The 56,772-nt window shown below is 46.1% G+C and carries 58 protein-coding genes (2 of these 58 running past the window's edge); 26 read left to right on the top strand and 32 right to left on the bottom strand.

The window, feature by feature from the left end; translation table 11 throughout:
• On the top strand, window positions 1-1,168 hold the 3' portion of the coding sequence (locus IC229_RS21355; RefSeq protein ID WP_190889052.1) for a TonB-dependent receptor. Its footprint begins 917 nt before the window's first position; only the last 1,168 of its 2,085 coding nucleotides appear in the window; its start codon lies beyond the left edge, outside the window; its stop codon occupies window positions 1,166-1,168.
• A gap of 1 nt (window position 1,169) precedes the next feature.
• On the opposite strand, the gene IC229_RS21360 is transcribed toward IC229_RS21355, so the two are convergent.
• Both IC229_RS21360 and IC229_RS21365 read right to left on the bottom strand, forming a co-directional pair.
• The gene (locus IC229_RS21360) at window positions 1,170-2,186 is read right to left on the bottom strand and encodes a zinc-binding alcohol dehydrogenase family protein (RefSeq protein WP_190889152.1); all 1,017 of its coding nucleotides are present in this window, start codon (window positions 2,184-2,186) and stop codon (window positions 1,170-1,172) included.
• A 67-nt stretch (window positions 2,187-2,253) separates the two neighbouring features.
• Window positions 2,254-3,045, bottom strand: coding sequence for an L-fucose dehydrogenase (locus IC229_RS21365; RefSeq protein ID WP_190889053.1), 792 nt, complete (start codon window positions 3,043-3,045; stop codon window positions 2,254-2,256).
• A 119-nt stretch (window positions 3,046-3,164) separates the two neighbouring features.
• On the opposite strand from IC229_RS21365, the gene IC229_RS21370 reads away from it, so the two are divergent.
• Complete coding sequence (locus tag IC229_RS21370; RefSeq protein WP_190889054.1) at window positions 3,165-3,662, top strand: TonB family protein; 498 nt, start codon at window positions 3,165-3,167, stop codon at window positions 3,660-3,662.
• Window positions 3,663-3,674: 12 nt separating this feature from the next.
• On the opposite strand, the gene fucP is transcribed toward IC229_RS21370, so the two are convergent.
• The gene (gene fucP / locus IC229_RS21375; protein WP_190889055.1) at window positions 3,675-4,928 is read right to left on the bottom strand and encodes an L-fucose:H+ symporter permease; all 1,254 of its coding nucleotides are present in this window, start codon (window positions 4,926-4,928) and stop codon (window positions 3,675-3,677) included.
• Between the two features lie 606 nt (window positions 4,929-5,534).
• Between fucP and IC229_RS21380 the strand changes: the two genes are divergently transcribed.
• A complete protein-coding gene (locus IC229_RS21380) occupies window positions 5,535-6,296 on the top strand; it encodes a hypothetical protein (protein WP_190889056.1) in 762 nt (253 codons plus the stop codon).
• 247 nt (window positions 6,297-6,543) lie between these two features.
• On the opposite strand, the gene IC229_RS21385 is transcribed toward IC229_RS21380, so the two are convergent.
• The gene (locus IC229_RS21385; protein WP_190889057.1) at window positions 6,544-7,701 is read right to left on the bottom strand and encodes a cysteine desulfurase family protein; all 1,158 of its coding nucleotides are present in this window, start codon (window positions 7,699-7,701) and stop codon (window positions 6,544-6,546) included.
• A 506-nt stretch (window positions 7,702-8,207) separates the two neighbouring features.
• On the opposite strand from IC229_RS21385, the gene IC229_RS21390 reads away from it, so the two are divergent.
• On the top strand, window positions 8,208-9,395 hold the full coding sequence (locus IC229_RS21390) for a GTP pyrophosphokinase (RefSeq protein WP_190889058.1): 1,188 nt from the start codon (window positions 8,208-8,210) through the stop codon (window positions 9,393-9,395).
• 210 nt (window positions 9,396-9,605) lie between these two features.
• Here IC229_RS21390 and IC229_RS21395 read toward each other — a convergent pair whose 3' ends face one another.
• Together IC229_RS21395 and IC229_RS21400 are read right to left on the bottom strand one after the other, a co-directional pair.
• A complete protein-coding gene (locus IC229_RS21395; RefSeq protein WP_190889059.1) occupies window positions 9,606-11,063 on the bottom strand; it encodes an alpha-L-fucosidase in 1,458 nt (485 codons plus the stop codon).
• Window positions 11,064-11,251: 188 nt separating this feature from the next.
• On the bottom strand, window positions 11,252-12,364 hold the full coding sequence (locus IC229_RS21400) for a glycoside hydrolase family 18 protein (protein WP_317171610.1): 1,113 nt from the start codon (window positions 12,362-12,364) through the stop codon (window positions 11,252-11,254).
• A gap of 144 nt (window positions 12,365-12,508) precedes the next feature.
• Between IC229_RS21400 and IC229_RS21405 the strand changes: the two genes are divergently transcribed.
• A complete protein-coding gene (locus tag IC229_RS21405) occupies window positions 12,509-12,907 on the top strand; it encodes an OsmC family protein (protein ID WP_190889060.1) in 399 nt (132 codons plus the stop codon).
• A gap of 77 nt (window positions 12,908-12,984) precedes the next feature.
• Here IC229_RS21405 and IC229_RS21410 read toward each other — a convergent pair whose 3' ends face one another.
• Both IC229_RS21410 and IC229_RS21415 read right to left on the bottom strand, forming a co-directional pair.
• A complete protein-coding gene (locus IC229_RS21410) occupies window positions 12,985-14,025 on the bottom strand; it encodes a sugar phosphate isomerase/epimerase family protein (RefSeq protein WP_190889061.1) in 1,041 nt (346 codons plus the stop codon).
• A 108-nt stretch (window positions 14,026-14,133) separates the two neighbouring features.
• Window positions 14,134-14,862, bottom strand: coding sequence for a 3-keto-disaccharide hydrolase (locus tag IC229_RS21415; protein ID WP_190889062.1), 729 nt, complete (start codon window positions 14,860-14,862; stop codon window positions 14,134-14,136).
• A 210-nt stretch (window positions 14,863-15,072) separates the two neighbouring features.
• On the opposite strand from IC229_RS21415, the gene IC229_RS21420 reads away from it, so the two are divergent.
• The gene (locus tag IC229_RS21420) at window positions 15,073-15,447 is read left to right on the top strand and encodes a nuclear transport factor 2 family protein (protein ID WP_190889063.1); all 375 of its coding nucleotides are present in this window, start codon (window positions 15,073-15,075) and stop codon (window positions 15,445-15,447) included.
• A gap of 23 nt (window positions 15,448-15,470) precedes the next feature.
• Here IC229_RS21420 and IC229_RS21425 read toward each other — a convergent pair whose 3' ends face one another.
• From IC229_RS21425 to IC229_RS21435, 3 genes are all read right to left on the bottom strand, one after another.
• The gene (locus tag IC229_RS21425) at window positions 15,471-15,899 is read right to left on the bottom strand and encodes a response regulator (RefSeq protein ID WP_190889064.1); all 429 of its coding nucleotides are present in this window, start codon (window positions 15,897-15,899) and stop codon (window positions 15,471-15,473) included.
• Between the two features lie 252 nt (window positions 15,900-16,151).
• On the bottom strand, window positions 16,152-16,574 hold the full coding sequence (locus IC229_RS21430) for a response regulator (protein ID WP_190889065.1): 423 nt from the start codon (window positions 16,572-16,574) through the stop codon (window positions 16,152-16,154).
• A 203-nt stretch (window positions 16,575-16,777) separates the two neighbouring features.
• A complete protein-coding gene (locus tag IC229_RS21435; protein WP_190889066.1) occupies window positions 16,778-18,583 on the bottom strand; it encodes a right-handed parallel beta-helix repeat-containing protein in 1,806 nt (601 codons plus the stop codon).
• 278 nt (window positions 18,584-18,861) lie between these two features.
• Between IC229_RS21435 and IC229_RS21440 the strand changes: the two genes are divergently transcribed.
• The gene (locus tag IC229_RS21440) at window positions 18,862-19,320 is read left to right on the top strand and encodes a DoxX family protein (protein WP_190889067.1); all 459 of its coding nucleotides are present in this window, start codon (window positions 18,862-18,864) and stop codon (window positions 19,318-19,320) included.
• 73 nt (window positions 19,321-19,393) lie between these two features.
• Here the strand turns inward: IC229_RS21440 and IC229_RS21445 are convergent, their stop codons facing one another.
• From IC229_RS21445 to moaC, 3 genes are all read right to left on the bottom strand, one after another.
• Window positions 19,394-20,002, bottom strand: coding sequence for a DUF6992 family protein (locus tag IC229_RS21445; protein ID WP_190889068.1), 609 nt, complete (start codon window positions 20,000-20,002; stop codon window positions 19,394-19,396).
• 111 nt (window positions 20,003-20,113) lie between these two features.
• Entirely contained in the window at window positions 20,114-20,686 is a 573-nt protein-coding gene (locus IC229_RS21450) for an NTP transferase domain-containing protein (RefSeq protein WP_190889069.1), read from the bottom strand.
• A complete protein-coding gene (gene moaC, locus IC229_RS21455) occupies window positions 20,679-21,155 on the bottom strand; it encodes a cyclic pyranopterin monophosphate synthase MoaC (RefSeq protein WP_190889070.1) in 477 nt (158 codons plus the stop codon). The genes IC229_RS21450 and moaC overlap by 8 nt, the downstream gene beginning before the upstream one ends.
• A gap of 77 nt (window positions 21,156-21,232) precedes the next feature.
• On the opposite strand from moaC, the gene IC229_RS21460 reads away from it, so the two are divergent.
• Window positions 21,233-22,426: a molybdopterin molybdotransferase MoeA gene (locus IC229_RS21460; protein ID WP_190889071.1), complete on the top strand. Its 1,194-nt coding sequence runs from the start codon at window positions 21,233-21,235 to the stop codon at window positions 22,424-22,426.
• An 8-nt stretch (window positions 22,427-22,434) separates the two neighbouring features.
• On the top strand, window positions 22,435-23,178 hold the full coding sequence (locus tag IC229_RS21465) for an SDR family oxidoreductase (RefSeq protein ID WP_190889072.1): 744 nt from the start codon (window positions 22,435-22,437) through the stop codon (window positions 23,176-23,178).
• Here IC229_RS21465 and IC229_RS21470 read toward each other — a convergent pair.
• Together IC229_RS21470 and IC229_RS21475 are read right to left on the bottom strand one after the other, a co-directional pair.
• Entirely contained in the window at window positions 23,162-24,022 is an 861-nt protein-coding gene (locus IC229_RS21470) for a DJ-1/PfpI family protein (protein ID WP_223834114.1), read from the bottom strand. The genes IC229_RS21465 and IC229_RS21470 overlap by 17 nt on opposite strands.
• Window positions 24,023-24,033: 11 nt before the next feature.
• The gene (locus IC229_RS21475) at window positions 24,034-24,993 is read right to left on the bottom strand and encodes a GlxA family transcriptional regulator (RefSeq protein ID WP_190889073.1); all 960 of its coding nucleotides are present in this window, start codon (window positions 24,991-24,993) and stop codon (window positions 24,034-24,036) included.
• A gap of 154 nt (window positions 24,994-25,147) precedes the next feature.
• Here IC229_RS21475 and IC229_RS21480 point away from each other — a divergent pair, with 154 nt between their 5' ends.
• The gene (locus IC229_RS21480; RefSeq protein ID WP_190889074.1) at window positions 25,148-25,753 is read left to right on the top strand and encodes a DUF4254 domain-containing protein; all 606 of its coding nucleotides are present in this window, start codon (window positions 25,148-25,150) and stop codon (window positions 25,751-25,753) included.
• A gap of 80 nt (window positions 25,754-25,833) precedes the next feature.
• Complete coding sequence (locus IC229_RS21485) at window positions 25,834-26,892, top strand: glycosyltransferase family 9 protein (RefSeq protein WP_223834115.1); 1,059 nt, start codon at window positions 25,834-25,836, stop codon at window positions 26,890-26,892.
• Here IC229_RS21485 and IC229_RS21490 read toward each other — a convergent pair.
• From IC229_RS21490 to IC229_RS21510, 5 genes are all read right to left on the bottom strand, one after another.
• Window positions 26,889-27,266 carry a hypothetical protein gene (locus IC229_RS21490; RefSeq protein ID WP_190889075.1) on the bottom strand — a complete coding sequence of 126 codons (378 nt, stop codon included), beginning with the start codon at window positions 27,264-27,266 and terminating at the stop codon, window positions 26,889-26,891. The genes IC229_RS21485 and IC229_RS21490 overlap by 4 nt on opposite strands.
• A 125-nt stretch (window positions 27,267-27,391) precedes the next feature.
• A complete protein-coding gene (locus IC229_RS21495; protein WP_190889076.1) occupies window positions 27,392-28,390 on the bottom strand; it encodes a glycosyltransferase family 9 protein in 999 nt (332 codons plus the stop codon).
• A gap of 74 nt (window positions 28,391-28,464) precedes the next feature.
• A complete protein-coding gene (locus IC229_RS21500; RefSeq protein ID WP_190889077.1) occupies window positions 28,465-29,529 on the bottom strand; it encodes a DUF4249 domain-containing protein in 1,065 nt (354 codons plus the stop codon).
• Window positions 29,529-31,940, bottom strand: coding sequence for a TonB-dependent receptor (locus IC229_RS21505; protein WP_190889078.1), 2,412 nt, complete (start codon window positions 31,938-31,940; stop codon window positions 29,529-29,531). The genes IC229_RS21500 and IC229_RS21505 overlap by 1 nt, the downstream gene beginning before the upstream one ends.
• 191 nt (window positions 31,941-32,131) lie before the next feature.
• Complete coding sequence (locus IC229_RS21510; protein ID WP_190889079.1) at window positions 32,132-33,868, bottom strand: helix-hairpin-helix domain-containing protein; 1,737 nt, start codon at window positions 33,866-33,868, stop codon at window positions 32,132-32,134.
• 102 nt (window positions 33,869-33,970) lie between these two features.
• On the opposite strand from IC229_RS21510, the gene IC229_RS21515 reads away from it, so the two are divergent.
• Genes IC229_RS21515 through IC229_RS21525 form a run of 3 tightly spaced genes read left to right on the top strand, consistent with a single transcriptional unit; the run spans window position 33,971 to window position 36,045 of the window.
• Window positions 33,971-34,474 (top strand): DUF2306 domain-containing protein, encoded by a 504-nt coding sequence (locus IC229_RS21515; protein ID WP_190889080.1) that lies wholly within the window; start codon window positions 33,971-33,973, stop codon window positions 34,472-34,474.
• A gap of 20 nt (window positions 34,475-34,494) precedes the next feature.
• Complete coding sequence (locus IC229_RS21520; RefSeq protein WP_190889081.1) at window positions 34,495-34,794, top strand: 2TM domain-containing protein; 300 nt, start codon at window positions 34,495-34,497, stop codon at window positions 34,792-34,794.
• Between the two features lie 54 nt (window positions 34,795-34,848).
• Window positions 34,849-36,045 carry an FAD-dependent oxidoreductase gene (locus IC229_RS21525; protein ID WP_190889082.1) on the top strand — a complete coding sequence of 399 codons (1,197 nt, stop codon included), beginning with the start codon at window positions 34,849-34,851 and terminating at the stop codon, window positions 36,043-36,045.
• 123 nt (window positions 36,046-36,168) lie between these two features.
• On the opposite strand, the gene IC229_RS21530 is transcribed toward IC229_RS21525, so the two are convergent.
• From IC229_RS21530 to IC229_RS21545, 4 genes are all read right to left on the bottom strand, one after another.
• Window positions 36,169-36,735 (bottom strand): pentapeptide repeat-containing protein, encoded by a 567-nt coding sequence (locus tag IC229_RS21530; protein ID WP_190889083.1) that lies wholly within the window; start codon window positions 36,733-36,735, stop codon window positions 36,169-36,171.
• Window positions 36,736-36,746: 11 nt separating this feature from the next.
• Complete coding sequence (locus IC229_RS21535; protein ID WP_190889084.1) at window positions 36,747-37,541, bottom strand: thymidylate synthase; 795 nt, start codon at window positions 37,539-37,541, stop codon at window positions 36,747-36,749.
• Window positions 37,542-37,646: 105 nt separating this feature from the next.
• Window positions 37,647-37,802, bottom strand: coding sequence for a hypothetical protein (locus tag IC229_RS21540; RefSeq protein WP_190889085.1), 156 nt, complete (start codon window positions 37,800-37,802; stop codon window positions 37,647-37,649).
• 113 nt (window positions 37,803-37,915) lie between these two features.
• Complete coding sequence (locus tag IC229_RS21545; protein ID WP_190889086.1) at window positions 37,916-38,377, bottom strand: OsmC family protein; 462 nt, start codon at window positions 38,375-38,377, stop codon at window positions 37,916-37,918.
• A gap of 62 nt (window positions 38,378-38,439) precedes the next feature.
• Here IC229_RS21545 and IC229_RS21550 point away from each other — a divergent pair, with 62 nt between their 5' ends.
• Together IC229_RS21550 and IC229_RS21555 are read left to right on the top strand one after the other, a co-directional pair.
• Window positions 38,440-38,793, top strand: a complete 354-nt coding sequence (locus IC229_RS21550; protein WP_190889087.1) for a hypothetical protein — start codon at window positions 38,440-38,442, stop codon at window positions 38,791-38,793.
• 260 nt (window positions 38,794-39,053) lie between these two features.
• Entirely contained in the window at window positions 39,054-39,476 is a 423-nt protein-coding gene (locus IC229_RS21555) for a response regulator (protein WP_190889088.1), read from the top strand.
• 60 nt (window positions 39,477-39,536) lie between these two features.
• Here IC229_RS21555 and mtgA read toward each other — a convergent pair whose 3' ends face one another.
• The 4 genes from mtgA to IC229_RS21575 form a co-directional block, all read right to left on the bottom strand.
• Window positions 39,537-40,394: a monofunctional biosynthetic peptidoglycan transglycosylase gene (mtgA, locus tag IC229_RS21560; protein WP_190889089.1), complete on the bottom strand. Its 858-nt coding sequence runs from the start codon at window positions 40,392-40,394 to the stop codon at window positions 39,537-39,539.
• 110 nt (window positions 40,395-40,504) lie between these two features.
• Window positions 40,505-41,626: a radical SAM family heme chaperone HemW gene (gene hemW / locus IC229_RS21565; protein ID WP_190889090.1), complete on the bottom strand. Its 1,122-nt coding sequence runs from the start codon at window positions 41,624-41,626 to the stop codon at window positions 40,505-40,507.
• 43 nt (window positions 41,627-41,669) lie between these two features.
• Entirely contained in the window at window positions 41,670-42,122 is a 453-nt protein-coding gene (locus tag IC229_RS21570; protein ID WP_190889091.1) for a GNAT family N-acetyltransferase, read from the bottom strand.
• A 45-nt stretch (window positions 42,123-42,167) separates the two neighbouring features.
• Window positions 42,168-42,326 (bottom strand): hypothetical protein, encoded by a 159-nt coding sequence (locus IC229_RS21575; RefSeq protein WP_190889092.1) that lies wholly within the window; start codon window positions 42,324-42,326, stop codon window positions 42,168-42,170.
• A gap of 60 nt (window positions 42,327-42,386) precedes the next feature.
• On the opposite strand from IC229_RS21575, the gene IC229_RS21580 reads away from it, so the two are divergent.
• Window positions 42,387-43,238, top strand: a complete 852-nt coding sequence (locus IC229_RS21580) for a DUF4198 domain-containing protein (RefSeq protein ID WP_190889093.1) — start codon at window positions 42,387-42,389, stop codon at window positions 43,236-43,238.
• 51 nt (window positions 43,239-43,289) lie between these two features.
• Window positions 43,290-43,829 (top strand): DinB family protein, encoded by a 540-nt coding sequence (locus tag IC229_RS21585; protein ID WP_190889094.1) that lies wholly within the window; start codon window positions 43,290-43,292, stop codon window positions 43,827-43,829.
• A 146-nt stretch (window positions 43,830-43,975) separates the two neighbouring features.
• On the opposite strand, the gene IC229_RS21590 is transcribed toward IC229_RS21585, so the two are convergent.
• The 3 genes from IC229_RS21590 to tilS all read right to left on the bottom strand — a co-directional run bounded on the left by IC229_RS21590 (window position 43,976) and on the right by tilS (window position 48,205).
• A complete protein-coding gene (locus IC229_RS21590) occupies window positions 43,976-46,258 on the bottom strand; it encodes an OmpA family protein (RefSeq protein WP_190889095.1) in 2,283 nt (760 codons plus the stop codon).
• A gap of 169 nt (window positions 46,259-46,427) precedes the next feature.
• A complete protein-coding gene (locus IC229_RS21595; RefSeq protein ID WP_190889096.1) occupies window positions 46,428-46,706 on the bottom strand; it encodes a hypothetical protein in 279 nt (92 codons plus the stop codon).
• A 164-nt stretch (window positions 46,707-46,870) separates the two neighbouring features.
• Window positions 46,871-48,205 carry a tRNA lysidine(34) synthetase TilS gene (gene tilS / locus IC229_RS21600; RefSeq protein ID WP_190889097.1) on the bottom strand — a complete coding sequence of 445 codons (1,335 nt, stop codon included), beginning with the start codon at window positions 48,203-48,205 and terminating at the stop codon, window positions 46,871-46,873.
• A 33-nt stretch (window positions 48,206-48,238) separates the two neighbouring features.
• Between tilS and IC229_RS21605 the strand changes: the two genes are divergently transcribed.
• The 8 genes from IC229_RS21605 to IC229_RS21640 all read left to right on the top strand — a co-directional run.
• Window positions 48,239-50,074: an OstA-like protein gene (locus IC229_RS21605; protein WP_190889098.1), complete on the top strand. Its 1,836-nt coding sequence runs from the start codon at window positions 48,239-48,241 to the stop codon at window positions 50,072-50,074.
• 95 nt (window positions 50,075-50,169) lie between these two features.
• Window positions 50,170-50,820 (top strand): T9SS type A sorting domain-containing protein, encoded by a 651-nt coding sequence (locus tag IC229_RS21610; protein WP_190889099.1) that lies wholly within the window; start codon window positions 50,170-50,172, stop codon window positions 50,818-50,820.
• Window positions 50,821-50,940: 120 nt separating this feature from the next.
• Window positions 50,941-51,840, top strand: coding sequence for an outer membrane protein assembly factor BamD (locus IC229_RS21615; RefSeq protein WP_190889100.1), 900 nt, complete (start codon window positions 50,941-50,943; stop codon window positions 51,838-51,840).
• Window positions 51,841-51,898: 58 nt separating this feature from the next.
• A complete protein-coding gene (locus IC229_RS21620; RefSeq protein WP_190889101.1) occupies window positions 51,899-52,210 on the top strand; it encodes a DNA-directed RNA polymerase subunit omega in 312 nt (103 codons plus the stop codon).
• A 162-nt stretch (window positions 52,211-52,372) separates the two neighbouring features.
• Window positions 52,373-53,620 (top strand): bifunctional phosphopantothenoylcysteine decarboxylase/phosphopantothenate--cysteine ligase CoaBC, encoded by a 1,248-nt coding sequence (coaBC, locus tag IC229_RS21625; RefSeq protein ID WP_190889102.1) that lies wholly within the window; start codon window positions 52,373-52,375, stop codon window positions 53,618-53,620.
• On the top strand, window positions 53,617-54,531 hold the full coding sequence (gene porD / locus IC229_RS21630) for a type IX secretion system protein PorD (protein ID WP_190889103.1): 915 nt from the start codon (window positions 53,617-53,619) through the stop codon (window positions 54,529-54,531). The genes coaBC and porD overlap by 4 nt, the downstream gene beginning before the upstream one ends.
• Window positions 54,532-54,618: 87 nt before the next feature.
• Window positions 54,619-56,292 carry a DNA repair protein RecN gene (gene recN, locus IC229_RS21635; protein ID WP_190889104.1) on the top strand — a complete coding sequence of 558 codons (1,674 nt, stop codon included), beginning with the start codon at window positions 54,619-54,621 and terminating at the stop codon, window positions 56,290-56,292.
• Between the two features lie 128 nt (window positions 56,293-56,420).
• Window positions 56,421-56,772, top strand: partial view of a viral A-type inclusion protein gene (locus IC229_RS21640; RefSeq protein ID WP_190889105.1) — the 5' portion only. 101 nt of this gene lie beyond the right edge of the window; only the first 352 of its 453 coding nucleotides appear in the window; its start codon is at window positions 56,421-56,423; its stop codon lies beyond the right edge, outside the window.

Below are 56,772 nucleotides of genomic sequence, written 5' to 3' on the forward strand. Positions count from 1 at the left end.
CGTCATTTTCGGTTCACACACCGATTTCGCCAACCCATTCATTACTAACTTCGAGAGACGTACTGATCAGGGACTCGGCGGGCGGACAATCACTCAATTCCGATTCCCGAACAGTCCGTTACCAGCGACCGTAACTGTTGGGGCCGAACTGCTACGTACCTTCACCGTCGACCGGAATTTTGGAAATCGACGTGGCGTTGCTGATACCATTCAAACCGACGAGGAACTGACCGCCCGTCAATCCACGGTATTCTTACAGGCCGAAGTCGAACTACCAGCCCGGTTTCGGTTAACAGCCGGACTGAGTCGTAATGATGGGCAGTACGGATTTACGCGCTTTCCGATACGTACCGGCAATCCACCCGCTACGTTGCTGACCCGCAATTTCGCCCCCGTTTGGTTGCCACGTCTGGCGTTGCTACGTACATTTGGGCAGAACGTTTCGGCTTTTCTCAGTATCAGTACTGGGTATTCGGCACCTTCGAGTCAGGAGGTTCGGCCGTCGGCGGGGGGCTTCAATACCAGCCTGAATGCCGAACGCGGGACCAGTTATGAAGTAGGCTTGCGGGGTTCAGCGATGGCCAATCGATTGCATTTTGACGTAGCATTCTATCAGCTTCAACTTAGCGAAACCATTGTTCGTCGGTCAGATGCGGCCGGCGCTGAATATTTTGTCAACGCAGGACGTACCGACCAACTTGGGCTTGAGGCACAGGCCAGTTACGACGTACGATTTACAAGTGGGGAACTACGATTCTGGAATAACCTGACCCTGACCAATTACCGATTCCGCGACTACCAGCAAGGTGCCACCGATCTGTCGAATAACCGGATTCCGGGCGTAGCGCCTGTCACGAACGTAACGGGCATCGACGCTGAATTTAAACCTGGACTTTACGCTCACCTGACGTATCAGTACCTCAATCCATTCGCCCTCAACGACGCGAATGCGGCTTTCTCTTCACCTACCCGTCTACTTCAGGGAACGCTGGGCTTTCGACGAAATCTGGGGCAACACTGGACGCTGGACCTCTACGTTAGTGGCGATAACTTGCTGAATCAGACCTATTCACTGGGTTACGATCTCAACGCCGTTGGTAATCGTTACTTCAATGCATCTCCCGCCCGAAACATCATGGCCGGCGTTCGATTGGGTGTAAAGTGGTAAATCAGTCCACTTCTACCATCGCTTTAATAACGCCGTTGGCCGGGTCAAGCCAGCCCGCGAATTCGTCGCTTACCTGTCCGAACGTAACACGGTGGGTGATGTACGTAATGGGGTCAATCAGTCCGTTTTTCAGAGACGTAACGACGTGTTCAAAATCCTGTCGAGTGGCGTTTCGGCTGCTCATCACTGCTGCTTCCCGCTTGTGAAACTCCGGGTGGCTGAACGAAACTTCCCCTCGCTGTAAACCTACCAATACGTAACGCCCTCCGTGAGCCATGTACTGGAAAGCGTTGTTGATAGCCCGTTGGCTACCGGTAGCGTCGATGATCACGGTGGGCATTTCACCATTGGTTATAGCCATTAACTGTTCCGTTACGTCTGGAGCAGTTGCCACAATGGTCTGTGCTACGTTCAGGCGATTGCGACAAAAGCCTAAACGGCTCTCGTTGATATCCAGCGCTATTACGTTGCCACCCGCAATCCGGGCAAATTCCATGACGCCTAATCCAATGGGGCCAGCTCCAATCACCAGCACCCACTCGTCAGGCTGCACATCCGCCCGCCGAACGCCATGCGCGCCAATAGAGAGCGGTTCGATAAGTGCCAGTTCGTCGAAACTCAGTCCATCGCCATGTACTAATAATCGGGTTGGTACGGACAAATATTCGACCATACCGCCATCAGAATGAACTCCAAACACATTGAGGCTGGCACAGCAATTCGTTTTACCCATCCGACAGGCAACGCAATGCCCACAGTTGATGTAAGGCAGGAACGTAACGGCTTCACCCGGTAGAAATTCCGACGTATCGTCCGTTTCTACGACTTCGCCAGCCAGTTCATGGCCCAGGATTCGGGGGTAGTTGAAAAATGGCTGCGTACCTTCAAAGGCGTGCAGATCAGTGCCGCAAATACCGATTCGTCGGATGCGTAACAGGGTATTGCCAGCTGTACGTTCAGGTATTACACCCGTTTGATACGTGAGCGTTCCAGGGGTTGTACAGACTAATGTTTGCATAATTTTAATGATAGATCCCGACAGGCTCCGGCCGCCCCGCGCCGAAGCGGCCGGAGCCTGCGTTACTTTAAGAAGCGTTTGCCAGGGCGCGGTCGAGGTGGACGTAGCCACCATCGACGTAAAGCAATTGGCCGGTTGTATGGCTTGAACGAGATGACAGCAAAAACGCCGTTGTGTTGGCAATTTCCTCCGCCGTCGTCATTCGGTTTTCAAGCGGAATTTTAGCGACAATCGACGCCAGTTTTTCTTCAGGATTGGGTAACGTCTGAATCCATTTTTCATACAGTGGCGTCCAGCATTCAGCTACGATGATGGCATTGACCCGGATGCCGTATTTCAACAATTCGACGGCCCATTCGCGGGTGAGAGCATTACGTCCGCCGTTAGCCGCTGCGTACGCCGACGTTCCGCCCTGTCCGGTTTCAGCGGTTTTGGAACTGATATTGACAATCGCTCCTTTCGATTCTTTCAGTGCAGGTAGTGCGTGGTGAACGATCAGGTAGTAATGCACCAGATTTTTGTGCAACGACGCCATAAAAGCCTCATAATTACCAGTTTCGAGGCCAACGCCATCGTTTACACCAGCGTTGTTAACAACGCCGTCGATACGTCCGAACTGCGCCAGTGCCGCCTGTATGGCCTTCTCCGATTCTTCGGGCTGAGTGAGTTCAGCGACAATTTGAAACGCCTGTTGGCCAGCCTCTTCAACCTCAGCAACTACTTTTTGGTTGTCGGCTTCGTTACGTCCGATGATTACCGGAATGGCTCCTTCGGCTGCCAGCACCTTTACAATGCCTTCGCCAATGCCTTTGGCGCCACCCGTTACAAGAATGACTTTATTTTGCAGGTTTAGATCCATTTGTACTACGTTTTGATATGCTCGGCTTGTACTAAACGTACTGCGCCTATATTGGTAAAAAGGTGAAAATTAGAAATCTCTTGTCAACGACTTTGTAAACTAGTTCAGGAATCAAAAGTATGATCTATTTACGACTGCTCATCTTGCTGGCAATCAGCTCTATGGCTCAGGCACAATTACCGCCTGCGAATCTTAGTCAGGACCCTGTATTTACTACGATTCTGAACCGTCGGCTAAGCTACCCTCGTCAGGCTCAGTGGTCAAGTCGATACGGACGAGTTTTTGCGGAATTTACCATAAATGAAAAAGGTCGTGTTCAGGATATCTCGATTCTTAATCATAGTGCCGAAGGTGATTATGCTGGTTTTGAACCGTCTGTGATAGCCGCCCTAAAAAAACTACCATCGCTGAATCTACAGTTCATAGGCCGTTATATTCTACCAATCTCTTTCGTTTTAGTGGATTACCGCCACAAGGATAAACCCTTTATTCCGACTGATACGTTGCATATCCAGGATTTGATGGACCGAATCATTCTGAAAGAAATTAAAGTTATGGGCAGTAATATAAACAGTAGAGAACGTATTAAAGCGGCCTCAGGAAACGAAGCGTACTAAAAGCTTTTGCTGTCAGTGAGAGGCCGCCAGTTTGACCCGTTTCACTGCGAAATTCCGAACGGCGAAGTACAGTACGGGTAAGAAGCAGATAGCCGGAACGATATAAGCCATTTGCATGGTGCTCATGTCGGAGATACGTCCCATCAGCACCGGAAAAAAGGCTCCGCCCATAATGGCCATAATCACCAGCGATGAACCCAGTTTGGTTTTTGCGCCCAGTCCGCGAATGCTTAGGGCAAAAATAGTTGGGAACATAATTGACATAAAAAATTCGACGCCAATCAGTGCAAATACGGAAACCATGCCACTAGCCATTATAGCAATCGCCAGCAAACCGACATTTATTACGCTGTAGAGTGCCAGCAGATGCGGAGGAGTAATGTACCGCATCAGGAACGTACCAAAGAAACGGCCCACCATGAATCCAAGCAAAGCACCTGACAACCAGTACGCTGCAGTCTTCTCATCAAGCCCGGCCGCCTGACTGCTAAACCGAATGAAGAAACTGCTGATACATACCTGAGCGCCCACGTAGAAAAACTGCGCCACTACGCCCAGAATCAGGTTTTTCTCACTTAGAATCGAGCCAGAACTGGCAGCGGGTGAATCATCTTCTTCGTTGATGTTGGGTAGAGTTGTCCGACTTATCAGAATGGCAACCAGCAATACCACTGCACCAATCACTAGAAACGGCGTCTGCACCGCTGATGCTTCTTCTTTCAGATATGCTTTAAATTGCGCAGGGGCCATAGCCTGCTGTTCAACTGCCGATACGTTCCGACCGGAAAGAATAAACCGTCCGCCAATCAACGGAGCCAAAAAGGCAGCTAATCCATTGAACGACTGCGCAAAATTGAGCCGTTGTGTAGCCGAGTCGGCATCACCCAGAACAGTAATGTAGGGATTGGCCGCCGTTTCGAGGAGTGTCAGGCCGCTAGCAATGATAAATAGTGCGATCAGGAAAAAGCTGAACTGACGTAATTCTGCTGCCGGGTAAAATAGAAATGTACCACCTGCAAAAAGAATCAACCCTAATGTAATACCTGCTTTATATCCGTACCGCTTCATAAGCAGACCTGCCGGAAGCGCCATCAGAAAGTACGCGATATACGACGCCGAGTCAATCAAAGCCGACTGAAGATCAGTCAGTTGGCAGGCTTTCTTGAGGTGCGGAATCAGAATTGGATTTAAGTTCAGGGCAAATCCCCACAGGAAAAAGAGTACCGTAATTAAGGCTACGGCAAAGCGGTTTGCAGGTTTAGACACGAGTTTAGGCGAGTTGGTTTAGGACTGCATAATTAGGGCAAAGAACGGATAATTACCAGTGCCATTTTGCTAAAAACTTACCTGGATACTATGCTATCTTACCCTACTTTTGATGTCCAGTATCCTGACGTATCAAAATCGAGCTTTGGTAGAATCAGTACGCGGTATCATGGCTCTTATACTGCCTTTACTGCAAACCAAAGTTCATTCTAGAATGGATTGTACCGGCACTGTGGTTGTTATCTCAGCGTATTATCGGCTGGTTAGAAACCCTAACGAGTTGTTTAACAATAATGTAGGTTATTATACTATCCGCCGATTACCATCCCCAATTCCTTTTAAAGACCAATTTTATCAGACTCTCATAAATAAAGCGGCCGGCCAGGTAGGAATACCCAAATTAAGCTTAAAACCTTGTTTTAAGGTAATCCTTGATAGGCTTTCATCTTATTTCTTGCTTATTTTTGTAACAATAAGAATGACCAAGCATTTTTACTTACAGGAATAATTGGATGAGTGGAGGCTGCTATTGAACGAATATAGATAGTATTTGAAGTTCATTAGATAAGTGACCGCAAATCCATTATTTACATACTACCTGATTTTATGGCCTACAGAATATTAAATTCCGAAAATGAAATTACACACATTCTTAACGACAGGATAAAACAAACAAACGGTAATATTATAATTCAAGCAGGTCACTTCGCTTTAGTTTTTGATAAAGATTTGAATAAATTAATACCTGCAATACCGGATGACATAAGTAGCACGGAGGTCAAAAAAAAAGTATCTGAACATCCATATATGGGGGCATTTCCTGTAAATACTTGGGAACTAGCCCTTAAAATAGCACTAGACAACCCTGATAAAAATATTAAGACTTCCATTATCGTGAATGATTGGCAATGGGTTCCAAAATCAGGTGATGGGGCGAAAAATATTTTAAGAGAGAATTTTTATAAAAACGATTCAAATCTTCCTAATTCATTTAGAAAATTATTGGCTAAATATAGCCTGTCTGATGACATTTTATTACCTTTAACCACTGATAAAGATTCATTAATATTTTTTGGAGAGCAAAAAATGAGGAATCGGGCTAGAAGCGAATTTTCTAAATTAGTAGAATCAAACACAGCTATCAGTTGTTCAATTGGTTATTTACCCTTTTTAAATTATGTCGACAAAACAGCTGTTGATTTATTAATAAGTTTTATTCCAAAGTCATGTAAAGAACCTATAAATTTTAGTACTGAATATTATCTGGAAAATTATTCCCAAAATCGAATAAAAATTATTAATGTATTCTTTAATGGAATATTTGAAAGCAATTTTTTTGAACAAAGTGAATATATTGACTTTTTTTAATGCTATGTATTTTTATATCATGTAGAATTTTAATTTGGCTGTAAACATATATCTCATGAGTGTTTGTCGCTTATAAAATTTGGCTTTACTCAAATTATACTACTTGAAATTAAATCTATATACTAAAATTTAGAACAATTATTAAATATATTTTGTAAATTATAGAAATAAATAAGAATCTGGAGTTTATTATAAGCTAAATAAAACCAGTATGCGTTTTTAAGAAAATAAAAATTCACAAAATACGCTACCAACTTTTCAATTTGTTGACTATATCAATAATATAATTAGTGCTATACTCGATTTCATCAGATGTTGTATAACGGCCCATGCTAAAACGAATTGATGAGTAAAGCGATTCATCAGAAACATTCATTGCTTTAAGGACATGTGATGGTTCTAAAGAGGCAGATGTGCAGGCGGAGCCAGAAGAAACTGCAATTTTCACTAAATTCGGAATTAAAAATTCACTATTTAATTCTCCAAACGAAATATTACTTACATGATTTAATCTGTGGTGTACATGGCCATTCAAAGTAGCTCCAACTATTGAAGACAGTATTTTATTTTCAAAGGAATTTCTTAAATTTAATAGCCGCGAATTCTCATCAGATAAATCATTTAATACTAACCCCAATGCTTTAGCCATACCAACTATACCTGGCACATTCAGAGTGCCAGACCTAAATCCTCGCTCGTGGTTTCCACCATCTAAAAGGGGCGTAAGTTTAACTGCTGGTTCTTTTCTATTTACATAAAGACAACCGATTCCTTTAGGGCCGTAAAACTTATGTCCCGAAAAGCTCATTAAATCTATATTTTCATTTGACACATCGATTGGAATTTTCCCTACTGCTTGTGTAGCATCAGTATGAAAAAGAATATCCTTTTCTCTACACAGATCACCTATTTTTTTTATTGGTAAGACCACACCCGTTTCATTATTAGCATACATGAAAGAGGCCATAATTGTTTCTGGACGTATCGCATCTTCTATTTGATCTAATGTAATTAACCCATCTGATGACGGTTTAAGATAGGTTACCTTTGCTCCCCAACTCTCTATGTGTTTGAAAGTATCAAGAATGGCTTTATGCTCAGTCTGTAATGTAATAAAATGATTTCCTTTACTTTTATATGACTCATATACACCTTTTATTGCCAAATTATTAGCTTCTGTTGCTCCAGATGTAAATACGATTTCTTTTTCAGAGCCCCCTATCAAACTGGCTATTTCTATTCTGGCTAAATCGACCGCTTCTAAAGCCTTCCACCCGAAAAGATGTGTCCGTGACGAGGCATTACCAAATTGAGAAGTTAAATACGGCATCATAGCCTCTAAAACTTCTGCTGCTAGTGGTGTGGTAGCATTATAATCTAAATATATTGGAAAGTTAAGCGACATATTTTGCAATAGTTATAGCTAATGTACAAATTTTTTAAATAAATTTAATAAATAATATCTCTATGCAAAGAATATGTATTAGATTTAAGAGCCGACTCAAGTTTAAAAAGTTCTTTTATAGTCCGTATTTATAAACGGTGAGTAGTTAAGAAGCACTATGATGCTGTTTAACTTTGTCTATTTAGGTAACTTCTGAGATGACGTAATTTATCTGACTGGACATACGATATTGCTATAAAAATGCTTGGATTAGGGCAATACTTACTTGCAGATGATTAGTTATACCGCCCAAGGAATTCATGTATGATAAGTTTATTAATCAGTGGAAATTGGGCAGTATAGAAGCATTTAAAGTCACTTTTTAATAATAACTTCCTCCAATTATTAACTAAGGCAAAGCAAATGACAGACTTAAATCTCTAGTAGAGAACTAATTTCTCAGTAAGCTTTTAAAGAATATACGTATTGAATCGCAACTTTAATTTTTACGTTCAATTTCAATAAATATGACTCCTGATCAAATAAGGTATTCAAATGAATATTGGAAACAACGTTTTTTTTTAACTTTTCTCGAAAAGAAAGTTTATGACTTCTTAGAAGCCCTTTGTCAACAAAACAGTGTAAGAGTTGAGTCGAGAGTAAAGGACGAAAAAAGCTTTCTTGACAAAATAGATAGACCTGGTAAGTCTTATAAAGACCCAATCAATGACATCACTGATTTAGTCGGGTTTCGGGTAATTACTTATTATAAGCGGGATGTTGATATCGTAGAGGAGATTATAAGGAAGAATTTCTGCGTAGATGATACTCATACACAGGATACTTTCGAAAGATTACAGCCAAACGAATTTGGATATCTATCAAAGCACTTTATTGTCCAATTAAGCCCTGAGACATTAAAACAATTAAGTCCTGAGCGATATAGAATACCGGATTTTAATCATTTGATGAGAGAGTGCAAAGAACAAAAGTTTGAGATACAAGTACGTACTCTGTTGCAGCATGCCTGGGCAACTTTATCTCACAAATTGACTTACAAAGCTGAAAATGAGGCTCCAAGAGAACTGCGCCGTAAAATTGCGATGCTAAGTGCGCTTTTAGAAACAGCAGACGACGCATCAATGAGCCTTCAAAAGCTTAGACAGGAAATTCAAGAAAAATACAGAAATGAAATAACAGCCGGGAATCTCAATGGAATTTTTATTGATGCAGAATCTGTTTCAGCCTATTTAGAATTGTCAGATGATGCTAAAGCATGGTGGACTATTGCGCATGAAATAGGATGGCAAAGTTTAATTCCTATTCAGGTAAACCTAAACGCTATAGATGGGATTGGCCCTGAAGATGTTGAAGCTGAAAGAAAAGAGAAAGAGAAAGAGAGGCAAAAAAGGCAAGTTTCTAATTTAATTGCTTTATTAGGTAAAGGAAAAGTTGAAAAACTATCAGAACTTGATGAAATCCTCACAAATGATAAACCTCTACGGATAAAATACCTTAGAGATTTATTTATGCAGTTACAAGCAAATAATGAGCATGTTAGAGCAAGTATACATGATATAATACGTGCAATTGTAATAAATGTAAAATGTCAAGTGATAAGGCCAAGCGATTTGAAAGCGCTAGATTATGACGAATCGTTAATAAACATCTTTAGCAAACTGTGTAACCTATGCGAAAAAGATAATGATGTATAGACAACTATAAGCTTGTGTTTTAATAGGCTACATTGTGCCTGATACATTTCTATCAATAGTTGCCCAGATGCTACATACTTATTGATTTGCTGAGTCAGTGCTTTCTTACGTTCGCGTCGTTTGCTTCTTCATTTTCGCCCAAATAGTTCTGATTCGTCAGGTAGACTAATCACTACTTGGATTGGATGACGGACGTAGTATCAAGAATACCTATTTCTCTACTTTAAAAACCCAGGCTGGTTGCGTGGTTAACCACTGCCGGGCCTGTTCGGGTAACGTAACAAGTATTTCCGTCGGCGACGTAGTGATTTTGAGCACTTTGGCGTAACCCAGCAGTTTTACCGTCGGTTTTCTGGCCGTCGATACGTTGTTCAGGGTGATGGTTGTCGGGGGAATTTCCTGCTCAGCGGGCAGATACGTATGATACGTAGCACGTTCGGTACCCATATACGCCCACTTTTCCTGCCGATATGGTGCAACGGGTTTGGTATCGTAAATAGATTCGCCGTTAATACGTAGCCAGGCACCTATTTCCTGTAATCGCCCATACGCTTCGGAATGCCATTCTCCATCGGGACCAGGGGCGATGTTCAGTAGCAGATTTCCGTTTTTAGCCACGATGTCGACCAAGGTATGAATCAGCTTTCGGGCCGATTTAAAATTCTCTTTCGGAATGTACGACCACGAATCACCCATAGTCATGCATGACTCCCACGGAATGGGCATATACGTATCGGGGATAGATTGTTCGGGCGTTACGTAATTTTCAAACTCACCCGTTACGGTGCGGTCCACAACCAGTAATCCAGGCTGATTACTACGTCCCATCTGGGCAATACGGGCCATGTCGATGTCCTGATCGTAGGGAATGGTACGTTGCCAGCTAATGGTGGAGTCGATGGTGCTGGCCGGACGTACCCAGCCGCCATCCAGCCAGAGAATGTCGATTTTTCCATAGTCGGTCATCAACTCCTGAATCTGGTTGAACGTGAAATCTTTAAACTGCTGCCATTTCTGCGGATATTTCTTTGGCGCATACGATACGTTCCGATCTTTGGGCGGGAAATACGGGTCCCAGTAAGACGGTACGTGCCAGTCGGGTTTGGAAAAATACGCCCCCACCATAAAATTCTGATTTCGGAAGGCTGTGAACACTTCCTTTGCTACGTTGCTACGTGGATTTTTAGAAAAAGGCGTCTTAGCATCGGTGATTTTATAATCGGTTTGTTTGGTATCGAACATGCAGAAACCATCGTGGTGCTTGGTCGTAAACACTACGTATTTCATGCCCGCATCTTTGGCGGCTGTTGCCCAGCGTTCGGGGTTGAATTTGGTTGGATTGAAGGTCGTCTGGAGGTTTTCATACGCTCGTTTGTACTCGTACCAATTGGACGCATACGGTCCCCGACGAACACACCAGCCCTCATCTTCAGGACATAACGACCAGGATTCGACGATACCCCACTCGCTATAGGTACCCCAGTGCATCAGCAAGCCAAATTTGATATTCTGCCATTGAGCCAGCTTCTGACGTACCAGACTGTCTTTAGGTACTACGTAGTGTGCGTGGTTTTGTTCGGAATGCTGCTGAGCCATCAGCGCACCCGGCAGAAATGACAGAATAAAGGCTAAACTGTGGCGGAACTTTCGGAAATAGTTGTTCTTCATGGTGCTACGTCCTTGTTAATTAACGTATTGCTGACGCATAGGGGTTCGACAGGCTCAGCCTGACAGACTACTTAACGTTGTGAATTAATCTGCTTGTCAGGCTGAGCCTGTCGAAGCCCTATGCGTTTTCATTATACTGTAAATCAGTTAGTTAATTTATATTTATCCTTAACTTATATTAAGTATTATTACTGCTCTAATCCATTGACCAGTTTATCAAGAAGCACTGGTTGATGAAGGTCATAAATATATTCCCAGAACATCACCCCGGCTAAACCTTTCTGTTTTACGTAGGCCAGTTTTGGTTCAAATGATTCAGGATCAGCATAGGAAATAAACGTGCGCGAATCTGGATTCCAGAGATACGGTGCTTTGGCATCGGCGTCCCAATAGCGAACGAAGCCATTTTTGTTGATGTATTTCGCCACTAATTCGTCGTAACTGATGAAAAGATGCTTCCCAGTTGCTGGCTGATAGAGGCCATTGTCAACGGGACGCACGTTGGTCCAGCCACGCCCATAAAACGGAAGACCTAGTACAATTTTTTCGGCGGGAACGCCCACCCGAATATGCCCGTCCACCGCCGACATCGAGCTGTTACGTGACTGGTTCCCTTTTTTCGACTGCGCCAGCGGACTATGATGGCCAGTCACTTTATCGTTGCCGTGGTAAAGATCGTAGGTCATAATATTGACGTAATCGAGGTAGCGTTGCGCTTCGCCCAGATTGGTATGGTTCACAAAAGCGGTATCGCCACCGGTAGCGGCCGTAAGCAGGTAATGATTGATGCCCGTACGCTTGTCCTGTTGGCCTTGTTTGTCTAATTGGTCGCGAATGGCTTTCAGAAACAAGGTAAAATTCTCTTTGTCTTCAGGGCGGAAGATATTGCCAGCCCCAATCTGACCTGGGTATTCCCAGTCGATATCGACGCCGTCGAGATGATGTTTTTTCAAAAATGCAACCGCACTATTTGCAAATTTCAGACGGGAATCGTTTGTCAAAGCCGCATCGGAAAAATATTTGCAGCCACCCCAGCCTCCTACCGAAATAAGCACTTTCAGGTCTTTATTGATCGCTCTGAGCGATGTTAACGCCACCAGATTAGCGGAGTCTTTGGTGGTAATGCGGGCCAGCACACCGTTCTGAGCAGGAACTGCAAAAGCGTAGTTAATGTGCGTAAGTTTATTCGGATCGATTTGAGATTTTTTCCAGCCGTTCCCACTCACATACCCAATTAGTACGCTACGTTTGGGTGGTACTGGCGTTAAATTCGTTAGCCCGATGAAAGCGAGTAAGCCAATCAGCAACGTAACGGTTGCGGTGAACAAGGGAATCCGTTTATATTTCACAGTTCTTTCTTTTACGTTGCAAAGAACAAAAATATCAGTAATTTAAAAATTTTACGAACTAATCATTCTTTCGAAAATTTATTACAGAATTTATTTATGGAAATATCGGCAACTGTAAGAAACACGTATCAGTACCACAGTGTGGTGGTGGCGACCAACGACGATTCAAAAGCGGTTCAGATTGCATCCAAAGCGTCGGGCTATGGTTCGTCGGTTAATGGGGGCGAGTTGCTGCTAATGGCCTTGGCTACCTGCTTCTGTAACGATATTTATCGGGAAGCCGCCAAACGTAACATCGCTATTTCGGAAGTCGAGGTAGTATGTACGGGTGAGTTTGGGGCAGAAGGTGAGCCAGGCCGAAATTTTCGCTATAAAGCCAACGTCATTGCCGACGCTTCTGTTGAAGATATAGAAGCCTTAATAAATTATACGGATGGCGTTGCCGAAATACACAATACGTTACGACAAGGTCTATCTGTTACGTTGACGAACTAACGTAACAGATAGACCTTGTCGTTGAACAGCAATTCTGTCAAACGCTAAAACAATCTCTTTGTATAGAAATGCTACGTCTAGCTTAGGATATTCCGGCAATAGTTTACGCATTTTTTCACCTCGGCAACTGACGTAGAACCTTCTGGCACCTTATATTCAAGTTCGACCGAGGCCGGGAACGTGTATTTCTGTTCACTCATCAGTTTCAACACTTCCTTGAGTGGCGTATCACCTTGCCCCCAGGGTAGGTTTCCTTTGCCGTTTGCGGGCCCCTGCCGGTCTTTGATGTGCATGCTGGAAATGCGGTCGTGCTTCTGTTTAATCAGCCCAATTGGATCGGGTTGGCCAGCGGCTATGTAGTGTCCCAAATCGAAGTTCATGGCGTTTCCTGGTGACTGTGATAAAGCGGTATCCCAGAAGGTCGGTGTTTGTTGCTCGTGGCCGTGATACCCAACCCGAATCCCGTGTTTTTCGGCCATTTTGCCAAGTTTGAGGGTGTGCGCGTCATTGGCCGGATGTTCGACAGTAACCTGGTTGGCACCCAACGTTTTAGCAGCCTGCATACCGTAATTGATATCTGCGTCGGAACTATTTACTCCAAAGGCGTCGGGCTTGAAACCGTAAATGGTTACGCCGGCCTGATTATACATCTTACGGAGCTGCTCGAACTTGGCCATTGATGCCGATGTGCGCCATTTTGTCATCTCTTGGCGATACGCTTTCGTCTGGGCTTCCATTTCAGCAAGCTTTTTCTGTTCGTCTTCAGTCAGAGGCTGGTTTTCGCGTCGCTTTCTCATGAGCGGAAACATGGTCTGCATATTGACCGAATTTTTAGGAGCACCTGCAAAGGTTTCAGCCGGGCCGCCCATGAGTTCTATGGCGCTGATACCGCTATCCAGAATGTATTGCAGGGTTGCTTCGGCGCTCTGGTCGGGCATATCCCGAAACGAGTACGTAATGACGCCAATCTGAACGCCTTTCAGCAACGAATTAGGTTTATCACCCAGACTGCGGATGATAGCGGGAGCGCCAAAAAGTTTGCTGTTATTGGCAACAATTCCCGAAACAAGTAAGGCCGTAGTTCCTAAAAACTGACGACGTGATGGCTGGTTTCCCATGGATTAAAGAAGTTAAAAAAGGTTTATGAACAATGTTTAATGAACAATGTTTAATGATCAATGTATAATAAATACTGAGAATTCATTACCTGATTTTCCCAGTTATCATTATCCATTCTTCACTTTAATATTTCGGAACCAGACGCTGGTGTTCCAATCCTGTAAGCCAATTCGCCCAACAAATTTACCGTTTGCAAACGATATGCCTTTTTGCGATTTAGCAGCCACACGCTTTTTCCAGTCAGCACTAGTTACGTCGTGCTCCTGTACTACGTAGCCATTAATTGTAACTGTCAACTTATTCTTTTTCAGCGAAACATCTACTTTGTTCCAGCTTCCTAGTGGTTGCGGTTCCTGAATACGAACGTCGGCAATGCCAAACAGGTCACCGGAGCTATGCGGATGTTCTACTTCTTTCTGATATAAAGCATCATCCCCGACTTGAACCTCAAGGGCGGTGCTATAAATTTTCTCATTCTTTGGCGATTCTTCTACAAAGAAAAAGAATCCGCTATTGGTGTACTTTTCGATTTTGAATTCGGCCTTAAACTCAAAATCACCCGAAAAAACGGCATCGGTCGCGATATCACCAGCATCGCGGGGGGTAGCGCCAGCCGTTTTGGGAACGTCCAGATGAAGCACACCCTGTTCGACTTTCCAGGACGAGGGGGTGCCCTTACCGTTGTATTTGTGCCATCCGGACAGATCGCGCCCGTTAAACAGAAGTTTCCAACCCTCTTTTTTCTCCTGAGCAGATAACGTATTGAGTTGTTGCGCATGAAGTCCTGCCCCAGTAAGGCAAACAAGTAGACCAAGGGTAAATCGGTTGATAGACATGAAGTTTGGCATTTGAATCTATATAAGGTAAACAGCTCTGTAAACTCCTCATGAAACCGCTAACCTATTTTGTTTATGGGGTTTACAACTACTGCGTCGGACTGCTACGTCGAAACGTATCGGTTTTGCCGACAAAATACCAACCTGGACCGATAACGACAAATAAGTAATTGGGTGTATTCTTGTCAGAAATATCAGTAAATACGTAGTATGAGCCCTTTACTGCAAATTCAGGAAGCGGAAGATCGATTAATGAAAGCTCAGCTCAGCAGCAATGTCGACGAACTTGATGCTTTATTAGCCGACGATTTACAGGCTGTTGGGCCCGATGGTCGTTTAACAGGCAAAGCCGATGACCTGGCCGCTCATCGTACGCATATCTTTCGCATCGACTCGCTGACTCGAGTATCGCTAACGATCAAGATTCTGAAGCCCGATATAGCCGTTACGTTCGTAGGGATGGATATAAAAGGAAGCATTCAGGATCAACCGGCGTCTGGGCACTATCAGTACACGCGCGTATGGTGTATGGCAAACGGTCAATGGCAGATCACAGCGGCTCACATCAGCCAGGTTAGCGCGTAAAGCCGCGCTCATGGGTATACGCTCTAAAAACTATTCGGGTGGATACAGGCTTTCCAATAAGTTATGATTAAATTCAATTGCTCTTTATTGGCGCTAAACTCGGTAGCTTTTACATGAAAGCCCTGAATTGTTCCTTCGTAAGCCAAATTTACCAGTTCGGGCCCGGCGGCTGTGGTATAGAAAACAAATGGAATTGATTTTTTCCGTAGGTACTCATCGGCGTCGATAAGTCGACGAAATTCAAGCCCATTCATCACAGGCATATTGATATCACAAAGAATGAGAAGTGGCTTTTCCTGGGTAGTTTCCAGATACGATCTTGCCTCCAGGCCATCGGCAAAAGAACGGATTTCATTGGGCAATGCTAAATCTCGGATTGCCCGTTCAAATAAAAACCGGTCATCTTCATCATCGTCCACGTAAATAATCGGCCCATTAGTTAGTGTTTTCATGGGTTTATCGAAAAGGCCGGGTCAAGTTCAATCAGACCAGTGGAAAAAGAGCCGTCAATCGACAACCCATAATAAATGGCAGCTGCTTTACAGTGATTTTGTAACTAGTATTAAGCTAAACTGTTTCATTTTAATAATCGATCACATTGGCTGGAGAACCTATAACAATACGTACCAATATTAAGTAATATTACTCAAAAAAATAGATACCATCGCTTGCAAAGCTTACCTGTTTGTCGGACGTATAGCCTACTAATTGGTACGTCGGGTTGGCGTTTTTGCTACACCAAACCAATATAAACGAATCTGTTCAGCTAAATCAACCAGCGCTCGGTGGTTAATTGGCTTCACAATGTACGTATTGGCCCCTAATTCATACGCCCGATTAATGTCGTTTTCATTGTCGGATGTGGTCAGTACGACGACGGGCACATGGCGATAGAGTGGAGATGTTTTAAGGTGTTTCAATACCTCGAAACCACTGATGATGGGCATATTTAAATCCAGTAGTACCAGATCAGGAAGAAATTGAGGGCTTTCGATACCTTCCAGTACATCCGTTCCATCAGTGGCAAACTGAAGATTATAGTGGTTGGAAGCTCTCTCAAAAGCAGTTCTGATAAGGTACTGATCGTCTTCGTCATCATCGACGATCAAAACATTATACGTCTTCATGTTACGGTAAGAAGCCTATCTGCGTAAGTAGTTGTACCTAAGGATTGAGCGACTAAAATACAAAATTTTTAATTTCTCAGATTCCGTTAAACGGTTATTTAACTACTTATTATGCTTACCAATTAGTATAAATTGACAACATCCCCCGACTAGTCCTTATTAAGCCTAACCAGAGGATATTGCCAATTTATATTTGTAACTGATTACTGTCGCGCGACTTCACGCCACACCACTGGGTTCTGACGGTATAAGGTTATTGTTTGTCCGGGTGTAAACGTAAAGTTGGTAGCGTTTCTCAAAATACATTTTGCATTGTGCTGAATCACGATAGGATGATCGGCTTGTAGAATGACCTGCTTTCCAGGCGGTATACCTTCGATGTCCGTAATGGTTCCTGCCGTATTGTTAATGTAAACGTAGTAAGAACCCGCATTAGCCAGATTTAACGTACCATTATTGATCGCCACCCTCGCAGAAGGCGAATGAGCCCATGTATCGTACGGTTCGTTTTTGAAGCGAACATTTGCTCCGTAGACCGGTTTTTCTTCATCAAACTGGTAAAAATTATTATCATCGACCAGCCAGTTGTTATAGTTATTGGGGCCAGGTGCACAAATGACCCGAGGATTAGCTGAGCTGGGCGGATAGCCACTATAACCCATAAACGAATTCCCCTGCATAGAAATCACGTTCACCTTACCATCGTTATGCACCAGATTTAAAGGGGTGAATAGAATATCGACATGCGAAGAACCTTTTGTGCCCAACCGGTTAAACGTATTACCCTGAAGAACATGGGCACCCGGCGCGGCTGCCACGATTTCTATGGTTGCTCCCCGGTTATTTTCAGCGTAACATCCCTGAATAATACCCGAAACTCCTCCATTGAAGCCAATATATTGAAGTTTGATGGCTCTTCCGGTAGGTCCTTCCCCGTTACTCAACAGCCGACAGCCAATGAAGGAATTATTGCAACCATTTTCGATTAAGCAGCCGTATTCCCGGTTACTATTGAAGGCACAACTCAGAAAAACAATTCCGTTTGGCGCGATTCCATAGCCAGCTGGAGCTGCATAAAATCCTTTGTCATTCCAATCGAACACGCACTTTTCAACAATTCCCTCACCTGCATCGATCAGATTGACCCCCTTATCGAAAAAGCTTACGTTTACCTCTTTAAGTGTAAAATTGGACAGGTTCCGAATATCAAGTCCGGTTGCCTTGCGAACATTAGTATTCGCCGAAATAATACGAAACCCTTCAAGATTTAAATTATCGTCGGCTGTGCCTACCACTTTAAGCACCGTTATGTCGGCCGAGCCGGTATACCGAATTGCTACGTTAGACCGACCTGTCCCTAAAATATTAAGTCGTCGGCCCCCGGCAAACATATGGCCCGTACTGTTGTTTATGGTGACAGACAAAGGCTGAGACGTATTATATACGCCATCGCTCAAAAACAGGGTTATGCCTTTGTTTTTACAGTAGTTCAGCGCCTTCTGGAGAGCAGCATGATCATCGGCTTCGCCATCACCTTTGGCGCCGAACCATTTCACGTTGATAAAGGATTCCACGATACGTTCGTAAACAACGCCCGATTTAGTTCGAAGCACCATAACCCCATCATCGGGTGTTTTTGCATCGTTTACATTTCTGACGAATATTCCGCCCCGCCCCGGATCTGATACGTTAATAACCGAGGGTGCATTGTCAGCAGCTACTGTCCAGGCCTGAACGTCGGCCATCGTTCGATAAACGGGTAACGTATTGGCTCTGGGATCGATTCGAAATGGTGTTTCCTGGCCGTTTTTGTTACGTTCATACCACAATCCATCCGCTTTTCGGCCTAAGTTGACAGTTCCATCTGCGTTTGGTGCTTTGGGCGGGCCAATCGGAAAATTCTGCGCCTGTACACAGAAGGCCACTAGAATAAAAGTCAGTGTCAATAGTTGTTTCATAAAAAACCCGCTTATGTTTTCGATTAATTTACGTTCGTTCGCTACGTTCATAGAATTATTGGTTTATGGTTGTATAGAAATAGTGAGTAGTACCTATAACGAACGAGTTCCCCTGTTAGTTGATGGCAACGGGCAATTCGCGTTGAAATCCTGGTTCTGAAGCTGTTTTCAGAATCAAAAGAAACGTAGTAGAGAATGGTAAAAAAAAGGCGTCGAATTTTATCAAAATAATGTCGCAAATCACCCCTTTATTGCCGCTTTTAGCCCCCCTCCGTCAGCCCGAAAAGCGGTAAATTTGATACATAATCAAACAAACAACTACTACTGACATGGCACACATTCATTCGTTAACCGCAACCCCTAAAGCGTCGAAAAAAGTAAACGTAACGTACTGGATTTTAACTGGTTTATTTGCCTTTGTTATGACAGGTTCGGCCATTCCCAACATTATGGTCAACCCTATTTCGGTGCAGGGTTTCAGCGAAATGGGCTATCCTACTTACATCATTCCCTTTCTGGGGTGGGCCAAGTTGCTGGGGTCGGTGGCTATTCTGGTACCTGGGTTTCCTCGTCTTAAAGAGTGGGCGTATGCTGGCCTTATGTTCGACTTATTGGGTGCTACGTATTCCGTCGCAAATAGTGGTAAAGATGTCAGCAATTGGGCGCCAATTTTTATCTTCGTTGCGTTGGGTTTTGCATCGTATTTTTTCTACCACAAAAAGCTTAAAGCCACCGCTACGGACAAAGCAGCCCAACCCTTTCGGCGTAGCCTGGTAGTAGCGGCCTAACTACGTCCTAAAACGAATCACTTCTCATCCCGATAGCTTTGGCTTATCGGGATTTTTTTGTGTTCATAGCTGATCATCGAATAGGCAACGTAACGCCCACACCCGACGTAGTGGCCGAGAGCAGTAGCCGTTCCTGTTTATCGCCCCGGTTCTTGAAAATGAGATAATTAACGACATCGAACACCAGCAGAAACGCCCCCTGTGCCATAATAGACGTACCGTAACCGCGCAGTTGATCGGCGTTGTCAGGGCGACTGACGGCCCGCTCCCGCAGATACGCTCCTCCTGCTACGTAGGCAACATCCAGTCCCGCGTTTATGAGCAATATCTGCTTCATATTCTCGTGTTGACGAACAGCTTCCGCCAAGGTTTCAGCAGCAGGATTTCGTTTTCGCGTACCCAGCAACCCAGCCCCGGCAATACCCAAATTGACCAGATTCCAGTAGACGTTCATTCGGTGAACGTATTTCGTCTCGCCCGAGGTCTGACTGGCAGCGATACTTCCGACCGCGATGTTGGCAAGGGCAAAACTGCCCAGCGTCAGACCGATGGTTTTCTGATGCCGGATACGTTGCATGCTGAAATCCTGGAGTTCGGTTGACGTCGTACTACGTTGGGCCTGAGCGGCATTCCCAAGAAAAAACGTTCCAGCGGCCAGCAACAGTTTTCTAAATGGAGTCATTTGTGGTCTATTTTGACGTAACACAGCTGGACTGACGTTCCACCGGACTGGCGCTCCAGCATCTTGTCCGCTTCAGTTCTACTAATCAAAACGCTACGTTCGATCAATGGTTTAAAAACCCAGTTGGGCTCTGGCGATGGGGTCGTTGATGTTGATTAATTCCTGAACATCGGGTACGGTCAATAACTGAATGTCGTTCTGTTGCAGAATCTGACGCGGAGAATGAAGTCCATCAGCGACGGCCTGTTGCAGAATCGGCCCGATAGCGGGTTCGTATATTCCTAGCAGAGGTTCAGGTAATTGGCCGTCAGAATCGTAAAAAACTGTTGCTAGTTTCGCCGGATTTCGCCCCTTTACCAGAGCGTCGAGCGATTGAACCGTGAGCAGGGGCATATCGCAGGCAACCACGAACCAGGCCGCTTCAGCATCATACTGAAAAGCTGACAGGATGCCATTGAGTGGACTGTTCACTTCGAACGTATCAACAATACGTAGTTGGTTGGAATCAGCTAAATCGATAGCTTGCACCGCGTTGATCGACCAAAACACAACGCTACAATAAGGACGTAGCAATTCTGTAAGATGTTCGCGCTGAGGCTTTTCGTGATAACGTAGCAACGATTTATCCTCACCCATACGAGTGCTACGTCCGCCTGCTAGTACCAGTCCATTGAGTTTAGACATCGCGTCGAAAATCCCGTTTACCACCCGTTTTTTCCATGAGTTTCGTCTCTTTAATCACGATGTCGTGCGAAAACGCTTTACACATATCGTAAATCGTCAAAGCCGCCACCGATGCGCCTACCAAAGCTTCCATCTCAACACCGGTTTTTCCTTCGGTCGAAACAAGGCAGTCTACGATGGCGTCGGCGCCGTCGGTTGTGATGGTAATCTGGCAGTTATCCAGTCCCAGCGAATGACAGAGCGGAATTAAATCGTCGGTACGTTTGGCAGCCATTGTGCCCGCAATGATAGCTGTCTGAAATACCGGTCCTTTTTTGGTGTTGATATCTGAGCCGCTGAGATGCTGCATAATGTCAGGCCCCAGAGCGACCACCGTTCGAGCGCGGGCAGTTCGGCGGGTGGCGGCTTTGGCACCCACATCGACCATGGAGGGGTTTCCGTCTGCGTTGAGATGAGAAAAAGAAGGCATAATTGATCGATGATAAATAGATTGCGACTTTAAGTTCAAAATTCATCATTTATCATTCATAATTCATCATTCATATCATGCTTTCTGTTGCCGAAGCCTTCTCCATCACTCAGCAAAATCTGCTTTCGTTACCGGATAAAACCATTTCGCTCATCGATGCGCAGGGTCGGGTGTTACGTGAACCCGTATCTGCCGATCGCGATTTTCCGCCGTTTGACCGGGTAGCGATGGATGGGATTGCCATTCGCTTTGCTGACTATAAAGCCAGGAAACGACAATTTCGGGTGGTTGGTATACAACGGGCCGGTCAGCCTCAGCATACACTTCAGGAGCCCGATACGTGCCTTGAAGTGATGACGGGGGCGATGTTGCCAATAGGCGTCGATACGGTAATTCGGTACGAGGATATACGTATCACAGATGGTGTAGCCAGTGTTATGATTGAGGACGTAGAACCTGGGCAACATATTCATAATCAAGCCACTGACCGCCGGGCAGGTGATGAATTACTTCCTGTCGGTACGTACCTGGGACCTTCTGAACTGGCGGTAGCGGCTTCGGTTGGACAGGTGAACGTAATGGTAACGGCATTACCACGTATCGCACTGATTTCCACCGGCGATGAACTCGTCGACATTGGAGATACGCCCCTTCCCTATCAGATTCGCCGATCCAATACGTATATGCTTCGAGCGGCTCTGGCGTCGCTGGGCATTCAGGCATCCCTGCACCATATCGTCGACGATGAAGCTATCCTGACCGAGCGATTGGCTACGTTGCTGGCCGATCACGATATGCTCATTTTAAGTGGTGGCGTTTCGGCCGGGAAAGCTGATTTTGTTCCCGATGTACTGGCTAGTCTTGGCGTGCAGAAGCATTTTCACAAGATTGAGCAACGTCCGGGCAAACCGCTCTGGTTCGGAACAACGCCTGAAAAAGCAGTCTTTGCGCTTCCCGGCAATCCGGTTTCGACTATTTTGTGCGCCTATCGCTACGTATTGCCATACCTGCGTGCATCGCTTGGCCTGACTCCTGCCCCACTACGTTATGCCCAATTGGCTGAACCAGTTACGTTCCGGCCGCCTGTTACGTATTTTCTGTCAGTACGTCTTACCTCCGAACCTAACGGTCAGACCACCGCTCACCCACTCCCTGGTTCTGGCTCAGCCGATTTCGCTAATCTTCTGGCGGCCAACGCATTTATGGAATTGCCCGCTGATCGGTCGGAATTTAGTGCTGGCGAATCCTTTCAGGTGTGGGAAACTTTGTAAACTGGATCATGGAAAAAACAATACTAATAACCGGTGGCAGCCGGGGAATTGGAGCGGCTACGGCATTGCTTGCGGCTAAGCGAGGGTATCAGGTTTGTATAAACTACGTACAGAATAGTACAGCGGCTTTTAGCATCGTCGACCAGATCAATCAACAGGGTGGTAAAGCGTTTGCCTATCAGGCTGACGTTTCTTTTGAAACGGATGTCGTTACGTTGTTTAAGGACATCGATCAGCACGGCCCATTGCAGGCGCTGGTCAATAATGTCGGGGTTTTAGAAACACAGACCCGAGTCGAAGACATCACGGCGGAGCGTCTACAGCGGATTTTTACCACGAACATTATTAGTTGTTTCCTGTGCACCCGCGAAGCCATACGCCGAATGTCTACCCGTCATGGTGGCTTTGGGGGAGCTATCGTCAACGTATCGTCGGTAGCCGCCCGCACGGGTTCACCGGGAGAATACGTCGATTATGCGGCTTCCAAAGGAGCCATTGATACGTTGACTATAGGCGTTTCCAAAGAAGTTGCGGACGAGGGAATTCGGGTAAACTGCGTTCGTCCGGGATTTATTTACACAGCTATTCACGCCAGCGGTGGCGAGCCGGGCCGAGTCGACCGTATTAAAGATTCGGTACCGATGAAACGTGGTGGCCAGCCCGAAGAAGTCGCAAACGCCATTCTCTGGCTCCTTTCCGACGAGGCTTCTTACGCCACCGGTACGTTTATCGACATCACCGGCGGCCGGTAGTATTAGCTGGCTGATCAACAACCAAACCTTCGTTGGGTTTCCATTTATCGTACTCCATATAACGGGCCGTTTTCGTAGCTACGTCAAGCCCTTTAAGTTTTGCCACAACATGCAATGCGCCATCGATTCCCGCCGAGACACCGGCCGTCGTAATGATCTGACCGTTGTCGACAAAGCGCGTATCGCGTAAAATTTTAGCGTTCGGTGTTGCCTTTTGCAAGGGTTCGATGTAGTTATGAAACGTAGTGGCCTGTTTGCCATCTAACAAACCCGCTTTAGCTAACAGGCCAGCTCCTGTGCAAACAGACAGCATGATTTCAGCTTCCTGAGCACATGATTTTATCCAGTTGATGAGCGTTTCGTTTTTTAGGAAAGGGCCAGTTTGCCCACCTGGCAACACGACAATATCCGGTTTTGGACAGTCGGCAAGGCTGTAGTTCGGTATAATTTTAATAAATCCCTGACTCGTAATAGGTTCTTTGGAAAGCGAAACTGTATAAACATTGAAACCCTGAGTAGACGCAAAGACTTCGCTGGGACCAGAAAAATCCAGTATTTCAACGCCATCGTGAATGAATATTGCTACGTTCCGTTTTCCAGTTTTTTGTGCTTTTTGCAAAGAGTCCATAAGCGAAATACTACGTTTAATGAATTGCATACCACAGTGTTTACAAACACCTGGTTTGTCGTGACGCTCAAAATCACAATCACTACCACAAGGTTCACAGTAATAAGCCATTAGGTCTTCTTTTTGAGCCACTTTCTGGGCCTCGACGCGAACAAAGGAGACGACCAGCAGGCAAGTTAATAGCCAACAGCGGATATAATCAGTTACAGCATTCATAAGCAGATTTGTCAGGAGGATAATTGTTTAGCAGTTGTTCGGGCACTTGATTTTTTCCAGATTCGACGAAGTTGCCGAGCATCCTGAAAACCACATTTTGCGGCTATGGCTTCCATCGTCATACCCGGATTATGTTGCAGGGTTCGAGCCAGTTCCAGCCGCAGCCGGGTTGTATACTCATGAATGGTCGTTCCTGTCTCTTTTCGAAACGTACGCGTCAGGTTACGGGTACTCATGTTCGCAATTTCAGCCAAATCGTCCAGGGTTGCATTGGCTTCCAGATTAGCGATCAGCCAGTCCTGCATCTGATGAATGGCTACATTCATATGATTTCGGTAATCGAGGTAAACGCTTTGCTGTGAATGCTCGCCCCCTCGACGAAAATAAACGACTAGTTCACGAGCAATCTTTGTCGCAAACAACGGCCCCTGCTGCTCTTCCAGAATGGATAAACTGAGATCAATACCGGCAGTTATACCGGCACTGGTGTAGATGCTACCTTCTTTAACAAACAATCGGTCATGTTGGGCCATCAACCGGGTGTATGTTAACTGAAGCTCCTCGATCCGTTTCCAGTGCGTCGTACATTTCCGGCCATCTAACAGACCAGCCTGAGCTAAGGTAAATGCCCCGGTGCAAATCGAACATAGATAGACACCTTGTGCATGTTTTTGCCGAAGCCATTCAAAGAAACCAGTTGCGTTCTTAAACGCTGCTGACCGAATGTATGCCATGTCCATACCCGGCAAGAATATGTAATCTCCGGGTTGTGTTTTCACCTCATTATAAGGCAATACGTTGCTAAATCCCAGACCTGCCGAACTGGTAACTGGCCCCTGAAACGAGCAATACGTTAGCTGATAAGGAGCTCCATATTCAGCGGCTTCGTAAAAAACCTGAATCGGTCCGGTCAGATCCAGAACGTGTACGTATGGGGGTAAGACAAAAATTGCCTGAATAGTACGTGCCATTGACCTGTAAAATCTGGTTGTAAAAATACGTAGCAATTTAAGTATAGAAGAGCCAGTCACCGGACATTTCGGGCCATAGTCTCTACGCGCACATTGTCAGCCGCTCCCGGTATTCCTGCTGAAAATCCGTATCTTTGCAGTCCATTCACAGCTTATGAACGCTACGTTTGCCAACGACATCTTTCGCCAGAGCATTCAGGATTATCACCTGACCGATCATGTCGATACGCCCATAAAAAATCCTTATTCGCCTAACGGAATCGCGTTTTTACTATATCAGAAAAACTGGATTGATACGGTCCAGTGGCACCTGGAAGACATCATCCGCAGCCCAACTATTAGCCCCGATGAACTAGTTGCCGTTAAACGTCGTATTGACCAGTCGAATCAGGACCGGACGGATACGGTGGAGTTGATCGACAGTTGGTTTGCTGATTTATTTACTGGTATCACAACCAAGCCGGAAGCCCGTATGAATTCGGAAACACCCGCCTGGCTACTTGACCGAATGTCGATCCTTCAGCTCAAAATTTACCACTTTCGTGAGCAGGTAAATCGCCCGGCAGTGTCGGACGAACATCGGCAGAAGGCCAGTCAGAAACTCGACCTACTACTCGAGCAGGAAAGTGATCTGGCCCGCTGTTTTGATGAACTCCATGAAGACATTCAAAACGGTGACCGGTACGTGAAAGTGTACCGGCAGATGAAAATGTATAACGACCCGACGCTAAATCCGGTGCTTTATAGTCAGAAACAGTAATTACCTATGGTGTATGATGTAGGAAATATGATGTGTAACTAATCAACATATTTCCTACATCATACATCCTATTTTATACATTGAAAAAAAGTATTCTCCTTCTTCGCTTTTCGGCCATGGGCGACGTAGCGCTACTGGCGCCTGTCGTACAGGCATTTACGCAACGTTATCCAGAGACTCCTATTACGTTGGTAACACGGTCGAGATTTGGAGTTTTTTTTGAAGGATTTCCTACTGTCACTGTCGTCGGAGCCGATTTTACGGGACGGCATAAAGGCTTTGCAGGGTTGGTACGTTTATTTAGGGAATTGCAGCGGAAAAGTGCGTATGCAATAGTTGTTGATGTTCATCAAAACCTACGTACCGTCGTACTGAAAAGCTTGTTTCGGTTAGTCGGTGTTAGGTCGGTAACGATTGACAAAGGGCGTTCCGAAAAAAAAGCCTTAACTCGAAAGGAGAATAAAATTCGCCGTCAACTGCCCCACACGGTAGACCGCTACGTTCAGACTTTCGAAAAAGCTGGATTTTCGCTTCAACCTCCGCGCCCCTTTCAGTTTCCAGCTTTTTATTCAGCAGAAGAGGAACTTCAACATTTTCTGGATATTCAATCGATTCCAAGCAACGTACCGTGGTTAGGCATAGCGCCGTTTGCGCAGCATCGTCAGAAAATGTGGCCTTTCGAGCGATTTGAGCCGCTTCTGGAGGAATTAGTACGTCGCCAGCCACTTGCTATTTTTCTGTTCGGTGGTGGAGCTTCCGAAATTGCGCAACTGGAAACCCTCCGGCAGCAATTTCCGCAGGCAATTCTGGTGGCGGGTCAACTTTCACTGTCGGCGGAGCTGTTACTGCTACGTCGACTCAAGGGTATGGTTTGCATGGATTCTGGAAATATGCACCTAGGCGCGCTAAGTGGCGTACCAGTCCTTTCTATTTGGGGAGCGACGCACCCTGACGCCGGTTTCGGACCGTGGGGACAGGACGAAGAAGCTATTCTCCAGATATCTGCCGACGTATTGACCTGTCGCCCGTGTTCAGTTTTCGGCAATAAACCCTGTTGGCGGGGCGATTTGGCCTGTTTATACGATATTTCCGTGGAGAACGTAGCGGAACGTGTAGAACAGATGCTAGCCAGGGATTAATTAAGTTTTTCCCGTAGAATCTGCAGAATTAATTCCTGACCTGTTTTCAGTCCAGCAATATCCTGTTTCATCACGTTCATATCCTCACGCATTTCATGCTGACTTGATTCAAGCTGGTCGAAGCGAGCATCGACTTGTTCAAAACCAATATCAACTTTTCGGTTAAGCTGGTTCAGGCGTTCGTTGGTGGCATCGGATGCATCAGCCAGTCGGGTAAGTTCCTGGCGCATTGCAGCCTGCTCCTGTTTGATTTCACGAAAACCCTGTTGTGTATCCACAGTTAGTTCAGCCACTGCTTTCGCAATCGATTCCGATTGTTTGCCCTGGTCAGCAGCCAGGACATCTAACTGTTGTACGCGTTGTTCCAGGTACATACGTCAAATTGCTTATTTCCAAAAGTTGAGCGCATCTGCCACTCACCCCTTTTTACGATGCACATCCACATTCGTCACCACTTTTCAGCAAGAATTTTTTCCTTGATGAGCTAATTGACTGAGTATCATTCAAAATTCTTCTTTTTTGTCCGCAATTCTTTCACGTCAAAATCGAACGGTAGGTTGTTCATACATTTAAAGTGCTTCATGGGGCAATTTCCGAAACCTGTTGCCGAACAGGGGCGACAAGCCAGACTGGGGGTTTCGAGCCGAACGTGTGGGGTTTTGTAGGGGTAGAACCCAAGTTGCGGACTAGAGCTACCCCAAATTGAGTACACTTTTTTGCCAAAAGCAGCCGCAATGTGCATCAAACCAGTATCATGGCTGAACACAACGCGCGCTTGTTGCAGTATTGATGCCGATTGATTCAGATTATAATGTCCACAGGCATTATAAACGTATCGCTCTCCAATAGCCCGTACAATTTCATCGCCCGCCAGCCGGTCGTTTTTATCGCCTACCAGCACAATCGGATAATTGATTTTCAGGCAAAGTTCGATCATCCGCATAACGGGCATTCGTCTCGTAAAACTTTGTCCACCAATGACGTACGCTACAAAATCATGCTGATGAGTTGCGGGGAGCCAGTCTGTTTCTACCTCGTCTTTGTACGGTATGAAGTAATCCAGACCCATACCGTCGTTTTCAACACCCAGCGGATGCACGGCCGCAAAATACCGATCTACTACGTGTTGATTCGGCATGGCATTCACTTTGCAGCGAACGTAGAGCCATTGACGTAGCGTCTGTTTTTCAACACTATAGGAACGACATCCCAGCGCGACTCTGATAAACCCGGTAATAAACGTGTTTTGTAAATCGACAACGTAATCGAACTGCTCGACCCGGAGTTGACGGATAAACGTCAATAAACTACCATCGAGGTAATGGCGTCCTGTTAGGTATGGATTATTATCGATAATTGGCTGAAAAGCACGTGCTGTACAGAAATGAATCTCAGCCGTTGGAATTTGCTCTTTTAAGCAACGAATGACGGGAGTCGTTAACACTACGTCGCCAATAGACGTGAATTGTAACACTGCTATTTTAACGGGGCGCGTCATGTTGTTGGCATTTACACAAATTTATTTTATTTATTATCAATCTCAAAAAGCAATTTTCAGCCTAAAAATCGACCTTAAAACTGCCACCAGCGTGGTTGATTCGGCGTCCGATAAATGCTATTTTCACAGACTACACAAGCGGAAGGTTGTGGTATGTTTACAATCGGATCTAAGTCTGGAACGCCTTCTCCGTCGCTTCGGTCAACATTGATGTATTGTTCGGAAAGGCCCGTTGCGCCAAAGTAACCATAAACGGCAGTTGCGGGGTCATTTGTACAGCGTAAGTTACCACGTACCGTTGCTGGTGCCGTATCGAAAAGTCCGCCCGTATTATTGACCAGTCCTTTCACACTTTTCCAGAATTCGTAAGCGCCTTTACTGATCGATTGCTGTTGCACTTCGAGGTAGTAGCGTCCTTTAGATTTATACGGTACGCGCATGATAAACTGTCGGCCAATGGCATTTCCGTTGACGTTCACATCGGAAGTGACATTGATGCATGTATAGCAGCGGTTTATATTCCAGCAGTTCGAGCAACATCCCAGGCCCGTCAGGGTTCCATTAGGTAGCTCTCGCTGATAGCAGACAGCCGTAAATTCATAACTTACCCAGTCCCAGCGATAATAATTCCCCGTTGTTTCAGGGTCTTTAGCGTCAATGTATACATTCCAACCCTGGCTTTTTGCCGTATTTATCACACCCGCTTCTTTTGTATACTCATAATATAGTTTCTGAATGGGCACACTAGGGGGCAATACTTCTGGTTCTGATTCATACTTTTTTCCAGCTTTCGTCTGAATGGTCAACTTGTAGCTTCGGCCCACTACACCCCGGATGCCTGTAGCGCTGGTCTGATAAATCCCGCCACCAGCCGTCGTTTCCTTTAACGTTTCGCGATTGCCGAGGTTATCTTCGATCGTGACCGTAGCGCCAGTTTCGAGCAGATTTAGACTGGTGTACGAATAATCTGCTGATCGGGTAAGCTTAACAGAGTAAGGTCCAGGCTGATCGGTAATCTGCCCTTCTACAATCAGCGATGGGGGAATGCTGACGGCATCGGGCTGAAACTCCGTTACGCAGGCAACCATCAGAAAAATAAACAAAAGAAGTGGAGTATAGGCCAGTGCGCGACGTTTCATCAGAATTTAAAATTATAGGTCAGCGACGGGAAAGCCGTTCCAAAAATTGAAAGTTTATACGCATCAGCCAGCGACGCCGGACTCAGTTTATAAAAAATTGAGTAGGCATTTTTGTGAGCGTACACGTTATAAACCGAGAATACCCAACTGCTCTGGTTTCGTTTTTTCTTGAGCGGATTCTGTTCAAACGTCATCGAAAAATCGAGTCGATGATAATCCGGAACCCGCTGCTGATTTCGGTCGAGGTAAATCGGAATACGTATCCCTCCTATTCGGGCAATAGCCGACGGCTGCGTGGTTGGCCGGCCGGTGCTATACGTAAAATTCAGCGACAGGCTAAACCAGGTAGTCGGCCGGTACGTCGCCAGAATGTTCATCGTATGCGGTTTATCATAGTTGGCCGGGTACGGGTTTCCGTTATTGACACGTTCATCGGCATACGGACTCGTCATGGTTAGGAACGTTCGGGCGAAGGTGTAACTCACAAAACCAGTCCACCGACCTTTGTTTTTACGGAACAATCCCTCAAAACCATACGCCTGCCCGCTTCCCTGAACAATCTGGGTTTCAACCGTCTGAGCCAATTGCAATTCAGCTCCATCCCGGTAATCAATGGCATTGGTAAGGGTTTTATAATACACTTCACCCGACGCTTCGATATCATTATTGGCCGTATTCCGGAAATAACCCAGCGCCCACTGGTCGGCAATAACGGGTTTGGTATACGTATCGCTCAGGTGCCAGCGCGAGGTGGGCAAAGCTGCTGTAGTATTCGTAACCTGCTGAATATATTGGCGTAATCGACTATAGCCGGCCTTCACCGACTGTCCTTCTCCCAACGACCAACGTATCGCCAGGCGAGGCTCCAGTCCACCCATCGAGTTATAAATCTTACCGGCGTCGTAGGTTTTTGTCGATACCACCGTTTCGTCCTGCTTGGGCGAATTTTCGGAATAAGAACGTACTGTAGCCGGTCCACGATTCAACAGGGCTGAATAACGTAATCCAGCGATAACCGCTACGTTCGCATTCACTTTCCACTCGTCCTGCACGTAAGCCGCCAGTTCGTAAGCACGTTCACGAGCCAGATCAATCGGCAGTACATTCGAAATAGGGCCGGGAATGCGGGTATTGGGCTGAACGTAGTAATCGATAAAACTCAACCCGGCCTGCCACTGATGTGTTTCGCTGGGCGTAAACGTCAGGTCAGTTTTAAGCTGCCGATGCCAGACCGCCGACTTCAGGTTAAACGCATTCGCTGAATCGGGCGACGACAAATCGGCCTGATATTGACTCAAAACAGCTGCCGTAGCCAGATTCAACGTCTTGCTCATGAAGTAGTTCCAACGGAACGAAGCAGTTGTGGTCTGGTAATTGAACTGCGTCGATGAAGCATTTATTTCCTGCCCTGAAAGTGAATCTGATGCCAGTTTAAAAACATCGGTGCTACGGTAGCCAGTAAACGTAATGGTATGCTTTTCGTTAGGCTGATATTTCAGTTTAGTCGTTACGTCGTAAAAGTTTGCTTTCGTATCTTTCAGGTTGGGTGGGGCCAGCGTAAACAAAAAATCATTGAACGAAACGCGGGCAGCCGCCAGAAACGACAGCTTATTTTTGATAATTGGTCCTTCAACACCCAACCGGCTCGAAATGATGCCAATACCGCCGTTAACACCCCATTTCTGCGCATCGGGTTCTTTGATTTTCACATCCAGTACCGACGAAGCCCGCCCCCCAAAAGCAGGAGAAACACCCCCACGATTCAGTGTTACGTCGCGTACTACGTCAGGATTGAATACCGAAAAGAAGCCCATCAGGTGGCTCGAATTGAAGACAGGTGCATCATCGAACAGAATCAGGTTCTGGTCGGCACTACCCCCCCGAACGTTGAATCCCGGCGCGCCTTCACCAACCGTAGTAACACCGGGCAGTAATAACAGACTACGAACAATGTCGATTTCGCCCATCAGGGGCGGAATGCGTCGAATGCTACGTATCGTTAGCTGCGACACGCCGATTTCAACTTTCTTTACGTTCCGGTCGGGTGCTTCGCTGGTGACGATAACCTCTTCCAGGTCTTTCGAGTCATCTTCCATCACAATTTCCCGAAAAAGCGTTTTCTGGAGAGAAATAGTATCCTGGCGGGGGCGGTAACCAACGTGCGTGAACCGCAGAATATAATCGCCGGGCTGGAGTTGTATTACATAAAAACCGTCTTTCGCCGTTACGTATCCTTTCGATACGTTTAGCACGACAATATTAACGCCCTGGATAGGTTTGCCGGTTTTAGCATCCCGAACATAACCCGTTGCCGAGAACGTATTAACAGACGTTTTCGGCTTGGTTACCGGTTGAGTTTTCCCTTCGTTGAGTAAGCAAATCGACAAAAGCAGTACACACAATAAACGCATAGAAACGGGTTTAGGAAGCCGCCGGAAATTGTCAAGTAAAGGAAAATATGTTGGGTAGCTTTAGACCAAAGCCAGACCGCTCATCAACATACTGATTCGTTACGGATTCGGACCAAATGCCCTATTATTAAACGTGCTACGTTATTTAATTTACCCTACTCAGCAGACCATTTACCAACAATTACTGCCTTTCAACTTGCTGTACGCAACCGTTCCCGCCGTTGTTGCAGAAACGTTGTCATTTCCTCGAGCGTCAACGTATTGAATGTCATGGCTTTTGTAAGGCCGCCTTTACGTCCGATGGCAACGCCGTAATGCATATCGAGCAGGCCAGCCAGGTCGTGGGCGTCGGGGTTTATGCTTAGTTTAACGCCCTGCTGCATAGCGTAATCAATCCAGCGCCAGTCAATGTCGAGTCGATAGGGGCTGGCGTTGATTTCAATCACTACGTTGTGTTCGGCACAGGCATCGATAATGGCGCGATGATCGATGGGGTAACCTTCACGCGCCAGCAACAACCGCCCCGTTGGGTGCCCCAGAATGGTTGTGTATGGATTTTCGATGGCACGTAGTAAACGCGTCGTCGCCTTTTCGAGCGACATGGTTAGCGTTTGGTGAACCGACGCCACTACGTAGTCGAAAGTAGCCAACGTAGCGTCGTCGTAATCCAGCGAACCATCGCCCAGAATGTCAGATTCGATACCTTTGAAAATGCGGAACGTAGTACCGAAACCTTCGTTTAGTTTATCAATTTCAACCTGCTGTTGCTGAACCCGTTCTACGTCAAGGCCATTGGCATACGTAGCGGTTTTCGAGTGGTCGGCAATACCGAAATACGTAAGCCCCAATTCCTGGCAATAAGCAGCCATATCAGCAACCGATTGTTTACCATCCGACCACGTACTGTGGTTATGCAACGTACCGCGCAAATCATTCCAGGTAACCAGCTCATCGGTCTGGTGACGGCTGGCCCAGCGAAACGCGAAATCGTCTTCACGCATTTCCGGTACGATATATGGCAAACCAGCCCGCGCGTAAATGGCCTGTTCTACGTCCTCAGTTGCTCCTTCAGCCAGTTCAGAAACAACACTCGTATAGGCAACCTCCAATAACGACGCTCCGCCGTTGCCTACCTGTTGCAAATGCGGTTCGGCCGCCGTTTGAATAAACAGTTGTCGGTTCATTTGCTCAGCCGGATAAAGTCGTAACTCCACCTCAACGTCGAAATTCATAAACCGGCCTCGCCAGATAAAGGGCGATGATTCGGCCTCGTTTTGCGTCAACGTTGGCAAGTTATTCAGATTGAGCATGGCCGATAGCGGGTCACTGGTTTGCACGAGCAGTTGTATCCTATCGACCTCCTGCGCCTTCCGACGCACCTGACCGCTAATCTCAACCCGGTCGAAATGCTTGGCGAGTTCTTCCTGTAGCAGGTTGGCAATCATGGCAGCCTTATCCATGCGGACTTTACCCTGCTGTTCCTGCAAAAACTCCAGCGCTGCCAGAATTTTCTCCTGTGTACTTCCACCAAATCCCTTGATTTTGGCAATTTCACCATTTTCGCCCGCCCGTTGCAGTTCCCCAAGATTATCGATACCCAGCTCGCGCCAGAGCGTTCGTATTTTCTTGACGCCCAGCCCTTTAATCCGAAACATATCCAGTACACCTTCGGGCGTTTGTGCCAGCAATTCATCGAGTTCGGTCAGGCGACCGGTGTCGGCAATCTCGCGGATTTTCTGTGCTACGGATTTTCCAACACCCTGTAATTTAATCAGTTCCTCAACCGGCAGATTGGCTAAATCAGCCGTTGATTTATCCAGATTAAAGGCAGCTGTCTGATAGGAACGGGTTTTAAAAGCGTCTCGGTCGTGGAGTTCCATCAGACGACCCGTCAGTTCGAGCAGGTCAACAATTTCGGTGTTGGTCATAAAAAAATGGTCATTTACTCCGCAAGTTAGGGAATTGGTCGGATAGGCCGATGCCTGCGCAAAGTGCCCCTCTATCTTTACTTCACAAACCCGCTCAAACCGATGTTAGCTGACCTGATTCACTCGCCCGCTGGTGCCATTCATCTCTACGCTGCTGTAGCAGCTTTAGTGCTTGGAACTTGTATTTTGCTGATACCTAAAGGAACTCAAGTTCACAAGCGGATAGGCTATGGATACGTAGTGGCAATGATTCTGATGAACGTAACAGCGTTTATGCTCTATAATCTGTTTGGCAAATTTGGGCCTTTTCACGTAGCGGCACTGTTCAGCGGCCTAACAATTATCGGCGGTATGCTGCCCATCGTTTTCCGGCGCTACGTACCGGGCTGGTTCTATTACCACTATTATTTTATGAACTGGTCAGTTGTCGGGTTATATGCTGCATTCTGGGCCGAAACCCTCGTACGACTTTTCCCGATGAAACAGTTCTGGCCAGTTGTGGTCGTAGCCACCAGTCTGACCGCTTTTCTGGGAAGCTATCTCATCAACCGAAACAAGACCAAATTCTTCGACAAGTTTATTCCAAAGGCAAAAACGATAATCTAAACTAAACAACTTTCAACAAGATGGCAACGTCACAAACAACTCCGAACCGCGATCCTTATCTCTGGAAACAAGCCAAAGCCCGGGTCGGCTTCAAAATGCATTTGCGTACTTACCTGATTGTGAATGCAGGGCTCTGGCTCATCTGGGCGACCACGACTTTCGCACTCCGACCCGACGATTCAGACGTCATTTTCCCCTGGCCCGTTTTTGCGCTTTTTGGCTGGGGTATTGGTCTGGCTTCTCACTACTTCCACGTTTATCAGCGCGGTAGTGAACGTAGCCTGATTGAAGAAGAATATCAAAAGCTTATCGGCCGGTAATTAACTGGAAAACAGCACGTTCAAGTCCACCATTATACTACGTCAGTACGTATCATGACCCATCAGAAGGCGCTTATTATTGGTTGTGGCATCTCAGGCCCGGTGCTGGCTCTATTCTTAAAAAAAATAGGTTTTGAAGCAATTATTTATGAGGCAAAGTCAGCCCACCGCGATGATGCAGGTGCTTTTCTGGGCATTTCACCGAACGGTCTGAATGTACTAAAGGAATTTATGCCGTTAGACGATATTTTAACGGAGTTTACGCCGGGGAAAATGACTTTTTACAATGCAAAAAACAAGAGCATTGGTGAAATCGATAACGCAAATCAACAGGAATTATATGGTGCAGAAACGGTTCAATTAAAACGCGGTTTGCTCAATCAAAAAATTCGTCAGGTTGCGATTGAAAACGGCATTCAGATTGAGTTTGGAAAAAAGTTGACATACATTACGCAAACGGATAAAGCCGCCACAGTTTTTTTCGATGATGGTACAAGTGTTTCGGCAGATTTTATTATTGGTTGCGATGGTATTCATTCGGCCACACGTAACGCTATTTTTCCCAACGCGCCTGCATTAGCTTATACAGGATTATTATCGACCGGTGGTTTCACCAAACTGGAAAATGTAAACGATTTATACGGTTCTATTCGGATGACTTTTGGAGAAAGAGCATTCTTCGCCTACGCCGTTTCTAATACGGGCGATGTCTGGTGGTTCAATAATATTTCGCAGGAAAAAGAACCGGAACGTAATGAATTATCAGGGCTGGAATTAGCTCAACTTAAATCGAAACTTCTAGCACTTCATCAAAACGATCCAGCGCCTATAGCCGACATCATAAAGTCGGCACATAAAATCGAGATTTATCCAGTTTACGACATTCCATTCCTAAAAAAATGGCATAAAGGCCGCGTGTGTTTACTTGGTGATGCAGCTCATGCAACCGCCCCTCACATTGGGCAAGGCGCTTCATTAGCGCTCGAAGATGCCATTGTACTGGCTAAATGTCTTCGGGATTTGCCGGACCTGTCCACAGCATTTACTACCTTTCAATCACTACGTCAGGAGCGTGTACAGAAGATTGTACGGGAAGCCCGAAAAGTAGGTGATACGAAAACTGCACCTAATAAATTCCAGCAATTTTTCAGGGATTTACTCCTGCCATTTTTTGTAAAATTCGAAGCTAAAAAAATGGATTGGGTTTATTCGTATAAAACGAGTTGGGGAGAGAGAATTGATGCTATATAAATTTCCAAGGCTAGAACTATTTTTGTCATGCTGAGGTACGAAGCATCTTAAAGCATCTGAGCCTGAGAGTAGTGAGACTTAAAGATGCTTCGTACCTCAGCATGACAAAAATTACTCGATATATTAATTACGAATAACAAGCCCGTATTTTGTCAATAAACCCGGTAAATTATGTAGCGAGAAGCGGGCTTTTTTTAGCTTATTATTTTCCGGATCAAGTTCGATATTATAGGAAGTGGAAAAATCAACCTGAGTCAGGTCATTTTCTTCAAATTTTGCTAATTCAAGGTCGCAATTGGTGAAAACGCTCCCCGTTAATTCACATTTCACAAAATAAGCTTCTTTCAGGGAGCAATCAATAAATTGCGCTTTCTTTAGTTTGCGATTCAGGAAAACGGTATAATCAAGCTGGCACGCCTGAAAATCGACGTGAAATCCAAACGCATTACACAAACCAAAATCGACATGCGCTAGTTTGCAATTGACAAACGTAACGTCGTACAGTTTTGTGTTTTTCAACGTAGCATATACAAGTGAACAGTCCTCAAAACGGCAGTTGATAAAACTGGAACCAGCAAACGACGTTCGCGAAAAATCCAGTTTTTTAAATAGGCACTGCTCAAATTCCTGATCTGTCCACGTAGCGGGCAATTCATCAGGTCGCTCGAAAACCCGGTCGTAATACTCCATACTGCTACGTCCTAAACCGCTACTGGCGCTTTGATGGCTGGATACGGATTATAATTTTCGAGAGTAAAATCGTCGTACGTAAAATCAAAAATGGACATTACGTTCGGATTCAGACGCATCGTGGGTAGCGGGCGCGGTTCACGCGACAGCTGGATTTCAACCTGCTCTAAATGGTTCAGGTACAGGTGCGTATCACCACCTGTCCAGATGAATTCGTGGGCTGTATAGCCACATTCCTGCGCCACCATCTTGGTCAACAGGGCGTAGCTGGCAATATTGAATGGTACACCCAGAAACACGTCGGCGCTACGTTGGTAGAGCTGACAGGAGAGCTTGCCATCCGCAACGTAAAATTGAAACAGAGCGTGACAGGGCGGCAGGGCCATATTGGGCACATCCGACGGATTCCAGGCGGACACCATCATCCGGCGCGAATCGGGTGTTTTTTTGAGCTGACGTAGTACGTCGCTTAGCTGGTCAATCGTGCGACCATCAGGGGCCGCCCAGCTTCGCCATTGCTTGCCGTAAACTGGACCCAGATTTCCATTTTCATCCGCCCATTCATCCCAGATACTTACACCATTGTCTTTCAGATACTTAATGTTTGAATCGCCTTTTATGAACCACAAAAGTTCATGAATAATAGACCTGGTGTGCACCTTTTTAGTCGTCAGTAGCGGGAATCCATCTTCCAGATTGAAACGCATCTGATACCCAAATACGCTAATGGTGCCGGTGCCGGTGCGGTCGGTTTTGCGGGTGCCGTTCTGAAGAATGTGGCGAAGGAGGTCGTGGTACTGTTGCATGAACAAAAATCGGAAGTGCTACGTCGTAAATCAACACTTAGCTAAAAATAAAACCCCTTCGTCAGCCTGGCGAAGGGGTTGGGACAATGGAACGTAACGAGGTTGCTAAGCCCGCGCTTTTTTCAAGCCGCAAGCTCCCCTACCTTTTGCACAGGACGACGATTTCGCTTTTTTCGACTTCTTCTCCTTCCGCACATCCACAGCAAACGAAACAGTAGTCAGGGTGGTTAGCAGCGCCAACCCAAGCAGGATTTTTTTCATTGGTAGTAAGTTGTTAAGGTTTCGAAAGCATAACGCGTACTGATACGTTTTATGCAAAAAATAACAGCTTTCCAGAAAATTTAATCTTGGCCCGAGCTACATTATCGAACGTATTAATTATCAATCTCGTATGAGTACGTAATGTCGGCGGTTGGACGTAGCTGGGCGGTCGCTGAGCAGTATTTATCCATCGACAGGTCGATGGCCCGTTTCACTTTATCGGCATCTAACTGGCCTTTTAGCAAATACGTTATGTGAATTTTTTTGAAGGGTGCCGGAATGGCTCCTTTTTCCCGCAATCCATCCACTTTTAGCCGGAAATCTTCAATAACCTGTTTCTGTTTTTTCAGAATCAGAATCACATCAATGGCCGAACAGCCGGCCAGTCCCATCAACAGCATTTCCATAGGTCGGGCCCCGGCGTTATGTCCGCCGTTATCAGGTGATGCGTCGATGTGCTGCGCCACGCCCGCCGTTCCAATGGCTTCAAAATGAAAGGCATCGTCGACACGAGCCAGTTCTATGTGCATAGTTGTAAACTCCTGGTGGGTATCTACTACTTGTGTATCAGGCATTGTTTTTTTTGCGTTTATCAGGTAAAATGTTTAGTTTCACACACTTCAAAGTGAACAGGATTATGTCTGAAAAATTCACTGACGATATTTTTGACCTCAAAAACGACCGCCGGCTGAGCGTTTATCTGTATCGGGCAGGCTTCGGTTGCTGGCTACTATACATTGTGTCGGGGGCTCGGTTTATGGAGTCTGTGCGTATGTATCGAACAGATTTTGGGGTGTTCTCGTTCTTTCTGATGGTGCTGGGCCTGTCGGCATCCATGATTTACGACTATTATCACCATCCGATCGAGTTTGCTCAGAAAAAAAAGTGGCTGGCCATCAGCTATGTAGTTTTGGCGGCCCTGATTTACTTTTTTATTCTTCATAATCAGCCCGTTTCTCTGGAAGATTTAATTAGAAAAGGGTTGTTTTAAATTGCTTTGCAGGTGCTACGTATCTGCTCTAAAAAGCTCATCTTTGCATGTGTAATCTAAACTCCTCTGCGACTACGTATATAGGTAAAAATCACTAATCAATCTATTGAACCCATATCTATAAAAATTACTCAACTTCTATTTTTCGAAAACGATACCTAAATAACCTGCCTTTGCCCTAATTTTTACCGTACTTAATCCAACTACCTATCCCTACTCGTTGGCATTGCATTGCTTTGTCAGCAGCTTGGCCCACCCATATGACTGATTCATCTACCGCTTACGTACTCCTCGTCGATGATGACGAAGACGATCGTTTTCTGTTACAGGAGGTATTCCGGCAATATTGTCCCGACTGCAAACTCAGCTGTGTTGAAGATAGCGAACAGTTACTCAATACGTTAGCCAACTCGGCTGTATTACCTGCCCTGATTTTGCTGGATCTGAATATGCCTTTCATGAGTGGTTTCGAGATGCTTCCGGCCATAAAGACGATACCCGGTTACCGCTCCATTCCAGTAGTTATACTGACCACTTCCGACCAGCCCACTGATCGCCAGAAAGCACTGGAACTCGGTGCCGACGATTTTATGACGAAACCGGCTACCCTTTATCAGTTTAATCAACTTATCCTGAAAATAAAGCAGCGATGGCTTCAGCCAGCCATAAAATCGGTTAAGTAGATTGTTGGTCAATAGTCGTCAGTCAATAGAAACACTGGACTGATGACTAACGACTAAAAATCACAGATTGCGAATGTACTTCTGCCCACCCAGGTAACGCATCTGCTGGGAAATCTGGCGTGTCCGGCGCTGAATGTAATTGGAAGGATTGCTAATAGAAAACTGTATCGGATTCGGCAATACGGCTGCAATTCGAGCAGCTTCGTTACGTGAGAGCGTTGAGGAAGGGTGATTATAATAGCGTTGGGATGCGGCTTCGACGCCAAAGGTCATAGGGCCGGTTTCCGCTACGTTCAGATACACTTCCAGTATCCGCTTTTTTCCCCAGATTAATTCGATTAGTGCGGTAAAATATACTTCCAGCCCTTTTCGGATGTAGCTACGTCCGTTCCAGAGAAAAACGTTTTTTGCCACCTGCTGCGAAATCGTACTGGCCCCCCGCGTACGCTTCCGTTTTTCTTTGAGTGCATCCCGGATTTCATCGAAATCGAAACCCCAATGAGTTGGAAAAGCCTGATCCTCAGAAGAAACAACGGCAAGTGCCATTTCCTTACTAATGTCATCGTAAGAATGCCATTTTTTGTAAACATGGCCCGGCTCATTCGTTCCAACTGTATCCATCCAACGCGATACAATCAGTGGTGTGACCCAAACCGGTACGTATTTTAGCGCGATAACGTAGCCCAGCGACACAAAAAATACCCACAGAAATACCCGCACGCACAGCTGGTAAATGATGCCCAGAATTGGCTGCTCCCGCACATAACGACGCAATTGCTCCCAGCGCGAAGCGTTCCGCACCGAAGTATATCCCGACCGAAACGGTTGCGCTGTTGACACATTAGAAGCCCTCGGACGTGGTTGTTGGGGGGGAGCGGTGCGGAATCGATTGGCTGGACGTTGTGGCTGTGGGTTCATAGGAGAATCTATTCTGCGAAAATAATAGGAAAGCCTACTCATCGTCACTCAATAGCTCAATTTAAGCGACTCACGCAAAAAAAACGGTTACTCCGAAAAATAAGGAGAGATTACTCTACAAACAACGTAGCAGCCACTCGATCGGCAAAAAGTTTACCCACCGGGGTCAGCAGAAGCTGGTCGCCCTGACGGGTAAGCCAGCCGGTAGCATACATGGCCGCGAGGTCGCGGGCCTGCGTCTGGGCAAAATCAGCCCCAAGCAGCATCGTCAACTGGGCTAGCGAACACCCCCACTGGGTGCGCAGTCCCGTCAACAAATAATCGTTTACCTGATCGGCAAGAGAGAGTTTTTCAACAGTAGCGGGTACGTTGCCTTGTTGAATTTCGGAGATATAACGAGAATTATTAGCAATGTTGTATTGCCGCGAATAACCATTATACGAATGGGCACTTGGCCCGACTCCCAGATAGGGTCGACGCTGCCAATAAGCTGTGTTATGACGGGCGTATTGGCCCGGTTTGGCAAAATTCGAAATTTCGTAATGTTCGTAACCCGCACTTGTGAGTGCCTGGACCAATTCCTCAAATTCGTCGGCTGCTAATACCTCATCGGCCGCCGGAAGCTGCCCTTTCTTCTGCCATCGTCCAAAGGCGGTATCTGGCTCGATCGTCAACGCGTAGGCCGACAAATGGGGCACGTTCAAGGCCAGCATTTTATATAAATCTTCCTGCCATTTGTCTTTTGAACGATTGGGAATGCCGTAAATTAAATCGACACTCAGGTTATCGAAACCGGCTGCCTGTGCCAAAGCGACACAAGCCTGAGCCTCAATTGCCGTATGCGCCCGGTTCATCCAACGTAGCGCCGACTCGTCGAACGTTTGAATACCAATGCTCAACCGATTTACGTACCGACGTAGCATTTGAAGTTTTTTCGGGTCCAGATCATCGGGATTGGCCTCCAACGTAATCTCGGCAGTTGGCGAAACCGTAAAGTATTGCTCAATGGTTGTCATGAGCTGAGCTAATTCCCACTCGGTCAGCAGCGACGGTGTCCCTCCGCCCAGATAAATGGTAGAGAGTTCACGCTTCGGCAGATGCGATTTTTGCAGACTAATTTCCGCACAAATCGCATCTACCAACACGGATTTTCGACTCAAATTAGTGCTAAAGTGGAAATCGCAATAATGGCAAGCCTGCTTGCAAAAAGGGATATGAACGTAGAGATGCATGAGCCGAAAGCAGAGAAAGAACAGTAGGACGTTTTGTTTGCACTTATAATTTCTTCTCCAGAACAATAGTCAACCCGCGTTTTCCCTGAACCGTTCCAACAATATCGAAGCCGTGTTGCAGATTCATGATGAGCATGGAACGCCACTGATTATAAGTCTGCGTCCGGATGGTCTGGTATCCGTGCTGGCGGCACCATTCGTGCTGGCGTTTCATCAGCTCCGAGGCAATGCGCTGCCCTCGAAAATCAGGATGAACGCCCCCAAGCCAGCTATAAAATTCGCCGGGCTGACGCTCGTAACCGAGTTTACAACCAACAACCCGCTCGCCCACTACAGCCAGTTCAAATTGTAATCCGGTACGTTTCAGGTGATACTGAAGCTGGTCTGAAAACTCCTCCCGAGATTGATTGGCAAATACATCAATGAGCAACGCAAGCAGTGAGGTTGCCAGGGGCTCAGGCGGTAAATTTTCGTAGGATAAAAAACGCAGTTCCATTCAGCGAAAATGCAGAAAAGAACCTGTCGACCCAAATAAGCAAGACTACCGATCAGGGCATTTCTTGCATCGCTTGCCTTTTTTGTACTTCTTGCAGCACTTTTTCAGTACGCATTCATGCCCCAGAAACGGGTTCGACTGCATTGGCGATTTCGACGTAGCGTCGACAGTAAAACAATCAGCTATAACAGCTTCAGCGTTCATGCTCACGAGTTGATTGAACACCAAAATTAACATTCTTTAGATTCATTACAAATAAAATTCATGAAATATTGTTTATGGATCGTCAATAGGCTAATACCTAACGTATTAAAATTCAGAAAAATAGCCAGTGCTACGTTTGTTTTCGGGCTTAGTTTGTGTCTTGTTTTTGGTCATGAGTTCTGGCTTCAACCTTCCCGCTTTTTTGCGGATGTGGATGATAAAATAAGCCTGCAAGTGCTGGTTGGTGAAGGATTTCAGGGCGAGCGGTCGGAAGGGAAAAAGAATCGAATTATTCAGTATCGACACTACATTGGCCAGAGCAGTACCGACTTATCCTCTGCCCTAACCGGTGATTCGTATGGCGATGTTACAGTGTCTCTGAAATCGGAGGGCACGCACCTGTTTAGTTTTACCAATACGCCTAAATTTCTGACCATGAAGCCCGATAGTTTTCTACTTTATCTTGAGGAAGATGGTCTTGATAACACCATTGCAGCTCGTAAACAACAAGGTAATACCGACAAACCCAGCCGCGAACTCTATCAGCGATGTGTGAAAACACTGGTGCAGGTGGGCTCGAAACCCGATGATACGTTTGCCAAAAATACCGGCATGAAACTGGAAATTATCCCGACTAAAAACCCGTATGCGCAACGCCCAGGCGACGAAGCTCTATTTACGATTCTCTTCGACAATAAACCGGTGGAGGGAGCGCTGGTACGTTACTGGAACCGTAATACAGCGAATAAATTGACGGAAGAAAAGCAGCGTTCAGACAAACAGGGGCACGCTACGTTTAAGCTTCGGGCCGGCAGCAATATGATTAGTCTGATCAGGATGGTTCCTCACGAGAATAAAGCGGAGGCCGATTGGCATAGCTACTGGGGCAGTCTGACGTTTGGGTGTCAGTAGTCGTAGAAGTAGCGTTTTCAAGTATACAGATTTTTTCTTCTGCCGTTACGTATGAACAATACACCACCCATAGAAACGCGTGAGGTTTGGCTTCGTGGGCCACTACCCGACGTACCACCGCTACTTCAACCCATTGCGCACGCCCTTATGCAGGCTCGTGAAGAGGTCAAAACGTTACTGGGCGATTTTCCCGAAACATTACTTTGGGAGCAACCTACCAATCCCCGAAACGGACACCAACTCGCCAGCGCCGGTTTTCATCTGCAGCATCTGACGGGCGTTCTCGACCGACTTTTTACCTACGCTCGTAGGGAACCGTTATCCGATCAACAACTTGCTACGTTAGCTGTTGAGGGAAAGCCGACTGAGCCACGACCAACCGGTCAGGAAATGATACGTCAGTTCAATGAACAAGTTGAGAAAGCACTTTTTCAACTCCGACAAACCGACGAGCGTACACTCACGGAGGTACGTAGCGTCGGGAGGTCGCAATTACCTTCAACTGTAATTGGCCTGCTGACACATTCGGCGGAGCATACCATGCGACACGTCGGTCAATTGCTGGTAACTTCCCAACTGATCGCAACGTAACGATGTAGTCTAAGAGGCTGTGTGTCTAATTTACATAGAAAAAGCGCAGGTCAATGACCCGCGCTTTTTCTATTATAGCCTATTTCATGCTTTTACTTTTTTGTCAGTAATCGCCGTTGGCGATTTAGAATCTTAGCCACTACGTCTTATTGTACGGCTACAATTTTAAACTCAGTACGCCGGTTCTGCTGGTGTTCGCCCTCGCTACAGTTTACGCCATCTACGCAACCATTCAGGATTTCGCTTTCTCCGTAACCCTTGGAAATCAGTCGACTGGAAGGCACTCCTCGCGATACCAGGTAATCAAGTGCTGCGCGAGCCCGGTTTTCCGACAGGCGAATATTATAGGCATCAGTTGCGCGAGCGTCGGTATGCGAACGTAGTTCTATTTGCATCTGCGGGTATTCCTTCAGAATAGCCAGTACGTGGTCAAGTTCCCGGGCAGCATCCGCACGGATGAAGAATTTATTCAAATCGTAATAGATGTTCTTCAACTGGAATACATCGCCAACGCCGTACAAACCAAGCGAATCCGTTACAACACGTGTACTTTTCTTGGTCTTATTATACTTGGCTTTTTTAGTAGCGTAGCGATCTTTCTGAGCCGTAATGGTGTAAGGCGCGTTCGGCTTCATATCGAACTCATAGCCGCCATCTGGTCCAGTCGTAACGGTCTGCTCTGATTTATCCTTTTCGTTACGTAGCGTCACTTTCACACCCGTCGCTGGCTGCTGGTTCACCTCGGTTTTGATTACGCCTTTCACCAGGGTATTTTCCGACCGTTCCAGATAAATCGATACGTTCATTACCGGTTTTTGCGACTGCGTCAACGTAGAGAAGCGAACGCTGTTCATCGCAAAGCCCTCTTTAACAGCCTTGAATTCGTATTCGGTGTTCGAATCGACGCACAGGTCGGCACGGCCTTCTACGTTCGTTAGGCGTAGGTCCTGATTCACGCCATTACGCATGATACGTACATCGGCGTTTTCGAGTGCTGTTCCGGTTTTGGCATCGTACACAAAAATATTGAGTTGTTTGCAGTTCCGGCGGAACGCATAAATATCATCGTCGCTGACGCCCTTTTTGCGATTGCTGCTAAAATAACCCGTCGTTTGGCCTTTATCCGTGATGATACCAAAGTCATCTTTTTCAGAATTAATCGGCGCTCCTACGTTCTGTACTCCTTTGTAAGCAACACCTTCACGTAGTTCGGCAATAAATACATCCAGGCCACCCAGACCTTCGTGCCCATCGGACGAAAAGTAAAGATTATCGCCTTCCGCTACGTAGGGGAACATCTCATTTCCCTCCGTATTGATTTCTTTACCCATGTTTACGGGCGTGCCCCACTGGCCGTTATTGTATTCTACTACGTAGATATCCGTGCCGCCAAATCCGCCCGGCATATCCGATGCAAAATAGAGTTTGGTGTTGTCGGGTGAGAACGCAGGGTGACCTACGGAGTATTCGCTACTATTGAATGGAAGCTCTTTTACCTCGACCCATTTTCCGTTCTTATTCACGGAAGAATACAATTTTAATTTTCTTACACCGTCATTGCTTTTCCCTGCTTTCCCCTTACTTCCATTGTTACGGGTAAAGACAATTACGTTCTGATCTTTGGTGAAGGTCATGGGGCCTTCGTGGTATTTTGTATTAAGGGTCCGGCTGAAAATTTCGGCTTTTGTCAGTTTTTGCCCGTCAGCTCCGAATTCTTCGGCAGGAACTTTCCCATCACCACCGCTACCGAGTACAGCTGAGCCCGGTGAACGTTTTACTTCCGTAATAGGAACATGCAACTGATTGGTATCGGGGTGGAAATAGAGGTCCAGAAATGGCGTCTGGTTCCAGTTGAAAACACGTTTGATAACGCCCCCTTCATCGCGCGACGATACAAAGACTAACCCGCCTTTGTAAAACATCGGGCTGAAATCGGCTTGACGTGAATTGATCGGAAGATTGTATAATCGGTAGGAAGACGAATCCTGGTAAAAGCGACTCATGTCCATGTACGAAACCGTATAACGGCGTCCACGGAGATCCTGACCCTGTTTTTCACCATACAGGCTATACATTTTCTGGGCTTCGCGGTACTTTCCGTTCTGAGCCAGTGCCTGCGCAAAATACATATAGATTTCACTGTCCAGGTCAGTGTAATTTTTGGTCAGTTCGCTATACACCCGTTCTGCATTACGCGTATCCTGCAACTTGCGATAGCTGTACGCCAGCTTAATCATCGCATCACGCGTCTCGGCGGGGTCTTTCTTTTTGTCAGCGCGCAAAAACTCCTCATACGCCCGCACCGCGTTGACATAGCTGAAATTATCAAACTGCTTATTGGCCGCTCGTAACTTCGCACTTTGTGCCTGAACACCCAGGCTCCACAAGGCCAGTCCTGCCAGTAGCAGAACCCGTACAATTCGGTTCATGATTTTTAATGAGTTAGAGAAAAACAGGACTCGCCCAAACACTAACAAATAAAGTGCCAACTTTACAAAAGTACGTTTTTTCTCAGTTAGTGGGCAAAATGGTGGCGGGTTCTTATTCAAAAAATACAATTTAGCGATTTTTTTATCAATAATCCGGATACACTAATTCTCAACGTCGTTTTCGAACCCGAATCACCACCGAAGTAGTCGTCAGAGGAAAAGGATACGAAAGCGAACATTCAAAACGAAGGGGTGCATTTTGCAGAGGTGGGCAGTCATAGATTTCATAATTGAGATAAGGGTCAACAAAAATAGAGTAGCTATCCGTACCGTCATCCCATTTTAAGGTTCGCCTAAACTGCCCTTTGTCGTCAGTCAGTACGGTATAATCTCCGGTAGGAGAAGCCGAATATAGTCCACCTTTCGAACCAGAGAAAGTTAAAGTCACTTTGGGTAAAGGCGTTCTAGTTGAATCTTGAACTACTCCTTCTACCAGCGATGATTTGATAGAATGGTCAAAGCACGAACTGGTAAACGCCACTAAAACAACCAGCCAAACTATCTTTTTAATAAAACGTTGGCTTACTGTTCCTTCTCCCGGCTTCATAAATTCTACTGATATTGTACTTTTATAATCCTGCAAGTGTCATCCGTCACCCGAAATAAATGAGAAATACGGCGGCCGATAACCCACACAATAGCTCCTTTAGACAGCAGTACGTTGGTATTGCTACGCTCTGATCGACTTACCTTAAGATCGTTCAGCAAATCACTTACCAACTTACTGCCCTTTAGACCAAGTGGATGAAAGCGGTCACCTTGCTGCCACGGACGAATGGTGAGCGGAAACGTAAGCTTATCGGCATCTAGATATGCGACTGCCGAGTTGGTAGGTGGATGAAAATCAGCTGGCTTCTCAAACAACTCAAACTGAAGCGTTACGTCTCCAGGCAACGTAACAAGCTGATTAGGGTAACTATCCAGCACAATGGCAAAATCATTTCGATCAGACAGCGGCTCCAGCAGCAAACCGCTACGTTCGTGTACTATTCGATGCGTTGCTGACTGAAACACCTGCCCGGCGGGTTTCTGGAACGTAGCCACCAACTGAGTAACCTGGTCGGCTGTAAAGCCAAACGGTTTCAGCCACTCGCCTAGCCGAAAAGCAACTTCAGAAACGCCCGTTAACTTGTCCAATGGCAGCCAGACACGCTCATTTTCTACAATGACCAGTTGCTGCCACGAGCGATTAAGTTCTTCCTGAACCAGTTTTTCAGCCGCCCGCAACTTCTCAACAGTTCGCGGCCAGGTATACCATAAACTCGGATTCAGGCTTGTTAGTACCGGTACAACGTGGTGACGGATTCGGTTACGGGCGTATTTATCCGACTGATTAGAACTATCCTCCCGATACGTAACATGCTGTTCTTCGGCGTAAACAGTTAGTTGTTCACGCGTGGCGAAGAGCATGGGACGTATCAGATCTCCCTGGCGGACAGCAATTCCATGCAAACCAGCCAGTCCAGTACCACGCGTGAGATTGAGCAACACCGTTTCCAATACGTCGTTTTGATGATGCGCTGTGGCGATGCTAACATAGTGATGATTAATTAGCAGTTCGTTGAACCAGGCGTAACGCAATTGACGTGCAGCCATTTGAATCGATACGTTACTTTGAGCAGCAATTGCCGTCGTATCAAAATGCGTCAAATGAAATGGAACTCCATATTCGGCGGCCTTGTTGGCCACAAATAACGCGTCGGCCTCTGACTCATCGCCCCGCAAACCAAAGTTTACGTGAGCTATGGCAAATGACTGACCCGCGCGATGAAAAAGACGAGCCATCACCATCGAATCCAGTCCACCGCTCACAGCCAGCAACACTCGACCGGTTGGCTCAACCAGTTCCTTACCGTTAATAAATGCTAAAAAATCCTGTTCTAACATCCAGAATCGACCCTAAGCCGTAGTTTTGTTTATATGATTCGCTTGATTTCCAGCTTTACTGCCCTCATTCTGCTCAGTTTTCTGTTCGTGCTTACACCTGCATTGGCTCAGGTTCCAACGCCTTCGCCCGCACGACCGGCTACGAACGACAAAGTAGAACTGTTGCCGGGGGCTGACAGTCTGGTGGGTATCAACGTACCGGGTCAGGTGGTTCGAAAGATCTACAATAACGTTCGATTTCGGCAGAAAGGCATGTTGCTCTACTGCGATCTGGCGATTCAGAACGTAACGACCAACGTTATCGAAGCCTATGGCCACGTCCGGATGCTTCAGGGCGATACCATCAGCGTACGGGGCGATACGTTATTTTATTACGGCAACACCCGGCAGGCAAACGGTCGTGGACACGTAGTGATGCGTGACCGCAAAATGACCCTGACCACTTCCCAGCTCGACTATGATATGCTGTCGGGCATTGCGCATTACCCAAAACCCGGACGTATTGTCGATAAAGAGAACATACTGACCAGCCGCGAAGGCTATTACGACACGCACACGAAGTTATTTACGTTTCGCCAGAATGTCCGCTTAGTCAATCCCAAAGGTACGCTTACGGCCGATTCGCTGCTCTATAATTCGCTGACTCGCATCGCTACGTTCCAGGGGCCAACCCGAATTACAAACAAAGATGGCATATTGACAGCCGTTGCAGGCGATTATAATACCGTAACGGGCATTTCAAATTTCCAGCGACGCGCTACGGTCGAAACGCCAAAATATCAACTCACGGGCGATTCGCTGTACTACGATAACGTATCAGAGCTCGGTGTTGCGAAAGGCAACGTAGTAATGGTCGCTAAAGACAAAAAAGCGGTCATTACGGGCGAACACGTGCGCTATAATGGAAAGATCGGTATCTCGCGGGTAACGGGCCGGCCGGTTGCCAAAAGTCTGGCGAACGAAACCACTAACGATACGCTTTACATGCGGGCCGATACGTTGTTTTCATTCGATAATAAAGTAACTAATACGCGCCGATTTTTAGGCCAGAAAAACGTATTTGTCTATAAATCCGACCTGCAAAGCAAGTGCGATTCATTGATTTACGACACCGCGGATTCGACAATTTATTTCTACAAAAAACCGATTGTCTGGAGTCAGAATAAATATCAGATGGAAGCCGATTCAATTCGGGCGTTGATGAAAAATAACCGAATCAATACGTTATTCATGAAAACAAAATCCTTCGTGATTTCGCTTGATACGTTGAAAAATTTCAATCAGATAAAAGGACGTACCATCACCGCCTATTTCGAAACCAAAATCATCTCAACAACAGCTACTTCCGCGTCGGCAACTCAAGTTAGCAAACAGGTATCGGGCACAGCAATAAATGCAAAAAATGGATCGGTTTTTGCAACGAATTCAGTACCCAAAGGCGTATTAGAGAATAAAGTCAGTAGCCCAAAATCCACAACAGCCCTAGCACGCGAGCAAACCTCTCTCGACCGGGTCATTGTAGATGGCAACGGCCAAAGTATTTATTACGCAGTTGACGATAAGAATAAAATGATCGGGCTAAATCACGTGGAGTGTAGTCGAATGAACATCGACTTTAACGACAATAAGGTGGGTCAGATTCGATTTTATGGAACGCCAGATTCGCAGTTGATTCCGCCGAAAGAAATAACTTCCGAGAATGAACAGCTCGATGGTTTTCGGTGGCGGGACGCGGAAAAGCCGACAAAAGGACAGGTATTGTGGATCGAAACACCCCCTGCCGAGCAGCCTGGGGTTAAAAAACCAGTAAAAAATAAGTCGAAAATTAAACCATTGGCTCAAAAATTCGTTCAAAAGGCAACAAATTAGACCGTTTAACAATTTTTTAGATAATAGACCGTTGACTTTGTCTTTTATCGTGAATAGGTTTGTGTTGAGTATTTGTGCATTTGTAGAGGACTTTCATGAAACAATTTATACTTATTGGTGTATTGTCGGGCTTGCTAATGGCAACAATCCCGCTCCGGGCGCAGGTCGCTCCGAGGGATTCTGATGGCCGAAAGGGAAGCCGACTTGAGCTGGGGCGCACGGCGAAAACCAGTACAACCACCATCGCGAATAAGCGTTTTTCGGTAGTGCCCAACCCGGCGCTGTCGAACTACGACCATCCCATAACGGTCAATAAAAATAAGGCTATCAACGAGCATTACCGCGCCCTGTTGATGCCGAGTGCCAGCGCCCGAACAGGTTCATCTGTCTCAACCGAACTAACGGCAGCTGCCCCTCCCAGCGAGCTACGTTCAGCAACACCCGTACAGGAAGGTAGCAACCGGATGTACACGAGTGATAAACTCTGGGTGTCGAACGTGTATCCAAACCCCGCTGATGACGTTGCTGAGTTGGATTACCAGTTCAGTGGTTCGGTTGGTGAAGCAAAACTGGTGCTGCTCAACGTATTGGGCGCTCCTGTACCCGGCTACGAACTCAACCTGGAACCGACCGACCGAAAAGTCAGAATCATGACCCGGCCGCTGGATACCGGTTACTATCTGTATCAACTCACGGTTGATGGTAAAAAAGTAGCTACCAAACGGTTACTTGTCCGCCACCAGTAATCAGTTGATTTGTTAAAATTGCATAAACGGGCTTTGCCTTCTTTATTTTTCAGCACTATACCGGGCTACATCGTCGTTGAAGCGGTGTAGCCTGTATTTTTTTTGTATCTTTGCAAACGTATGCAACACCGTCATATTGGTAAGATTCTGCTGGGGGCCTGGGTCATATTTTGTTTGGGCTCATGCAGTCCGTTCTCAAAATTGCAGAAAAGTGGGAGCGACGACGAAAAATATAAGGGTGCCCTTAACTATTATAAAAAAGAAGACTGGTACCGCGCCGGGCTGCTCTTCGAAGAACTGATTCCGGTACTAAAAGGTAGCACCGAATCAGAAATGGCCCAGTTTTACTACGCTTATACGCAGTATCGTCAGCAGCAATATTTGCTGAGTGCTACGCTCTTCAAAAAGTTTTACGAGACGTTCGCCCGGTCGGAATACGTGGAGGAAGCGATGTATATGTACGCCAATTCGTTGTACAAAGACACACCCGCCTTTAACCTCGACCAGTCAAACACGTTGACTGCTACGTCGGCTCTGCAAGACTTTCTGAACACGTACCCAGATAGCAAATATAAGGGTGATGCTACTAAACAGATTCTGGATTTGCGGGGTAAATTAGAGCGTAAAGCCTACGAAAAGGCCATGCTGTATTACAAAACCAGTGGCTTTAATATCGCTTCCTATAAATCGGCCGTGATTGCGATCAATAACTTCCAAAAGGAGTTTCCTGATTCGGAATATAATGAAGAGCTGGCGTTCAAGAAGGTAGACGCAGAATTCAGTCTGGCACAGAATAGCCTGGAAACCAAGCAAAAGGAACGTTATCAGGAAGCAATCAGTTATCATCAGGCATTTGTAGATAAGTATCCCAATAGCCGATTCCTGAAACAGGCGGAAAAAATGTACGAAATCAGTCAGAAAGAAATCGAACGACTGAACAAGCTGGAACAGGAGCGCGAACAAGAAAAAGAACGTCTGAAAAACCTCAACCGTCCCGCCAAAGTAACGGCAGCAAATTAAATTTAAGTCGATAGTCATCAGCACTGCCGACTATCGCCTATTGACTAGCAACTATATTATGGCAACCAACCAATCCATTATTACCCGCGATAACGATAAAATTGCGGCTCACACTGGTAACCTGTACGAATCGGTGGCGATTATCTCAAAACGCGCACGGCAGATTGCAACCAAAAACAAAGAAGAACTGAGCAACAAATTGTCGGAATTCGTTTCAGCGGTCGATAATCTCGAAGAAGTGTTCGAAAACCGCGAACAAATTGAGATTTCGAAGTTCTACGAGCGGATGCCGAAGCCTACGTCTATTGCCACAGACGAGTTTCTGGAAGGTAAAATATACTGGCGCAATAACGAAGAGCCACAATCGTAGTATCATCAGGTATTCTGTTTCACAAGACCGCATGGTACTTCGCCGTGCGGTCTTGGCGTTTTAGTTACCGTTCCGTTTTTTACGTTTCAGGCAAGCTGGCACATCGTTCGACACCATTAACATGGAATTTGAAATCTAGACCCTGAAACATAAATTTCTCCTGTGAAAGATAAACGCATTCTTCTTGGGGTTACTGGAAGCATTTCGGCGTATAAATCAGCTCTGCTCGCTCGTCTGCTAGTGAAAGCTGGGGCTGAGGTGCAGGTAATTATGACCGAATCAGCTAAAGCGTTCATAACACCATTAACGCTAACTACTTTATCGAAGCGGCCGGTACTGTCTTCGTTTGTGGCTTCTGAAAAGGAGGGGATCTGGAATAATCACGTTGAATTGGGTTTGTGGGCCGACGTAATGCTGATTGCTCCGGCATCGGCTCATACGCTCGCTCGCTGCGCAACGGGCTTCTGCGATGACTTGCTTTCGGCCGTTTATTTGTCGGCACGTTGCCCCGTTTTCTTTGCTCCGGCTATGGACGTCGATATGTATCGACACCCAACGACAGTTCAGAATTTGCGTCAGTTGACTACGTTTGGCAACCATATTATTGAAGCAGAGCATGGTGAATTGGCCAGTGGACTGATTGGCGAAGGCCGTTTAGCCGAGCCCGAAACCATTGTGCAGGCGATACGTGATTTCTGGGAAAAATCGGACGTAATAAAGGCAAATCCTGATCATAAGCCTTCTACTACGTTAACAGCTCTTCACGAAAAAAATGTACTGATTACAGCAGGGCCAACTCAGGAAGCCATTGATCCGGTACGTTACATCAGCAACCATTCTACTGGAAAAATGGGCTATGCCATCGCACGGGCTTTTGTACAGGCGGGAGCCAACGTAACACTGGTAAGTGGTCCAACCCACTTGTCCCTCCCCGACCCGACCGTTCAACGTATCGACGTGCGGTCAGCGCAGGAAATGTTTGAGGCTACGCAGGCTCAATTTGCGCAGGCCGACGTAGTAGTATTGAGTGCGGCTGTTGCCGATTATACGCCCACCCACCCAGCAGATCGGAAAATTAAAAAAAAGGAATCCATTTTTTCACTGGAGTTAACTAAAACAACCGACATTGCCGCTACGTTAGGAAAACAGAAACAACCCGGGCAATTGATGATGGGGTTTGCACTGGAAACCGATAACGAACAGGCCAACGCGCTGAAGAAATTGCACGCTAAAAATTTAGACTGGATTGTCTTAAATTCACTGCGTGATCCAGGAGCGGGTTTCGGGCACAATACCAATAAAATTACCGTTATTGATAAAGACGAACAAACCCACGAATTTGCACTGAAATCGAAAGACGAAGTGGCACAGGATTTGGTCGAACTGGTAGCGAAAAAACTTGCCGTATGAAACAGGTAGTCTTCTTATTTTTTCTGATGAGTTTTGCCTTTTCGGCTAGGGCTCAGGAGCTTAACTGTCAGGTAACCATTAATTCTGACCAGTTATTTGCCCAGCAGAAAACCGATTTTTCGTATGTAAACCAGTTGAAGGGCATCATCACGGAATTCATGAACAACCGTCGCTGGACCAACGACCAGTTTGCGGTTTCGGAACGTATCAATTGCTCGCTCTCCATCAATCTCATCAAGTCGCTGACACAGGGAGCTTTCGAAGCTACCGCCCAGATAACCGTGACCCGGCCTGTTTACGGAACGACCTACGAAACAACCATCTTTAGCTACGTAGACCGGTCTTTTAACTTCGTTTATCTGCCCACTACCCCTGTGTATTTCCGTGACAATCAGTTCACTGATGATCTGACCTCGTTGCTGGCTTTTTACGCCAATGTCATTCTCGCAGTCGATTATGATACGTTCAGCAAGCAGGGCGGGAATCCCTATGTTCAGCGGGCTTTTGCCATTACGAATCTGGCGCAGCAAGGGTCGCCTAACGGTGCGTGGCAAACCGGTGGCGATCGGCGAAATCGGTACTGGCTGATTGAAAATATGCAGAACCAGCAGCTAATTCCATTTCGTGAAGGGCTGTATACGTATCACCGCATGGGACTTGATATTTTTGCGTCCAATCCAGTGCAGATTCGCAAACAAATGTTAACCTTCCTGGGTACAATACGTACTATTGGTCTGCAATTACCAAACTCGGTGTTAATCAACTCATTTTTCGATGCGAAATCGCAGGAGTTGTATAATATTTTTTACGAAGGAACTCCGACGGAGCGCAAACAGGCGTTTGATTTGCTGTCGTATTTAGATCCGGCCAAAACAGAAAATTACAGAAAATTAATCACCTCAGGGCAGTGAACAGCCAATAAATGAGTAATGAATAACTATCAATAGGTAAGTATTATTTATTACTCATTATTCATTTACTTATGCCTTAGTACTTATATGCTCTCCCATTTATTGATAAAAAATTACGCACTGATTGATGAGCTTTCCCTCAGCCCCAATCGGGGTTTAAACATCATTACGGGCGAAACTGGTGCGGGAAAGTCCATCATGTTGGGAGCCATCGGTTTATTACTGGGCAACCGGGCTGATACCCGCGTTCTTTATAATCCCGAAAAAAAGTGTGTTATAGAAGGTACCTTTGGCGTATCGGGCTATATTATCGAGCAAATTTTCGAAGAAGAGGAATTAGATTATTCCGATGTCTGCATTGTTCGTCGGGAAATAAGTGTGAGTGGTAAATCGCGGGCGTTTGTCAACGATACGCCCGTTAATCTGGAAACGCTACGTCGGGTAACGAGCCAGATGATGGACATTCACTCGCAGCACGATTCAGTGTTGCTTGGCTCCAATGAGTATCAGTTGGAAATCGTTGATACGTATGCCCAGAACGACAATCTGCTACGTAATTACCATGCTGATTACCAATCATATCGCGCAAAAAAAACAATCTATGACCAGCTTCAATCCGAAGCGGCAGCGATGCGCAAGGAATTTGATTACAACAATTTCCTATATGAAGAATTAGTCAAAGCACAACTGCAAACCGACGAACAGGAATCGCTAGAACAGGAATTGACAATTCTGGAAAATGCTGAAGATATTAAGGATCGGCTGCAGCTAGCCTACGAATATTTAGACAATACTGAACAGTCAGTAATTGACTTTTTAAAAGGTGCGGTCAGTAATCTGGCCTATATCAGCAAATTGTCGGATCAGTACGAGCAGTTGCAGCAGCGGGCGCAAAGCAGTCTGATTGAACTACGCGATCTAGCCGACGAAATTAGTAGCGAACAAGACCGCGTAGAGGTGGACGACACGCGTGCGGAAACCATCCGTGAGCGTCTGAACCTGATTTACCAGCTTCAGACCAAGCATCAGATGAAGGACGTTAACGGGCTGATTGCGCTGCGTAACGAACTCGGTCAAAAGGTGAGCAAGGTGCTGAATCTGGACGATGCCTTAGCCGAAGCCAAAGCCGCTGCTACGGCTGCATACACACTACTCCAGACCAGTGCTGATACGTTATCGACCTCGCGACAGGCCGTTTTACGTCCCATCGAAACCGAAATTGGTGGACTGCTTCACGATTTGGGAATGCCAAATGCATCGTTGAAAATTGACTCCGAAACAGGAAAGCCGACAGCTACGGGTGTCGATACGATTTCGTTTCTATTCAGTGCCAACAAGGGCGTGAAGCCTCAGCAACTGAAAAACGTGGCTTCCGGCGGTGAATTTTCGCGCTTGATGATGGCGATCAAGTACATTCTGGCCAATAAGCGTTCGTTGCCGACCATTATTTTCGACGAAATCGACACGGGTGTTTCGGGTGAGATTGCTATAAAAATGGGCAATATGATGCGCGATATGGCTCATAGTCACCAGATTATCGCCATTACGCACCTACATCAGATCGCTGGACAGGGTGTCGAACATTACTTTGTCTATAAGGATAATTCCTCCGACAAGACCGTCAGCCGTATTAAAAAACTGACACTGGAAGAGCGTATTCAGGAAATCGCGCAGATGATTGGCGGCAAGAATCCGTCGGCTAGTGCACTGAAAAATGCCCGCGAAATGCTGAAACAACGCGCTGTTCCGGCCACTAAATAAAGTTTTAAAACCGCAGCGAGCGCTAAGTATTCGCAAAGGTTCGCGGATCACTTAGCGTATCTTTGCGAATACTTAGTGCTCGCTGCGGTTTTAATTAAATCCCCCACAAATAGTACAACTACACTTCTATGAGAAAAAGTACCCTGGTTTTGGCAGGTTTTCTTATAATCACCTCTGCCTTCTGGTCCTGTAAGTCTGGTGATGACGTAAAAGAGGCTGAAAATGAAGTGTTTGCTCTTCATGATGAAGTCATGCCAAAAATGGACGACATCATGCGATTGCGAAAATTGTTGACACAATACGTAGCAGCCGCCGACAGTGCAAAAGACTCGGGTTCGGCCGCAGGAACCTTACGAACGAGCGAAGAAAGAGAACAGGCCGGTCGTCTGCTTCTGAATTTGAACGTAGCAGATAGCCTGATGATGGGCTGGATGGATCACTATAATGGCGATACGTTGGCCAAGTTATCTTCGGATGATG

The organism is Spirosoma profusum, from assembly GCF_014699005.1.
GTDB classification, from domain to species: domain Bacteria; phylum Bacteroidota; class Bacteroidia; order Cytophagales; family Spirosomataceae; genus Spirosoma; species Spirosoma profusum.

Bases quoted from the DNA above. Each gene is read 5' to 3' on its own strand.
- IC229_RS21360 (WP_190889152.1), bottom strand. From the start codon at position 2,186: ATGCAAACATTAGTCTGTACAACCCCTGGAACGCTCACGTATCAAACG.
- IC229_RS21365 (WP_190889053.1), bottom strand. From the start codon at position 3,045: ATGGATCTAAACCTGCAAAATAAAGTCATTCTTGTAACGGGTGGCGCC.
- IC229_RS21370 (WP_190889054.1), top strand. From the start codon at position 3,165: ATGATCTATTTACGACTGCTCATCTTGCTGGCAATCAGCTCTATGGCT.
- IC229_RS21380 (WP_190889056.1), top strand. From the start codon at position 5,535: ATGGCCTACAGAATATTAAATTCCGAAAATGAAATTACACACATTCTT.
- IC229_RS21385 (WP_190889057.1), bottom strand. From the start codon at position 7,701: ATGTCGCTTAACTTTCCAATATATTTAGATTATAATGCTACCACACCA.
- IC229_RS21390 (WP_190889058.1), top strand. From the start codon at position 8,208: ATGACTCCTGATCAAATAAGGTATTCAAATGAATATTGGAAACAACGT.
- IC229_RS21395 (WP_190889059.1), bottom strand. From the start codon at position 11,063: ATGAAGAACAACTATTTCCGAAAGTTCCGCCACAGTTTAGCCTTTATT.
- IC229_RS21405 (WP_190889060.1), top strand. From the start codon at position 12,509: ATGGAAATATCGGCAACTGTAAGAAACACGTATCAGTACCACAGTGTG.
- IC229_RS21410 (WP_190889061.1), bottom strand. From the start codon at position 14,025: ATGGGAAACCAGCCATCACGTCGTCAGTTTTTAGGAACTACGGCCTTA.
- IC229_RS21415 (WP_190889062.1), bottom strand. From the start codon at position 14,862: ATGTCTATCAACCGATTTACCCTTGGTCTACTTGTTTGCCTTACTGGG.
- IC229_RS21420 (WP_190889063.1), top strand. From the start codon at position 15,073: ATGAGCCCTTTACTGCAAATTCAGGAAGCGGAAGATCGATTAATGAAA.
- IC229_RS21425 (WP_190889064.1), bottom strand. From the start codon at position 15,899: ATGAAAACACTAACTAATGGGCCGATTATTTACGTGGACGATGATGAA.
- IC229_RS21430 (WP_190889065.1), bottom strand. From the start codon at position 16,574: ATGAAGACGTATAATGTTTTGATCGTCGATGATGACGAAGACGATCAG.
- IC229_RS21435 (WP_190889066.1), bottom strand. From the start codon at position 18,583: ATGAACGTAGCGAACGAACGTAAATTAATCGAAAACATAAGCGGGTTT.
- IC229_RS21440 (WP_190889067.1), top strand. From the start codon at position 18,862: ATGGCACACATTCATTCGTTAACCGCAACCCCTAAAGCGTCGAAAAAA.
- IC229_RS21445 (WP_190889068.1), bottom strand. From the start codon at position 20,002: ATGACTCCATTTAGAAAACTGTTGCTGGCCGCTGGAACGTTTTTTCTT.
- IC229_RS21450 (WP_190889069.1), bottom strand. From the start codon at position 20,686: ATGTCTAAACTCAATGGACTGGTACTAGCAGGCGGACGTAGCACTCGT.
- moaC (WP_190889070.1), bottom strand. From the start codon at position 21,155: ATGCCTTCTTTTTCTCATCTCAACGCAGACGGAAACCCCTCCATGGTC.
- IC229_RS21460 (WP_190889071.1), top strand. From the start codon at position 21,233: ATGCTTTCTGTTGCCGAAGCCTTCTCCATCACTCAGCAAAATCTGCTT.
- IC229_RS21465 (WP_190889072.1), top strand. From the start codon at position 22,435: ATGGAAAAAACAATACTAATAACCGGTGGCAGCCGGGGAATTGGAGCG.
- IC229_RS21470 (WP_223834114.1), bottom strand. From the start codon at position 24,022: ATGAATGCTGTAACTGATTATATCCGCTGTTGGCTATTAACTTGCCTG.
- IC229_RS21475 (WP_190889073.1), bottom strand. From the start codon at position 24,993: ATGGCACGTACTATTCAGGCAATTTTTGTCTTACCCCCATACGTACAC.
- IC229_RS21480 (WP_190889074.1), top strand. From the start codon at position 25,148: ATGAACGCTACGTTTGCCAACGACATCTTTCGCCAGAGCATTCAGGAT.
- IC229_RS21490 (WP_190889075.1), bottom strand. From the start codon at position 27,266: ATGTACCTGGAACAACGCGTACAACAGTTAGATGTCCTGGCTGCTGAC.
- IC229_RS21495 (WP_190889076.1), bottom strand. From the start codon at position 28,390: ATGACGCGCCCCGTTAAAATAGCAGTGTTACAATTCACGTCTATTGGC.
- IC229_RS21500 (WP_190889077.1), bottom strand. From the start codon at position 29,529: ATGAAACGTCGCGCACTGGCCTATACTCCACTTCTTTTGTTTATTTTT.
- IC229_RS21505 (WP_190889078.1), bottom strand. From the start codon at position 31,940: ATGCGTTTATTGTGTGTACTGCTTTTGTCGATTTGCTTACTCAACGAA.
- IC229_RS21510 (WP_190889079.1), bottom strand. From the start codon at position 33,868: ATGACCAACACCGAAATTGTTGACCTGCTCGAACTGACGGGTCGTCTG.
- IC229_RS21515 (WP_190889080.1), top strand. From the start codon at position 33,971: ATGTTAGCTGACCTGATTCACTCGCCCGCTGGTGCCATTCATCTCTAC.
- IC229_RS21520 (WP_190889081.1), top strand. From the start codon at position 34,495: ATGGCAACGTCACAAACAACTCCGAACCGCGATCCTTATCTCTGGAAA.
- IC229_RS21525 (WP_190889082.1), top strand. From the start codon at position 34,849: ATGACCCATCAGAAGGCGCTTATTATTGGTTGTGGCATCTCAGGCCCG.
- IC229_RS21530 (WP_190889083.1), bottom strand. From the start codon at position 36,735: ATGGAGTATTACGACCGGGTTTTCGAGCGACCTGATGAATTGCCCGCT.
- IC229_RS21535 (WP_190889084.1), bottom strand. From the start codon at position 37,541: ATGCAACAGTACCACGACCTCCTTCGCCACATTCTTCAGAACGGCACC.
- IC229_RS21540 (WP_190889085.1), bottom strand. From the start codon at position 37,802: ATGAAAAAAATCCTGCTTGGGTTGGCGCTGCTAACCACCCTGACTACT.
- IC229_RS21545 (WP_190889086.1), bottom strand. From the start codon at position 38,377: ATGCCTGATACACAAGTAGTAGATACCCACCAGGAGTTTACAACTATG.
- IC229_RS21550 (WP_190889087.1), top strand. From the start codon at position 38,440: ATGTCTGAAAAATTCACTGACGATATTTTTGACCTCAAAAACGACCGC.
- IC229_RS21555 (WP_190889088.1), top strand. From the start codon at position 39,054: ATGACTGATTCATCTACCGCTTACGTACTCCTCGTCGATGATGACGAA.
- mtgA (WP_190889089.1), bottom strand. From the start codon at position 40,394: ATGAACCCACAGCCACAACGTCCAGCCAATCGATTCCGCACCGCTCCC.
- hemW (WP_190889090.1), bottom strand. From the start codon at position 41,626: ATGCATCTCTACGTTCATATCCCTTTTTGCAAGCAGGCTTGCCATTAT.
- IC229_RS21570 (WP_190889091.1), bottom strand. From the start codon at position 42,122: ATGGAACTGCGTTTTTTATCCTACGAAAATTTACCGCCTGAGCCCCTG.
- IC229_RS21575 (WP_190889092.1), bottom strand. From the start codon at position 42,326: ATGAACGCTGAAGCTGTTATAGCTGATTGTTTTACTGTCGACGCTACG.
- IC229_RS21580 (WP_190889093.1), top strand. From the start codon at position 42,387: ATGAAATATTGTTTATGGATCGTCAATAGGCTAATACCTAACGTATTA.
- IC229_RS21585 (WP_190889094.1), top strand. From the start codon at position 43,290: ATGAACAATACACCACCCATAGAAACGCGTGAGGTTTGGCTTCGTGGG.
- IC229_RS21590 (WP_190889095.1), bottom strand. From the start codon at position 46,258: ATGAACCGAATTGTACGGGTTCTGCTACTGGCAGGACTGGCCTTGTGG.
- tilS (WP_190889097.1), bottom strand. From the start codon at position 48,205: ATGTTAGAACAGGATTTTTTAGCATTTATTAACGGTAAGGAACTGGTT.
- IC229_RS21605 (WP_190889098.1), top strand. From the start codon at position 48,239: ATGATTCGCTTGATTTCCAGCTTTACTGCCCTCATTCTGCTCAGTTTT.
- IC229_RS21610 (WP_190889099.1), top strand. From the start codon at position 50,170: ATGAAACAATTTATACTTATTGGTGTATTGTCGGGCTTGCTAATGGCA.
- IC229_RS21615 (WP_190889100.1), top strand. From the start codon at position 50,941: ATGCAACACCGTCATATTGGTAAGATTCTGCTGGGGGCCTGGGTCATA.
- IC229_RS21620 (WP_190889101.1), top strand. From the start codon at position 51,899: ATGGCAACCAACCAATCCATTATTACCCGCGATAACGATAAAATTGCG.
- porD (WP_190889103.1), top strand. From the start codon at position 53,617: ATGAAACAGGTAGTCTTCTTATTTTTTCTGATGAGTTTTGCCTTTTCG.
- recN (WP_190889104.1), top strand. From the start codon at position 54,619: ATGCTCTCCCATTTATTGATAAAAAATTACGCACTGATTGATGAGCTT.